The sequence below is a fragment of the Caballeronia sordidicola genome (assembly GCF_001544455.2).
Classification (GTDB): Bacteria; Pseudomonadota; Gammaproteobacteria; order Burkholderiales; family Burkholderiaceae; genus Caballeronia; species Caballeronia sordidicola.
In genome coordinates this window covers 516172-573005 of record NZ_FCOC02000003.1, presented here as the reverse complement: position 1 = coordinate 573005, position 56834 = coordinate 516172, and the positions used below count along the sequence as shown (strand labels likewise).

55 protein-coding genes (2 of these 55 only partly in view) are annotated in these 56834 nt (G+C 61.1%); 29 read left to right on the top strand and 26 right to left on the bottom strand.

Annotated elements, in window-relative coordinates:
- The 7 genes from narH to AWB64_RS08885 all read left to right on the top strand — a co-directional run.
- Window positions 1–254, top strand: partial view of a nitrate reductase subunit beta gene (narH, locus tag AWB64_RS08915; RefSeq protein ID WP_060818312.1) — the end only. Its footprint begins 1300 nt before the window's first position; only the last 254 of its 1554 coding nucleotides appear in the window; its start codon lies beyond the left edge, outside the window; it ends in the stop codon at window positions 252–254.
- Window positions 251–928: a nitrate reductase molybdenum cofactor assembly chaperone gene (gene narJ, locus AWB64_RS08910; RefSeq protein ID WP_060818311.1), complete on the top strand. Its 678-nt coding sequence runs from the start codon at window positions 251–253 to the stop codon at window positions 926–928. Before narH ends, narJ begins: the two co-directional genes overlap by 4 nt.
- Window positions 929–946: 18 nt before the next feature.
- Window positions 947–1624 carry a respiratory nitrate reductase subunit gamma gene (gene narI, locus AWB64_RS08905; protein ID WP_060818310.1) on the top strand — a complete coding sequence of 226 codons (678 nt, stop codon included), beginning with the start codon at window positions 947–949 and terminating at the stop codon, window positions 1622–1624.
- Between the two features lie 20 nt (window positions 1625–1644).
- Window positions 1645–2394, top strand: coding sequence for a peptidylprolyl isomerase (locus tag AWB64_RS08900; RefSeq protein WP_060818309.1), 750 nt, complete (start codon window positions 1645–1647; stop codon window positions 2392–2394).
- The gene (gene mobB / locus AWB64_RS08895; RefSeq protein ID WP_060818308.1) at window positions 2391–2921 is read left to right on the top strand and encodes a molybdopterin-guanine dinucleotide biosynthesis protein B; all 531 of its coding nucleotides are present in this window, start codon (window positions 2391–2393) and stop codon (window positions 2919–2921) included. Before AWB64_RS08900 ends, mobB begins: the two co-directional genes overlap by 4 nt.
- Window positions 2922–2983: 62 nt before the next feature.
- Window positions 2984–4930 (top strand): type IV pili methyl-accepting chemotaxis transducer N-terminal domain-containing protein, encoded by a 1947-nt coding sequence (locus tag AWB64_RS08890; RefSeq protein WP_060818307.1) that lies wholly within the window; start codon window positions 2984–2986, stop codon window positions 4928–4930.
- Window positions 4927–5586, top strand: coding sequence for a response regulator (locus AWB64_RS08885; protein ID WP_060818306.1), 660 nt, complete (start codon window positions 4927–4929; stop codon window positions 5584–5586). Before AWB64_RS08890 ends, AWB64_RS08885 begins: the two co-directional genes overlap by 4 nt.
- Here the strand turns inward: AWB64_RS08885 and glgA are convergent.
- Both glgA and glgC read right to left on the bottom strand, forming a co-directional pair.
- A complete protein-coding gene (glgA, locus tag AWB64_RS08880; RefSeq protein ID WP_060818305.1) occupies window positions 5583–7058 on the bottom strand; it encodes a glycogen synthase GlgA in 1476 nt (491 codons plus the stop codon). The two genes, AWB64_RS08885 and glgA, sit on opposite strands and share 4 nt — an antisense overlap.
- Window positions 7059–7145: 87 nt before the next feature.
- Window positions 7146–8444, bottom strand: coding sequence for a glucose-1-phosphate adenylyltransferase (gene glgC, locus AWB64_RS08875; protein WP_060818304.1), 1299 nt, complete (start codon window positions 8442–8444; stop codon window positions 7146–7148).
- A gap of 490 nt (window positions 8445–8934) precedes the next feature.
- On the opposite strand from glgC, the gene pdxY reads away from it, so the two are divergent.
- The 4 genes from pdxY to AWB64_RS08855 all read left to right on the top strand — a co-directional run bounded on the left by pdxY (window position 8935) and on the right by AWB64_RS08855 (window position 14044).
- Entirely contained in the window at window positions 8935–9798 is an 864-nt protein-coding gene (gene pdxY, locus AWB64_RS08870; protein WP_060818303.1) for a pyridoxal kinase PdxY, read from the top strand.
- 122 nt (window positions 9799–9920) lie between these two features.
- Complete coding sequence (locus AWB64_RS08865; RefSeq protein ID WP_060818302.1) at window positions 9921–10721, top strand: SDR family oxidoreductase; 801 nt, start codon at window positions 9921–9923, stop codon at window positions 10719–10721.
- On the top strand, window positions 10714–12591 hold the full coding sequence (locus AWB64_RS08860) for a glycoside hydrolase family 15 protein (RefSeq protein ID WP_279616252.1): 1878 nt from the start codon (window positions 10714–10716) through the stop codon (window positions 12589–12591). Before AWB64_RS08865 ends, AWB64_RS08860 begins: the two co-directional genes overlap by 8 nt.
- 16 nt (window positions 12592–12607) lie before the next feature.
- Complete coding sequence (locus AWB64_RS08855) at window positions 12608–14044, top strand: dihydrolipoyl dehydrogenase (protein ID WP_060818432.1); 1437 nt, start codon at window positions 12608–12610, stop codon at window positions 14042–14044.
- 107 nt (window positions 14045–14151) lie between these two features.
- Here the strand turns inward: AWB64_RS08855 and AWB64_RS08850 are convergent, their stop codons facing one another.
- The 3 genes from AWB64_RS08850 to AWB64_RS08840 all read right to left on the bottom strand — a co-directional run bounded on the left by AWB64_RS08850 (window position 14152) and on the right by AWB64_RS08840 (window position 17236).
- Window positions 14152–14499 (bottom strand): hypothetical protein, encoded by a 348-nt coding sequence (locus tag AWB64_RS08850; protein WP_060818301.1) that lies wholly within the window; start codon window positions 14497–14499, stop codon window positions 14152–14154.
- 267 nt (window positions 14500–14766) lie between these two features.
- Window positions 14767–15657, bottom strand: a complete 891-nt coding sequence (gene mmsB, locus AWB64_RS08845) for a 3-hydroxyisobutyrate dehydrogenase (RefSeq protein ID WP_060818300.1) — start codon at window positions 15655–15657, stop codon at window positions 14767–14769.
- A 37-nt stretch (window positions 15658–15694) separates the two neighbouring features.
- Window positions 15695–17236, bottom strand: a complete 1542-nt coding sequence (locus tag AWB64_RS08840) for a CoA-acylating methylmalonate-semialdehyde dehydrogenase (RefSeq protein ID WP_060818299.1) — start codon at window positions 17234–17236, stop codon at window positions 15695–15697.
- Between the two features lie 200 nt (window positions 17237–17436).
- Here AWB64_RS08840 and AWB64_RS08835 point away from each other — a divergent pair, with 200 nt between their 5' ends.
- From AWB64_RS08835 to infA, 7 genes are all read left to right on the top strand, one after another.
- Window positions 17437–18408, top strand: a complete 972-nt coding sequence (locus AWB64_RS08835) for a LysR family transcriptional regulator (RefSeq protein ID WP_060818298.1) — start codon at window positions 17437–17439, stop codon at window positions 18406–18408.
- Window positions 18409–18625: 217 nt separating this feature from the next.
- Window positions 18626–19726, top strand: coding sequence for a M23 family metallopeptidase (locus tag AWB64_RS08830; protein WP_060818297.1), 1101 nt, complete (start codon window positions 18626–18628; stop codon window positions 19724–19726).
- A 79-nt stretch (window positions 19727–19805) separates the two neighbouring features.
- A complete protein-coding gene (locus AWB64_RS08825) occupies window positions 19806–20090 on the top strand; it encodes a hypothetical protein (protein ID WP_244163993.1) in 285 nt (94 codons plus the stop codon).
- A gap of 93 nt (window positions 20091–20183) precedes the next feature.
- Window positions 20184–20612: a bactofilin family protein gene (locus AWB64_RS08820; RefSeq protein ID WP_060818295.1), complete on the top strand. Its 429-nt coding sequence runs from the start codon at window positions 20184–20186 to the stop codon at window positions 20610–20612.
- Window positions 20613–20803: 191 nt separating this feature from the next.
- Window positions 20804–21781 carry a magnesium/cobalt transporter CorA gene (corA, locus tag AWB64_RS08815; RefSeq protein WP_060818294.1) on the top strand — a complete coding sequence of 326 codons (978 nt, stop codon included), beginning with the start codon at window positions 20804–20806 and terminating at the stop codon, window positions 21779–21781.
- Between the two features lie 579 nt (window positions 21782–22360).
- Window positions 22361–22654 carry a hypothetical protein gene (locus AWB64_RS08810; RefSeq protein WP_208603258.1) on the top strand — a complete coding sequence of 98 codons (294 nt, stop codon included), beginning with the start codon at window positions 22361–22363 and terminating at the stop codon, window positions 22652–22654.
- A 100-nt stretch (window positions 22655–22754) separates the two neighbouring features.
- Complete coding sequence (infA, locus tag AWB64_RS08805; RefSeq protein ID WP_050382773.1) at window positions 22755–23024, top strand: translation initiation factor IF-1; 270 nt, start codon at window positions 22755–22757, stop codon at window positions 23022–23024.
- A gap of 182 nt (window positions 23025–23206) precedes the next feature.
- On the opposite strand, the gene AWB64_RS08800 is transcribed toward infA, so the two are convergent.
- The 3 genes from AWB64_RS08800 to zwf are packed head-to-tail and all read right to left on the bottom strand — an operon-like array spanning window position 23207 to window position 26449.
- On the bottom strand, window positions 23207–24085 hold the full coding sequence (locus AWB64_RS08800; protein ID WP_060818292.1) for a Cof-type HAD-IIB family hydrolase: 879 nt from the start codon (window positions 24083–24085) through the stop codon (window positions 23207–23209).
- Window positions 24082–24885 (bottom strand): ROK family protein, encoded by an 804-nt coding sequence (locus tag AWB64_RS08795; protein ID WP_060818291.1) that lies wholly within the window; start codon window positions 24883–24885, stop codon window positions 24082–24084. The genes AWB64_RS08800 and AWB64_RS08795 overlap by 4 nt, the downstream gene beginning before the upstream one ends.
- Before the next feature lie 10 nt (window positions 24886–24895).
- Complete coding sequence (gene zwf, locus AWB64_RS08790; RefSeq protein WP_060818290.1) at window positions 24896–26449, bottom strand: glucose-6-phosphate dehydrogenase; 1554 nt, start codon at window positions 26447–26449, stop codon at window positions 24896–24898.
- Between the two features lie 204 nt (window positions 26450–26653).
- Here zwf and AWB64_RS08785 point away from each other — a divergent pair, with 204 nt between their 5' ends.
- The 5 genes from AWB64_RS08785 to AWB64_RS08765 all read left to right on the top strand — a co-directional run bounded on the left by AWB64_RS08785 (window position 26654) and on the right by AWB64_RS08765 (window position 30616).
- Window positions 26654–27493, top strand: coding sequence for an arylamine N-acetyltransferase family protein (locus AWB64_RS08785; RefSeq protein ID WP_060818289.1), 840 nt, complete (start codon window positions 26654–26656; stop codon window positions 27491–27493).
- A 25-nt stretch (window positions 27494–27518) separates the two neighbouring features.
- A complete protein-coding gene (locus AWB64_RS08780) occupies window positions 27519–29222 on the top strand; it encodes a peptidoglycan D,D-transpeptidase FtsI family protein (protein ID WP_060818288.1) in 1704 nt (567 codons plus the stop codon).
- Between the two features lie 100 nt (window positions 29223–29322).
- Entirely contained in the window at window positions 29323–29676 is a 354-nt protein-coding gene (locus AWB64_RS08775; protein ID WP_060818287.1) for a hypothetical protein, read from the top strand.
- Window positions 29677–29730: 54 nt separating this feature from the next.
- On the top strand, window positions 29731–30009 hold the full coding sequence (locus AWB64_RS08770) for a hypothetical protein (protein WP_060818286.1): 279 nt from the start codon (window positions 29731–29733) through the stop codon (window positions 30007–30009).
- 298 nt (window positions 30010–30307) lie between these two features.
- On the top strand, window positions 30308–30616 hold the full coding sequence (locus tag AWB64_RS08765) for a hypothetical protein (protein WP_060818431.1): 309 nt from the start codon (window positions 30308–30310) through the stop codon (window positions 30614–30616).
- A 98-nt stretch (window positions 30617–30714) separates the two neighbouring features.
- Here the strand turns inward: AWB64_RS08765 and AWB64_RS08760 are convergent, their stop codons facing one another.
- The gene (locus AWB64_RS08760) at window positions 30715–31572 is read right to left on the bottom strand and encodes a formate/nitrite transporter family protein (RefSeq protein ID WP_060818430.1); all 858 of its coding nucleotides are present in this window, start codon (window positions 31570–31572) and stop codon (window positions 30715–30717) included.
- 275 nt (window positions 31573–31847) lie between these two features.
- Here AWB64_RS08760 and AWB64_RS08755 point away from each other — a divergent pair, with 275 nt between their 5' ends.
- The 5 genes from AWB64_RS08755 to AWB64_RS08735 all read left to right on the top strand — a co-directional run bounded on the left by AWB64_RS08755 (window position 31848) and on the right by AWB64_RS08735 (window position 36132).
- Window positions 31848–32864, top strand: a complete 1017-nt coding sequence (locus AWB64_RS08755) for a fatty acid desaturase (protein ID WP_060818285.1) — start codon at window positions 31848–31850, stop codon at window positions 32862–32864.
- A gap of 31 nt (window positions 32865–32895) precedes the next feature.
- A complete protein-coding gene (locus AWB64_RS08750; protein WP_060818284.1) occupies window positions 32896–33708 on the top strand; it encodes a phosphate/phosphite/phosphonate ABC transporter substrate-binding protein in 813 nt (270 codons plus the stop codon).
- A 188-nt stretch (window positions 33709–33896) separates the two neighbouring features.
- Window positions 33897–34889, top strand: a complete 993-nt coding sequence (locus tag AWB64_RS08745) for an LLM class flavin-dependent oxidoreductase (protein WP_060818283.1) — start codon at window positions 33897–33899, stop codon at window positions 34887–34889.
- Window positions 34890–35161: 272 nt separating this feature from the next.
- Window positions 35162–35407, top strand: coding sequence for a hypothetical protein (locus tag AWB64_RS08740; RefSeq protein ID WP_060818282.1), 246 nt, complete (start codon window positions 35162–35164; stop codon window positions 35405–35407).
- 410 nt (window positions 35408–35817) lie between these two features.
- Window positions 35818–36132, top strand: a complete 315-nt coding sequence (locus AWB64_RS08735; protein WP_060818281.1) for an H-NS family nucleoid-associated regulatory protein — start codon at window positions 35818–35820, stop codon at window positions 36130–36132.
- A gap of 127 nt (window positions 36133–36259) precedes the next feature.
- Here AWB64_RS08735 and rhaS read toward each other — a convergent pair whose 3' ends face one another.
- From rhaS to AWB64_RS08705, 6 genes are all read right to left on the bottom strand, one after another.
- The gene (gene rhaS, locus AWB64_RS08730) at window positions 36260–37285 is read right to left on the bottom strand and encodes a rhamnose ABC transporter substrate-binding protein (RefSeq protein WP_060818280.1); all 1026 of its coding nucleotides are present in this window, start codon (window positions 37283–37285) and stop codon (window positions 36260–36262) included.
- 74 nt (window positions 37286–37359) lie between these two features.
- Window positions 37360–38361: an ABC transporter permease gene (locus AWB64_RS08725; RefSeq protein ID WP_060818279.1), complete on the bottom strand. Its 1002-nt coding sequence runs from the start codon at window positions 38359–38361 to the stop codon at window positions 37360–37362.
- Window positions 38354–39394 carry an ABC transporter permease gene (locus tag AWB64_RS08720; RefSeq protein WP_060818278.1) on the bottom strand — a complete coding sequence of 347 codons (1041 nt, stop codon included), beginning with the start codon at window positions 39392–39394 and terminating at the stop codon, window positions 38354–38356. Before AWB64_RS08720 ends, AWB64_RS08725 begins: the two co-directional genes overlap by 8 nt.
- Window positions 39394–40917, bottom strand: a complete 1524-nt coding sequence (locus AWB64_RS08715) for a sugar ABC transporter ATP-binding protein (protein ID WP_060818277.1) — start codon at window positions 40915–40917, stop codon at window positions 39394–39396. Before AWB64_RS08715 ends, AWB64_RS08720 begins: the two co-directional genes overlap by 1 nt.
- Window positions 40918–40928: 11 nt before the next feature.
- The gene (locus AWB64_RS08710; protein WP_060818276.1) at window positions 40929–41819 is read right to left on the bottom strand and encodes an amidohydrolase family protein; all 891 of its coding nucleotides are present in this window, start codon (window positions 41817–41819) and stop codon (window positions 40929–40931) included.
- Window positions 41820–41862: 43 nt separating this feature from the next.
- Complete coding sequence (locus AWB64_RS08705; protein WP_060818275.1) at window positions 41863–42177, bottom strand: L-rhamnose mutarotase; 315 nt, start codon at window positions 42175–42177, stop codon at window positions 41863–41865.
- A 162-nt stretch (window positions 42178–42339) separates the two neighbouring features.
- Here AWB64_RS08705 and AWB64_RS08700 point away from each other — a divergent pair, with 162 nt between their 5' ends.
- Window positions 42340–43290, top strand: a complete 951-nt coding sequence (locus tag AWB64_RS08700) for a LysR family transcriptional regulator (RefSeq protein WP_060818429.1) — start codon at window positions 42340–42342, stop codon at window positions 43288–43290.
- Here AWB64_RS08700 and lra1 read toward each other — a convergent pair.
- From lra1 to AWB64_RS08645, 11 genes are all read right to left on the bottom strand, one after another.
- Window positions 43277–44059 carry an L-rhamnose 1-dehydrogenase Lra1 gene (lra1, locus tag AWB64_RS08695; RefSeq protein WP_060818274.1) on the bottom strand — a complete coding sequence of 261 codons (783 nt, stop codon included), beginning with the start codon at window positions 44057–44059 and terminating at the stop codon, window positions 43277–43279. The genes AWB64_RS08700 and lra1 overlap by 14 nt on opposite strands.
- 32 nt (window positions 44060–44091) lie before the next feature.
- On the bottom strand, window positions 44092–45270 hold the full coding sequence (gene rhmD, locus AWB64_RS08690; RefSeq protein ID WP_060818273.1) for an L-rhamnonate dehydratase: 1179 nt from the start codon (window positions 45268–45270) through the stop codon (window positions 44092–44094).
- 27 nt (window positions 45271–45297) lie between these two features.
- Window positions 45298–46617, bottom strand: coding sequence for an MFS transporter (locus tag AWB64_RS08685; protein ID WP_060818272.1), 1320 nt, complete (start codon window positions 46615–46617; stop codon window positions 45298–45300).
- 62 nt (window positions 46618–46679) lie between these two features.
- Window positions 46680–47432 (bottom strand): SDR family NAD(P)-dependent oxidoreductase, encoded by a 753-nt coding sequence (locus AWB64_RS08680; protein WP_060818271.1) that lies wholly within the window; start codon window positions 47430–47432, stop codon window positions 46680–46682.
- Between the two features lie 175 nt (window positions 47433–47607).
- A complete protein-coding gene (locus AWB64_RS08675) occupies window positions 47608–47997 on the bottom strand; it encodes a hypothetical protein (RefSeq protein WP_060818428.1) in 390 nt (129 codons plus the stop codon).
- A 166-nt stretch (window positions 47998–48163) separates the two neighbouring features.
- The gene (locus AWB64_RS08670) at window positions 48164–49615 is read right to left on the bottom strand and encodes a heavy metal sensor histidine kinase (RefSeq protein WP_082850399.1); all 1452 of its coding nucleotides are present in this window, start codon (window positions 49613–49615) and stop codon (window positions 48164–48166) included.
- Window positions 49612–50298, bottom strand: coding sequence for a heavy metal response regulator transcription factor (locus tag AWB64_RS08665; protein ID WP_060818270.1), 687 nt, complete (start codon window positions 50296–50298; stop codon window positions 49612–49614). The genes AWB64_RS08670 and AWB64_RS08665 overlap by 4 nt, the downstream gene beginning before the upstream one ends.
- A 50-nt stretch (window positions 50299–50348) precedes the next feature.
- Window positions 50349–51860, bottom strand: a complete 1512-nt coding sequence (locus AWB64_RS08660; protein WP_060818269.1) for an efflux transporter outer membrane subunit — start codon at window positions 51858–51860, stop codon at window positions 50349–50351.
- On the bottom strand, window positions 51860–53083 hold the full coding sequence (locus AWB64_RS08655; protein ID WP_060818268.1) for an efflux RND transporter periplasmic adaptor subunit: 1224 nt from the start codon (window positions 53081–53083) through the stop codon (window positions 51860–51862). Before AWB64_RS08655 ends, AWB64_RS08660 begins: the two co-directional genes overlap by 1 nt.
- A 21-nt stretch (window positions 53084–53104) precedes the next feature.
- A complete protein-coding gene (locus AWB64_RS08650; RefSeq protein ID WP_060818267.1) occupies window positions 53105–56323 on the bottom strand; it encodes an efflux RND transporter permease subunit in 3219 nt (1072 codons plus the stop codon).
- 308 nt (window positions 56324–56631) lie between these two features.
- A protein-coding gene (locus AWB64_RS08645; RefSeq protein ID WP_060818266.1) for a LysR substrate-binding domain-containing protein crosses the window boundary here: on the bottom strand, window positions 56632–56834 show its end. Its footprint extends 676 nt past the window's final position; the window shows 203 of its 879 coding nt (coding positions 677–879); its start codon lies beyond the right edge, outside the window; it ends in the stop codon at window positions 56632–56634.

The window sequence follows — 56834 nt, the reverse complement described above, 5'->3', positions numbered from 1 at the left end:
TCACGCCCGCGCAAGTGGAAGACATGTACCAGACCATGGCGATCGCGAACTATGAAGACCGGTTCGTCGTGCCGTCATCGCATAAGGAAATCGTGGAAGACAGCTTCAACGACAAGGGCAGTTGCGGCTTTACGTTCGGCAATGGCTGCTCGGGCGGGGTATCGGAGGGATCGTTGTTCGGGAAGAAACCGCAAGGCAGCGTGGTATTTGCCGACATGCCAAAGTCGCGCAAGAAAACAGAGGTGGCGTCATGACCGCTGCGCGCAGACCGCTTTCCATCTACACGTTGCTGGCAAGCTTGCTCGATTATCCCGAGCAGGAATTGCTCGATGCATTGAACGAAATCCGCCAGGAATTCGCGGCTTTCCCGGAGACCGCTGGCGCGGCGCTGCAACCACTGCTCGCCTTGCTCAGCGAAAGCACGTTGATCGAGTTGCAGGAAAACTATGTCGCGACGTTCGATCGCAATCCTGCACATTCGCTGCATCTGTTCGAGCATGTTCACGGCGAAAGCCGTGATCGCGGGCAAGCGATGGTCGACCTGCTCGAGGAATATAAGCGGTATGGTCTCGAGATGGCGACCAACGAGTTGCCTGATCACGTACCGCTGTTTCTTGAAGTGCTCGGCAACATCGAGCCTTCCGAAGCGCGGACGCTCCTCGACGAAGCCATCCACGTCCTTGCCGCGCTTGGCGATCGCCTTGCGCGCGATGAAAGCCCATACGCGGGCGTATTCACCGTCCTGCGTTCAATGACCGATGTCGTGCCGCAACCGGCCGAGGTTCCGCCTATCCGCGACATGGACGAGGCGCTCGAACGCTTCGGCCCGGGCGCTGACGGAGTCGAACCGCTGCTTGCTCCATCCACCTCCGCGCCCATGGCCAAGCCGATGCAATTTCATCCGCGGCCGCCGGCCACGGCCAACTGAGTTACAGGGACCACGCTCATGCTCAATCAATTTCTGTTTGGCATTTATCCGTATATCGCGGCGGCCATTTTCCTGTTCGGCAGCCTCGCGCGTTTCGAACGCGAGCAGTACACGTGGAAGACCGACAGTTCGCAACTGCTTCATCGCGGCAACCTGCGGCTCGGGAACATCCTGTTTCACATCGGCATTCTCGGGTTGTTCTTCGGGCACCTCGGCGGATTGCTCACGCCGGTCGCCGTATGGGATTACCTCGGTGTCGATCACGGCACGAAGCAGGCGGTCGCCATGATCGCGGGCGGCATCATGGGCTGGCTGTGTCTGTCGGGCCTGCTCATTCTGATTCACCGGCGCATCTCCAGCGCGCGTATTTCGGCTGTAACGCGCACCGGCGACAAGGTTCTGCTGCTCTGGATTCTCTGCACGTTGCTGCTTGGCCTCGCGACCATCGGCGAATCGTCGGCTCATATGGACGGCCACATGATGGTCCAGCTCATGACGTGGGCGCAGCACGTAGTCACGTTCCGCGGCGACGCCGCGAGCTTCGTTGCAGACGCCCCGCTGTTGTTCCGCCTGCATCTCTTCATGGGCATGACGCTCTTCGTGATCTTCCCGTTCACGCGGCTCGTGCATGTGTGGAGCGGCTTCGCGTCGGTCACTTACCTGGGCCGCGCATGGCAGCTCGTGCGTCCGCGCTGATCCATTGAAAGGAGAACATCATGGCTGTGATCGTCAACGGCACTGAGCTGACCGACAAGGACATCGAGCGTGAGCTGGCCGCCCATGCAGACATGCCCGACGCGCAGCAGGCGGCGCTCACCGCTGCCGTGTTGCGCCGTGTGCTGCTCGATGAAGCCGCGCATCTGAACCTGGCATCTGCATCGAACGACGAGCAGTTGATCGAAGCGCTGCTCGATCATCAACTCGCCGGGTCGGTCGGGCCCACGCAAGAAGAATGCGAGCGCCACTATCTTGCCGATCAGGAACGCTGGCGCATGAACGAGCGGGCGCGGGTGAGCCATATCCTGTTCCAGGTCACCGAGCGCGTGGATCTGGCGGCGTTGAAAACGCGCGCTCAGCAAACGCTTGATGACCTGTTGCTCGCGGGCGATGACATCGAACAGCGCTTCACCGATGCCGCACGGACGCTGTCGAATTGTCCGTCGGGCGCGGATGGCGGCGCGCTCGGGGAAATCGGCCGCGGCGATACCGTGGCAGAATTCGAGCGCGCGGTATTTGCCGCGCCCGCGGGCACGCTTTGCCCGGCGCTCGTGGAAACGGAATTCGGGTTTCATATTGTCCGTGTCCATGACAAATCGCCGGGCCATGTGTTGCCATTCGAGCAGGTCGAGCTGCGTATCCGCGACGCCATGTCGCACGCACTGCGCGATCTTGCCGAGCGGCGCTACGTGACTGAAGCGGTAGCGCGCGCGGACATCGTGGGATGGAAAGACGGGAAAGCGATATGACGCAAGCCGCGGCGAAGCTGCGCATCTTCGGAATTTGCGGGCGCTCGGGACAAGGCAAGACCACGCTGATTGAAGCGTTGCTGCCCTGGTTCCAGGCTCGCGGCCAGGTGGTGAACGTGGTGAAGCACAGCCATCATTCAATCGACCTGGAGCCGCCGGGCAAGGATAGCGCGCGGTTTCGCGCCGCCGGCGCGGGTGAAGTGCTGATTGCTTCGCCGTACCGGTATGCGATCGTGCGAGAACTGCACGACGCGCCCGAACCGCCGCTCGCCGACCTGATTGCGCGCCTGGGTCCGGCCGACCTGACGCTCGTGGAAGGCTTCACGCGCGAGACTTTGCCTCGGCTGGAAGTCGTCCGGCCTGGCGAAGGGCGCGACCCGCTGTATAGAACCGATACCGCGATCCTCGCCATCGCCACGGACGACGCCCCGCGTCTTCATGACGCACCCAACGTTCCGCTTCTGCCTCTGGCGGACATCGCGGGAATTGGGGAGTTCATATGCAAAACAGTCGGACTCTCGCTTTAAAACGCTCGCGCGCCGCATAATCGTTCCCTTGGCTTTTCCCGGGCGCATGCGCACGCAGTTCCATGTCCGACCTTTCGCTTCATTCCGCGCTTCACTCCCCTTTACCCGCTACGCCGCTGCGCTACCGGCTATCCACCCGCATTGTGATGCTGTCCGGCGTTGCGCTTGCGCTGTTTTTATCGATGATCGTGGGAACGCTCTGGCTTTCGTGGCAACTCGAAGGAGCGGGCGCCGCAATCAACGACGCCGGCAGCCTGCGCATGCGCGCCGGCAACGTCGCCATTCAGCTTGCCGAAGCGCGCGCCGGCCGCCCCGCGAACGTGGCTTCACAAAGCGCCCTTCTCGACTCCACATTGGCCCGATTGAAACACGGCGACCCCGTGCGTCCCCTTTTTCTGCCGGAAACGCCGGCCATCCGCGCGCAATTCGACGTGGTCTCGGCAACTTGGCACGACGCGCTGAAACCCGCGATCACACAGGACGCTTCCGAGCCTTCTTCGTACCTCGCCCGTTTGCCGGCGTTCGTCACGCAAGCCGATGCACTCGTGCGTCTGGTCGAACACGAGAACGCACGCAAGACCGCGTGGCTCAGGCGCTCGCAGCTTGCGCTCGCAGCGCTTGCGTGCCTTGGAACCGTCGCCATTGTGTATTTGCTTTATGCGTGGTTCGTGTTGCCCGTGCGGCGACTCGAGCGCGGATTGTCGCGTATCGAACAACGCGAATTCACCGCTCGTCTGCAGGTCGAGTCACGTGATGAATTCGGCCATCTCGCACAGGGCTTTAACCGCATGGCGGGCGAACTTCAAAGCCTGTACCGCGATCTGGCGGGGCGCGTCGCTCACAAGACAGCGCAGCTTTCCGCGCGCAACGGCGAACTGCTGGCGCTGTATGAGATGACCGCATTCCTGCATGGCGCGCATGACGTGGAGGTGTTATGCCGCGGTTTTATCGAACGCGTGATGCGTCAATTCAATGCCGATGCGGGGACGGTGCGCACCCTCGCGCAGGACGACGATAATCTCCACATGGTCGTCTCCGTGGGACTGCCTGAGCACATGCTGAATGACGAACGCTGCATGCCCGCACGCGATTGCGTGTGCGGTGCAGTGGCCACGAGCGGCGTTGCCGTGATCAAGGACCTGCGCGCCGGCCGTGCCTCGCCCGGTAAGAACGCGGCCGATTGCGGCAACGCCGGGTTTTCGGCCGTGACCGCCTTTGGAATCGTTTCGCATCAGATTGCACTTGGATCTTTCTCGCTGCACTTCCGGGAGGCCCGTGTCATGTTGCCATCGGAAACGCGCTTGCTCGAAACCCTCGGGCGGCATCTTGGCAACGCGCTGCAGAATCATCGGCTGGCCGCTGCGGCGCGTCAGCTCGCGGTCGCGCAAGAGCGGCATCTGGTGGCGCAAGGTTTGCATGACAGCATTGCGCAGAGCCTTAATTTCCTGAAGATGCAGTTGTATCTGCTCGACGGCGCGGCCGAGCGCGACGACATGAAGGAGATCCGCGAGATCGTGCCGCTGTTGCGTGGCGGTCTGGAGGAAAGTTACGAGGATGTGCGCGAACTGCTTGTCAATTTCCGCACGAAGTTCGGAAGCGGAAGTCTTCGCGACGCCATAGAGGAAACCGCCGCGCGCTTCGAGCGGCAAACGGACACGCCGCTTGCGCTCGACTTTGAAGAGGCGGGCGGAATGCCATTGCCATCCGATCAGCAGTTGCAGGTGCTGTTTATCCTGCAAGAAGCGTTATCGAATATCCGCAAGCATGCATCGGCTTCACACGTACGCGTCACGATCCGGAACGCACAGGATTTTCATCTTGCCGTGCAGGACGACGGAGACGGTTACGATCCCGCCGACATCGCGAGCCGCGGCGAAGCGCACGTTGGCTTTCACATCATGCGCGAACGCGCGGCGCGTCTTGGCGCGCAATTGCGGCTCGAAAGCGAGCCCGGCAACGGCGCGCGCGTGCATCTGTTGCTGCCCGCGGGCAAAAGGCAGGCAGCATGACCATCCGCATTCTTTTAATCGATGACCACACGCTGTTTCGCTCGGGCGTGCACGCCTTGCTGCAGCGCCAGCCCGATTTCGAGGTTGTGGGCGACGCCGCTGATGGTATTGAAGGGATCAAGCGCGCGAAGCAGCATCGGCCGGATGTCGTGTTGCTCGATCTGAACATGCCTGGGCTGTCAGGCATCGAGACGCTGCAGTTGCTGCAGCAGGACTTGCCCGATACGGCCGTTATCATGCTCACCGTGTCGGAAGACGTGGACGAACTGACGTGCGCGCTGCGCGAAGGCGCGTGCGGATATCTGCTCAAGAACATGGACGCCGATGCGCTCGCCACAATGATCCGTCGTGCGGCCGACGGCGAGTCCGTGATCGCCGAGAGTATGACGCAGCGGTTGATCGCACAAATGAGGACGCCGGCGAAAGCCGACGAAAATCCTGCGCCCGATGTCCGCAGTTCATCCGTTCTGACGCCGCGCGAACGCGATATCGTGCGAATCGTGGCCCGAGGAGCGAGCAATAAAGACATCGCACGCGAACTCGATCTGGCGGAGAGCACCGTCAAAATTCACGTACGCAACGTGCTGCGCAAGCTCAATCTCACGAGCCGGGTACAGATCGCAATCCACGCGCTCGCACGCGAGCCGAACGACTAGGCGGACTGCAGGCCGGTCAACTCCTGATACACGTTCGCATAGCGCAATGCCGACGCTTCCCAGCCGAAGTCCTGCTCCATTGCGCGATGAACAACCGCTTTCCATTCCAGCCGCCGCGCTTTCAACGCGAACGCCCGGCGAATGGCGGCAACAATCGCCGCCCGGTCGAACTTCTCGAACACGAAGCCGGTCGCGAGTTCATCGGCGAGATTTTCAAGCGACGCGTCCACAACCGTATCGGCCAGGCCGCCCACGCAATGAACGAGCGGCAACGATCCATACGCGAGCGCGTAAAGCTGCGTGAGCCCGCAAGGTTCGAAGCGCGACGGCACCATCACGACGTCGCTGCCCGCGATGATCGAATGAGACAACGTTTCGTCGAAACCGAGTTCCACGGCGACCGCCCGGGGATTCGCCGCGGCGGCGTTCTTGAGGCCGTTTTCGAGCGCCGGATCGCCGGTGCCGAGCACGACCAGTTGTCCGCCGCGCTGGACAATATCGGGAATGGCCGAGAGCAGCAGATCAATGCCCTTCTGCTCTGTCAAACGGCTCACCACGCCGAATACCAGCGCGCCCGGTTCGCGCGCAAGACCCATGCGTTCCTGCAGCGCGGCCTTGCATTTGTCCTTGCCCGCGAATTTGCCGATGGAATATTGCGCATTGATGGCCGTATCGGTGGCGGGATTCCACACCGTCTTGTCGACGCCATTGAGAATGCCGCTGATGTCGTGCGTGCGCGTGCGCAAGAGGCCATCAAGACCCGCGCCCTGCGCATGCGTCTGGATCTCGCGGGCGTAGGTCGGGCTGACTGTCGTGATGCGATCGGAGTAGAAAAGCCCCGCCTTCAGAAACGAAATATGGCCGTAGAACTCAGCGCCATTGATCGAGAAAAAATCCGCCGGCAACTGCAGCACGCCAAATCCCGCCGCCGGGAAAACACCCTGATACGCCAGGTTATGAACCGTTATGACGCACGGTATGCGCGGCACGCCCGTCTGGCGCTCCCAGGCTCGCAGATAGGCCGGTGCAAGGCCCGCATGCCAGTCGTGCGCGTGCAGTACGTGCGGCTTCCATGCTGGATCGGCGCCATTCGCAACGCGCGCCGCCGCCCAGCCGAGCAGTGCAAAGCGCCGGTCGCTGTCCGCGTATTGAGTGTGTGAAGCGTCCAGATAAGGATTGCCCGGCCGGTCGTAAAAGGCATCGGCCCGAATGATATAAACCACGACCGAATGCGCCGCCAGCACGCCGCGCTCGAGCCTGACATTCCCCAGGCCGAACGCCGGTCCGAGATCCGCCACATGCTCGATCTGCGTCAGCCCGGCCACAACAGACGGAAACGCCGGCAGGATCACACGGGCGTCCGTGCCCAGTTGCATCTGGGCCGGCGGCAACGCGCCTACGACATCTGCGAGGCCGCCGGTTTTCAAAAGCGGATACATTTCCGCTGCAACGTGCAGCACGCATACGGTCATCGGTTCCCCATTGGCTGGTTGCGCTGGTTTGGACTCACCGCGTTTTTTGCACGCGGCGGGCGCGCATTGAGCACGCAGTCTTGTGGATTATGACTGCTTTGCTTGTCCGAGACGTGTCAACGCCTCTTGCGTCACCAGCACCACTCCGCTTTCCGTCCTGTAGAACCGCTCCGCGTCATATTGCGGATCTTCGCCGATCACCAGTCCTTCCGGCAGCGTGCAACCCCGGTCGATCACCACCTTCTTGAGCCGGCAACTCGGACCGACCGTGACCTGCGGCAACAGTACTGCCTCGTTGATATGACAGAACGAATTCACCCGCACCGCCGATGAAAACACCGACCGCGACACCTGCGAACCCGCGATCACGCAGCCGCCGCACACCAGCAAATTATTGATTGCGCCCTGCTGCCCGTGCAGGTCGCGCACGAACTTGCCTGGCGGCAACTGTTCCTGGTTGGTCCAGATCGGCCAGCGGCGGTCGTAGAGATCGAGCGCTGGAATTGTCGATGCCAGATCCAGGTTCGCCGCCCAGTACGCATCGACGGTACCGACATCGCGCCAGTACGGCGGTGCATTGGGATCCGTTTCGGATGTCACGCACGACATGCCGAACGGATGCGCGATCGCCCGGCCGCTCGTCACCACGCGCGGAAGAATATCCTTGCCGAAGTCGTGATCCGTCTCGGATGTCTGGATGTTTTCCTCAAGCAACTGGTACAGATATTTCGCGCTGAACACGTAGATGCCCATGCTTGCGAGCGCAATGTCGGGCTTGCCGGGCATCGGCGGCGGATCTTCCGGCTTTTCCAGGAAGGCGGTGACGCGGCGCTGCGCATCGACGTGCATCACCCCAAACGCGGTGGCCTCCATGCGCGGCACCTCGATGCAGCCCACCGTGCAATCCGCGCCGCTCTCCACATGGTCGAGCACCATGCGCGTGTAGTCCTGCTTGTAGATGTGATCGCCCGCCAGCACGACGATATATTCCGGGCCGATGGAACGGATGATGTCGAGGTTCTGAAACACGGCGTCCGCCGTGCCGCGATACCAGCTTGCATCTATGCGCTGCTGCGCCGGCCAGATATCGATGAACTCGTTGAATTCGCCGCGCAGGAATCCCCAGCCGCGCTGCAGATGGCGCAAGAGCGAATGCGCCTTGTATTGCGTGACGACGGCGATGCGCCGGATCCCTGAATTCAGGCAGTTCGACAACGCAAAGTCGATGATCCTGTATTTGCCGCCAAAGTGCACGGCCGGTTTGACGCGTTTGTTCGTGAGTGCGCCGAGGCGCGTACCGCGGCCGCCCGCAAGGACAATGGCCAGCGTGTTCTTCTGCAGATCCGTGTGACTTTGCGACAACGTCTCTCTGTTCAGCGTCTCCATCTTGACCTCCTCTTTTACGGCCTGTCACGGCCTGTTTCTGATCTGATCCGGCTACCGGCCCCGCGTATGGATGGCGAACGCATCGGGCGGTTTCAAGCGACGAGTTCGATTTTCTCCAGAGGATTTAAATAAACCTGAAACATGGCATGTGAGAACGATTCTGCTGCAAAGGTGAACAGTTCGCACCTGCTTTTCAGCGTTGGGTAGAAGAAGATCTATTTGACGGCGGATAAAGCCGGCAAGACGCTACAAACCGTTCGATAATCCAAATGAATTTTCCGGAGGACGCAATCATTGTGCCAATCGATGTAAAAAACCATCGCACCGCACGCGCGGTCGCCTGGCACGTGTCTCGGAAATGCAAAAACTTCTTTGTCCCTGCGTCGTAAGCCGTGGGCCACGGCACAATAATGTCTGGCGTGGCGCCGGGTTCTAATCTCAACGTGCCGCGCCCGACTTGCCATTGCGGCCCCTGACGAAAAAAACCATCATGAACAACGTCCTCAGTATTCAGTCGCACGTCGTCTTCGGCCACGCCGGAAACAGCGCAGCGGTCTTTCCCATGCGCCGCATGGGCGTCAACGTCTGGCCGCTCAATACCGTGCAGTTTTCCAATCACACGCAATATGGGCGCTGGACCGGCAGCGCCGTCGACGCCAGCGAACTCATACGCGTGATCGAAGGCGTCGGCGCTATCGGCGTGCTGTCGCGATGCAACGCCGTGCTGTCCGGTTATCTGGGCGCGCCCGAGCAGGCCGCGGCGGTGGTCGAGATCGTCAGGATGGTCAAGGCCGTGAATCCGAAAGCGCTCTATTTCTGCGATCCGGTCATGGGCGCGGCGAGCGGTTGTATCGTGGAGCCGGGGATTCAGGAATACCTCGTCACCACCATGCCGGAAATCTCGGACGCCATGACGCCGAATCACATCGAGTTGCAGAAGCTCACCGGGCGCACGATAGAAACGGTGGAAGAAGCAATCGAAGCGTGCCGCGAGGTCATTGCGCGCGGTCCAAAGATCGTCCTGGTCAAGCATTTGATCGACAGGAACAGTCGCGCCGATGCGTTCAACATGCTCGCTGTAACGGAAAACCAGGCATGGTTTGCACAGCGCCCGCTCTATCCATTCGCGCGCCAGCCGGTCGGCGTGGGCGATCTCACCAGCGCGGTGTTCCTCGCGCGCACGCTGCTGGGCGACTCGGTTCGCGAAGCGCTGGAGCATACGCTTGCCGCGGTGAATGCCGTCGTGAAAACAACCTACGAAGCCGGCCGCTACGAACTGGAAATCGTCGCGGCGCAAGACGAAATCGCGCACCCGACAGAATCGTTCCCGGCGCTGGCCATGCACGTGGAGTGAAGCTCCGCGCGGTTTGACGGGCGGGACCGGCGCTTGCTTGGTGCCATGACGTCGCCGGCTTCGGCCGGCCCCACAGACGTGCATCGCGGACCAACCCGCTTAGCATCGAATCAGGGAACGCCATGAATCAAGCACTCCACGGTCAGGTCGCGCTCGTTACGGGCGGCAGCTCCGGTATCGGCTACGGCGTAGCGCTCGCGCTCGCCGAAGCTGGCGCGAGCGTCGCCATCAACTATCATTCCCACGGCGAGGAGGCCGAAGACCTTGCCGGCAAGATAGAACAGGTTGGCGGTCAAGCCATCGCGATCAAGGCCGACGTCTCCGACGAAGCCGACATCGACGCAATGTTCGACTCGCTCATCCAGCACTTTGGCACGGTGGATATCGTCGTCGCCAACTCCGGTTTGCAGAAGGACGCGAAGTTCACCGACATGACGCTCGCGGACTGGAACGCCGTCATGAACGTCAACCTGACCGGCCAGTTCATGACCGCGCAGCGCGCCGTGCGCGAATTCCTGCGCCGCGGTCCGCGGCCGGTGTCGAAGGCATTGGGCAAGATCATCTGCATGAGTTCAGTGCACGAGATCATTCCCTGGGCCGGACACGTGAACTACGCGGCGTCGAAGGGCGGCATCCAGATGATGATGAAATCGCTCGCGCAGGAAGTCGCGCCGCACAGGATCCGCGTGAATTCCATCGCGCCGGGCGCGATCAAGACGCCGATCAACAAGGCGGCCTGGGACAATCCCGAGGCGCTCGAAAAGTTGCTGAAACTCGTGCCCTACGGCCGCATTGGCGAAGCCGAGGACATCGGCCACGCGGCTGTCTGGCTCGCCTCCGACGATAGCGACTACGTGACTGGCACCACGCTTTTCGTGGACGGCGGCATGACCTTGTATCCGGGGTTCGCCGACAATGGCTGATCAGCGCGCGCAGGATCCTCACGACGACACCCCCGCGAAAACCGGCCCGGCAACGCCGCACGGCATTCCGATTGATGCGCACGGCCTGATCGGCAACATGCGCACGACCGCGCTGGTGTCGACCGAGGGCGCGATCGACTTCATGTGTTTTCCGCGTATCGATTCGCCGACGGTCTTTGGCGCGCTCCTCGACGCCAAACGCGGCGGCGCATTCAGCATTGCGCCAACCTTCGACATTGCGCGCACCAAGCAGATGTATTTGCCCGAGACCAACGTGCTGCTGACGCGGTTCATGTCGGGAGATGCGGTGTGCGAGATCGTCGACTTCATGCCTGTATCGAAAGAGGATGAGGACGAGAAAAGCGGGTCGAACTGCGTTGTTCGCGTGGTCCGCGCCAAATACGGCGACATGTCGGTGCGCCTTGAATGCGCGCCGCGCTTCGACTATGCGCGCGGCAGCCACGAAACCACGCAACTCGACGAGAAGACGGTCCGTTTCGCACCCTCGGGCCAGGACGAAGCACTGACACTCGACTCCACGATACCGCTTAGCCTCGACAACAACGACGCTGTCGCGCACTTCGACCTGAAAGAAGGCGAGACCGCCTGCTTCATTTTCGGCGCGGAATCGGAACCCGCCCGCAGCGACATTCCATGCAAGGGCGCGCTTGCAGATACCATCGATTTCTGGCGCGCGTGGTCGGCGAAGTCGACTTATCGCGGGCGTTATCGTGAAGTCGTGATGCGCTCCGCGTTGCTGCTCAAGTTGCTCAGTTCGCGCGAGACGGGCGCAATCGCCGCCGCGCCCACGTTCGGCATGCCGGAGACTCCGGACGGCGGCCGTCGCTGGGATTACAGGTACACGTGGATTCGTGACGCCGCGTTTTCCGTCTATGCGCTGCTGCGCTTGGGCTATATCGGCGAGGCGCGCGACTTCAAGAACTGGATTGCCGAGCGCAACAAGCAATGCGATTCGGACGGCTCCTTCAACGTCATGTACGCCGTGGATGGCAACGAGCCGCCCGACGAAGAGCCGCTCGATACGCTCTACGGCAGCGGTACGGAGCCGCCGTTGATCGGCAACGGCGCGCGCGACCAAACTCAGCTCGACGTGTATGGCGCGCTGCTCGACGCCGTTTATCTCTACAACAAATATGGCGAGGCCATTTCCTACGATGGCTGGCAGCACGTCACGCGCACCGTCGATTTCGTCTCGAAGAACTGGGACAGGGCGGACCAGGGCATCTGGGAATTCCGCAATGGCAGCCGTCCGCTGCTGCATTCCAGACTGATGTGCTGGGTCGCGCTAGACCGCGCGATCCGTCTTGCGCAGAAGCGCTCGTTGCCAGCGCCCTTCCCGGAATGGAATGCGGTGCGCGACGCCATTCACGCGGACATCTACACGCGTTTCTGGAACGACGAGATCAAGAGTTTCGTGCAGACGCCCGATTCCAGAACACTCGATGCATCCACGCTGATGATGCCCCTCGTGCGGTTTATCGGCCCAAAGGATCCGCGCTGGCTTTCCACGCTCGATGCCATCGGCGAGGGACTGGGTGTCGATCCGCTGATCTTTCGCTACACACGCGGCGATTCGCTCGACGGGCTTCCTGGCGAAGAAGGCGGTTTCAGCGCGTGCTCGTTCTGGTACGCGGAAGCGCTCGCGCGGGCCGGGCGCGTGGACGAAGGCCGCCTCGTGTTCGAGAAAATGCTGGCCTACGCGAACCATGTGGGGCTTTATTCGGAAGAAGTGGCCATCAGCGGAGAAGCGCTTGGCAACTTCCCGCAGGCGCTCACGCATCTGGCTTTGATCAGCGCTGCGTTCCAGCTCGATCGCAGCCTTGACGGCGTGCATCCGCAATGGTCGTAAAACTCAAAGGGTAGTGATGAAGCAGATCAAGGTGGACGTCGCCGTCATTGGCGCGGGAACGGCGGGCATGGCGGCGTATCGCGCGGCGCGCAGCGCGGGCAAGGAAACTGTGCTCATCGAAGGCGCCGAGTTCGGCACGACATGCGCGCGCGTGGGCTGCATGCCGTCGAAGCTGCTGCTGGCAGCGGCGAACGGGTTGCACGACGCAAAGGCACAAGCCGCTCGCGGCATTGAAGGCACGCATGATCTCGAGGCCAACAACGAGCACGTGCTCGCTTATGTACGCAGCGAACGCGATCATTTCGTCAAAGGCGTGCTGGAGGAAATCGCTTCGTTCGCCCCGGAGACCGTGATTCGCGGGTACGCACGTTTCGAGTCGCGCAACGTGCTGATCGTGGATGATTCATTGCGCATCGAAGCTGCGAGCGTGGTGATTGCGACCGGCTCGGCATCCGTCATCCCCGATGATTTCGAGGTCTTCGGCGACCGGCTGATCACAAGCGACGACGTCTTCGATCTGAAGACCTTGCCCAAGCGTTGCGCGGTGTTCGGCGCTGGCCCTATTGCGCTTGAAATGGGTCAGGCGTTCGCGCGGCTTGGCGTGGATGTATTCATGTTCAGCCAGAAAAACCAGGTTGGCGCGCTCACCGATACCCCCGTGCGCGAAGCGCTGGTTGCAGCGTTGCAGGACGACTTCTATCTCGACCCCGACGCGACCATCCACGAAAAATCGATGCAGGACGGCGAGCCTGTCATACGCTTCAAATCGCTCGATGGCAGCGACCGCACCGAGCGTTTCGATCTCGTGCTTGTCGCCACCGGCAGGAAGCCCACGCTCAGCGGTTTGCGGCTTGAAAACACAGGCATCGAGCTTGATAACAAGGGCGTTCCTGTCTTCAACGAGCAATCGATGCAATGTGGCGACAGCAGTATTTTTATTGCGGGCGATTGTGACGGTACGCGTCCTTTTCTCTCCGATGCCGCCGACGAAGGCAAGCTCGCGGGCGACAACGCCGCCAACTTCCCCAATGTGCAGGCAATCAAGCGCAAAGTACCGTTCTCGCTCGTGTTCTGCGAACCGCAAGTGGCGATTGTCGGCGCGTCTTATGACGACCTCGAAAAACAGATGACGGTGACTGGCAGCGTTTCATTTGAAACGCAGGGGCGCAGCCGGGTGCTGAGGCAAAACCGCGGCTTGCTTCACGTCTATGCGCACGCGAAAACCGGCAAGCTGCTCGGCGCGCAAGGTTGCGGGCCCGCAGTCGAACATCTCGGTCATTTGCTGGCGTGGGCGCTGCAACTGGAACTCAGCGTGGAAGACATGCTGAAGTTGCCGTACTACCACCCGGTCATTGAAGAAGGTTTGCGCACAGCGCTGAAAGAAGCGAACAAGAAGTGCTTTGAAGAACGCGCGGAGCAGGCGCCGGAACTGGCAAGCGCAGTAGGCTGTTAAGTCTTTAAAGGTTATGGCATGACAAGAGAAAGCCCGCTTGAACTTGACGTTCAAACGGGCTTTTCATTGCTGCGAGAACTGGAGGCGCTTAACGCCCGGTAAAGCATTTACATTCCGTATTGCAACGCAAGATCGAAGCCAAGCACGACCATCGAACAGAAAATGCCGAGCAGCAGATTCGCTGCGCGATGCGCCACGTCATGATGTTTCGTGAGCATGGCGGCGGCCATGAAAGCAATTTCCACCACGACCTGCATCAGGAAAACGGCTAGCATGAGCGCGAACTCATAACTCATTGCGCTAAAGTCCGTGAAGTTGAATCCACGAACTGCAACCCATGAACCGACACGCCATAACTCATACACCAGCAATACCAACGGGAACAGATAACTGAACACGTACGTCGGCACCGTGGCGTGCCGCAATTCCATATGAAAATGACGAGTTGTTTGCATCTGGCTCTCCTTGATCCCGGCTTGCCGACAGCATGACTGCTGGCCTGGGTTAAACCTATCAGTATTCCAAAGCGGCTTCGCTGACTTCGTCATTTGCTTACTAATTAGGACGAGGACACGAACGTCGTGCTTTGAGAATAGGCCAAAATCAGAAGAAGCGAATCATCGTATTCCCCATGTCCTTGGTGTATATGGCTCAAACATGCGCCATGCTGCAATGCAGCTTAATAAAGCACCTATAGACGTATTTTCATTGGTACGTTTTATTCAGGCATCCTCGTTACTGTACAGCTTGATGATCGCTGAAAAGTCGAGGCCGCCAAGACCTTGCATGCTCATGGATTGATAGAGTTGCTGAGCAAGCGCACCCAGCAGGATCGGCTGTTTTACCTGACGCGCTGCATCAACCGCCAGCCCGAGATCCTTGAGCATCAGATCCGCCCCAAAACCGCCGGTATAGCCACGCGACGACGGCGCGTTAGGCAGCACGTTGGGATAGGGATTACACGTATCCGCGCTCCAGCAGCGTCCGGTCGACGTGTTGATGATTCCAGCAAGCTTGTTCGGATCAATGCCAAGTGACGTTCCCAGCTTCATGGCTTCCGCTACGCCGATCATCGAAATGCCGAGCAGCAGGTTATTGCAGATTTTCGCTATCTGGCCCGTGCCCGTTTCGCCGCACTGCACCATGTTCTTGCCCATGCTCGCGAGCACCGGTCTGAGCGTCTCGAACAAAACGGTCTCGGCGCCGACCATGAACGTCAGCGTGCCCGCCTGGGCGCCGCCCGTGCCGCCTGATACGGGCGCATCGGCGAACGGGTTGCCTTGTTTCGCCGCGCTTTCTCCGATCAGGCGCGCGGTAGCCGGGTCGATCGTGCTGCTGTCCACCAGCGGCACGCCGGGCCGCACGCCCGCAAGCACGCCGTCGTCGTTCAGATAGACCGCCCTGACGTGCGCGGCGGCGGGCAGCATGGTAATCACCACCTCGCTCTCGCGGGCCGCTTCACGGGGCGATACAGCGGTCCGCGCGCCTGCGTCGACCGCCGCCTGCAGCGCCGGCTTCGATACATCGAACACCGTCAGCGAGTGTCCCGCCTTCAGCAAGTTGGCGGCCATGGGACCGCCCATGTTGCCCAGCCCGATAAAGCCGATTTCCATGACGTATCTCCTGTTTATAGTTTTGTGCGGAAAAGGCCTAGCGTAGCGAAATAGTCGTGTTCACGCCGTCGTTGACCGTGGCGTCGTCAAACCAGCGCGACGTGACCGTTTTCGTTTGCGTGTAGAACTGCACGACCTGCTTGCCGTAAGGACCGAGATCGCCGAGCTTGGATCCGCGCGAGCCCGTGAAGCTGAAATACGGCACGGGAACCGGAATCGGAATGTTGATGCCCACCTGGCCCACGTCGATCTCACTCTGGAACTTGCGCGCCGCCGCGCCGCTTTGCGTGAAGAGACCCACGCCGTTGCCCATCGGATTGCGGTTGACCAGCGCGATGGCGTCATCGAGCGTAGCCGTTTCCAGCACGCAGATCACCGGGCCGAAGATCTCCTGTCTGTAGATGGTCATGTCGGTCGTGACATCGGAGAAAATCGTCGGGCCGATGAAGTTGCCTTGCTCATAACCCTTCACTTCCACGCCGCGGCCATCGAGGGACAACGTCGCGCCTTCGCCCACGCCTGTTTCTATAAGACCGAGAATGCGCTCCTTCGCAGCGCGCGAAACGACCGGTCCAACATCCGTGTTCGCTTCAGTGCCGCCATTCACCGAGAGGCCGCGCGCACGCTCCACCAGTTCCGGCAACCAGTCCTTCGACGCCCCGACGAACACCACCACCGACGTCGCCATGCAGCGCTGCCCGGCCGCGCCAAAGCCTGCGCCGGCGAGCGCGTTCAGCGTCTGCTCCTTGTTTGCATCGGGCAACACGACGGCGTGATTCTTCGCGCCCATCATGGCCTGCACGCGCTTGCCGTGCTGGCTGCCAAGGTTGTACACGTGTGTGCCCACATGTGTCGATCCAACGAACGAGATCGCCTTGATGTCGGGATGCGTGCAGATGGCGTCGACCACGTCCTTGCCGCCGTGCACCACGTTCAGCACGCCCGCGGGCACGCCCGCTTCAAGCGCAAGCTCGACGAGTTCCATGGTCGACAAAGGATCCTGCTCCGATGGCTTCAGCACGAATGTATTGCCGCACACGATCGCCATGGGGAACATCCAGAGCGGAATCATGGCGGGGAAGTTGAACGGCGTGATGCCGGCGCATACGCCGACAGGCTGGCGCAACGTGTACGTGTCCACGCCGCCCGCGACGTTCTCCGAGAATTCTCCTTGCTGCAACGTACCGATGGAACATGCATGCTCAACAACTTCGAGCCCGCGAAAGATATCGCCCTCGGCGTCGGCAAGCGTCTTGCCTTGCTCGGCCGTCAGCGTCTGCGCAATGCGCTTCATGTTCTGGCGCACGAGGTCCTGGAATTTCAGCATCACGCGCATGCGCACGCCGAGCGAGGTCAGACGCCACGTCTTGAATGCATTGGCTGCTGACGCCACGGCGGCATCCACTTCGTCTTTCGTCGCGAACGGCACGCGCCCGACGAGTTCTTGCGTCGCCGGATTCACGATGTCGCGCCACTCCTGCGTATTCGATTCCACGAACTTGCCATCGACCAACAATTTGGCGGTGCGTACAGCGATGGATTGTTCGGCGAGCGCCGGGCGCTCAGCAGCAGTATTCATGAGGGAGTCTCCTTGGGAACGGGCATGAAAACGCGAGACGCGGACCTGAGCGGACAAATGCGTATCCGGGCAGATCGCTCAAGGTGGATGCCGTCTCCGTTTTGTTTGTCGTCGGCTCGCGCGGTGAATCCACCGAGCCGATATCGTTCAGTATAGTTATGCAAATCTCTACGAAGTATCGATAGAAATACCCATCCATCATGCAAAAAAACGCGGGCGCAGGCGTGCAAAACCTCAATAACCTGAACTGGGACGACCTGCGATATTTCCTTGAAGTCGCCCGGACCCAGCGTGCGAGCGGCGCGGCCAAGCGCCTGGGCGTGGACTACACAACTGTCGCGCGTCGCGTGCGGGCATTGGAAGACGCGCTAGGCACCCTACTCTTCGATAAATCCCGCAGCGGCGGCTTCATCCTGACCGCCGAAGGCCAGCGTCTTGTTGCCTACGTCGATGCCATGGAAACCACGGTCCAGTCCGCGACGGAACACATCGCCAATTCCGGGCACGCATTGTCCGGCCACGTGCGCGTGGGATCGACCGAGGGCTTCGGCTGCTTTTTCCTCGCGCCGCAACTCGCACGTTTCCAGGACACGCACAGGCAGATTTCCATCGACTTGCTGCCGGTGCCGCACTTCGTGAGCTTGTCCAAGCGCGAAGCCGATATAGCGGTAACGCTCGAACGCCCCGAACACGGTCAGACCGTCTACACGAAACTCTGCGACTACCGGCTGCGCCTCTACGCCACGCGCGAGTATCTCGAACAGCACGAGCCCGTGCGCTGCGTTGAAGATCTCAGGACGCATCGCTTCGCAAGCTACATCGACGACCTCGCGTTCAGCTACGAGTTGCTCTACCTCGATCGCGCAGTTCCGGGCGCCGTTTCCAACTGGCGCAGCACGAGCGTGATCGCGCAATATCACGCCGCGCTGCAGGGTCGCGCGCTCGCCATCCTGCCGTGTTTCATGGCGGCGCAAGACCCGCGTCTCGAAGCCGTGCTCGCCGATGACATCGTCGTCACCCGCGCGTTTTATCTCTCCTGCCGCGAGGATTTGCGCAAATTGAAACGCATCACGGCAGTGTGGAATTTCCTGCGCACGGTGGCCGAATTGAACCGGCCGCTCCTAATGGGCGAGGCCTGCGAGATGCTGTGGAGCGAAACAGCGCGGCCCTGAATTTCGCGTTTGTTCAGCAACCCTTATATATGAGATACGCATTCGAATAACTGGCGCATAATCGTCCGCCCATAAGGCCTCTCGCCGTAGCCCCGCTGCGGCGTTTTCACATGGACGTGACTTTCATTTATCTCAATTTCAACACTCGAATACGCGCCAGTATTTTTGTTTCGATGAACGTCGTCTTGTCTTCGCGCGTCGCGCGCCGGATGCACTGATGGCTTTCGTCATCTGGTCGCGCCGGACCGTGTCGCATCAGCGCGTGCGGTTTGTCGAGGCGCGCACGGTTCGTACAATGGTGATCGTCGCAGTCGTCGCGATGATCCTGGCCGCGCTCGCGCTCGGAATTGCAATTGGCGCAGCAATGGGCAACACGCACGGCGCCGAGGAAAAAGCGCAGGCCGAGCGCCGTTCGTACGAGATCGACGAACTCGGCAAGATCAGCGCAACGCTCACGCATCTCGAGCCGCGAGTGGGTCAGCTCGTCACGCAAGTCAACGAACTTCAGGACTTCGAAGTACAGCTGAAGGCTTCGCGCCGCGCAGCCGATCGTCCCGACATTCATATCGTGCCGCCGCTGCCAGAGAATGACGACGAACTGCCGCTCGACAGCGCGGGCGGACCGGCGCTGGCGCCACGGCTCGCGCCTGGGAACAGCGCAGCGAGCAGCCATCCGAACGTGTCGGAACCCGCGTCGGAACCCGCGCCGAAACCCGCGCCGGCGAGCACGGCCGAGGGCGGACCCGCGCTGCCCGCACGGCTCTGCGACGCCCAGCGCGCCGCGCAAACCGGCTCGGCGCCCCAACGCTTGCGCCGCACGCAAAGCGCGCTCGATTGCCTCGACGCCACGCTCGGCAAGCTCGATGACGTGGTGCTCGCACACTATGCGTCCTACATGGCGTTTCCCGGACGGCAGCCCGCGCCGGGCGCGCGTTTCGGCTCGCCGTTCGGCAATCGCATCGACCCGTTCAACCAGCATCTGAGCTTTCATCCGGGGATGGATCTGGTCGCACCGGCCGGCACACCCATTTATGCAAGCGCGGGAGGCCGCGTGATCCTGGCGGGACCGCACGGCGGTTATGGCAATGCCATCGACATCCAGCACAGCACCGGCGTGGTCACGCGCTACGGACATACGTCGAAGATATTCGTTGCTGTCGGCGACCTTGTCATGCCCGGACAGAAGATCGGCGAGATTGGTTCGACCGGACGCTCGACCGGACCGCACCTGCATTTCGAAGTGATCATCGACGGCACACAGGTCAATCCCAAGCACTATCTCGCGCTTTTCAAGCCGAATCCCCATGCCGCAAGCTGACAAACACCGGGCGACACATCGCCTGACCCGCCGCACGTATTCCTTGACCTCGCGCCGCGGTCCAAGCTGGCCCGCGATCATGCTGGGTCTTCTCGCCGCGGCCTGCGCCGCCGCCGCGCTCGCCGCTGCAGGCTTTGCGCTCGTCACGTCGCGTGACAACAGCAAAAAGGCCGACGCGCTGTGCGCGCCGCCCATTTCAGAGCGCGAGATCCGCGAACAGCTCGCGAAGGCGCGCATCGCGCTCGACCACGAGGTGGCGACGCGGCTCGTCTTGCAGCAGCAGGCATCGGAAAGTGCGGCCGAGATCCACCAGATGCGCACTGATCTCGCGTTCGTCAAACGCCAGCGGGACAAATCCAACTAACCGGCCAGGCCAGCCGGGACATCTCAGCGCTGGCCTCGCGCCTTGCTCGAGGCCAGTATCGAAATTGCAATCCAGACCAGAAAGGGATCATCCATGTTCAAGAAAAAACCTACCGGCGTGAGCCAAGCCAAGCTGGCCACGCTGATCGCCCACGATGTCCAGATAGCGGGCGATCTCGAATTCAGCGACGGGCTGCGCATGGACGGCCACGTAAAAGGCAATGTGACCGGCCGTCCAGGCGAGCAGACATTGCTGGTGGTCAGCGACCAGGGGTCGATCACCGGCAACGTCACCGCCTACGATATCGTGATCAATGGAACCATTACCGGCGATGTGACGGTGGAGCACTTCGTGGAGTTGCAATCGAATGCGCACGTGAACGGCAATATTTATTACCAGCAACTGCGCATGGACGTGGGCGCGTCGGTGGAAGGCAAACTTACGAAGCGCGACAACACGCTGGCGCCTGTCGAGATGCCCCGGCTGAGTTCCGAAATAACACCGGATTACACGAACAACTAGGCAGCAAGGACCGGTTCTGTCAGGAGGCCGGCATATGTGTGCCGCCCCCTTGCTGTGCGTCCATGCCCAGGACGCATTCGCAAATCCGCTAAGATTCACGGAAGTTCCGGCAAACGGCCGCGTTGCGCGTTGAGTATTCGCGCACGTGCGGCGCGTGCCGGTGTCGCTACCGTGTAAGAAGGGCAGACTACATGCTGGTCAATTGCGCGGCCTATCAAGACGGCCGCAAGCTCGCCGACGTCGCCATCGACGATATTTCCGCATATAGGGATGTCCCTGAGTGCTTCGTGTGGGTTGCGCTAAAAGATCCGGGCCCCGGCGAACTCGCGCACATGACGCACCAGTTCGGGCTGCACGAACTCGCGGTGGAAGATGCCCAGCACGGCCATCAGCGGCCGAAAATCGAGGAATATACGGACTCGCTTTTCTGCGTGCTCCACACGGTCGAGCTCGATGGCGAGAATGAACTCGAGGTAGGCGAGATCAACGTGTTCGTGGGCGATAACTACGTGCTGTCGGTGCGCAACCGGACCAGCCAAGGTTTCCAGGAAGTGCGCAAGCGCTGCGAGCGGGAACCTCATCTGCTCAAGCACGGGCCTGCATTCGTGATGTACGCGCTGATCGACAATGTGGTCGATCGCTATTTCCCCATTCTCGAAGCGCTCGGCGCGGAACTCGATGAACTCGAGGAGCGGATTTTTGAGCGCAATGGCTCGGCGGCCTCAAGGGTGATCATCGAAGACCTGTATTCGCTGAAACGCCGTCTCATCTTGCTTCAGCATCACACCGCGCCGCTGCTGGAAGCGGTCAGCAAACTCTACGGCGGCCGCGCGCCGGGCGTCTGCAGCGGCATGCAGGATTATTTCCGCGACGTCTACGACCATTTGCAGCGCATCGTGAAGACTATAGAGGGCCGCCGCGAAATGGTCGTCACCGCGATCCAGGTCAACCTGGGCCTGATTTCGCTGGCGGAAAGCGAAGTCACGAAGCGTCTAGGCTCGTTTGCAGCGCTTTTTGCCGTGCCGACCATGATTGCCGGCATTTACGGCATGAATTTTCACAAGATTCCGGAACTGGACTGGGCGTATGGCTACCCGGCGTGTATAGCCGTGATGCTGCTGGTGGACGTCTTCCTTTACTGGCGGTTCCGCAAGGCTGGCTGGCTATGACGGTATAATAGTTATTCGATGCCGCTGGAAGGCGGTTGAATGACGTGAAACCGGGGACGGACGAGTTGCTCGGATCTCCGAAAATCACGTCAACAGTGCAGCATCGAGAGGCGGGGCCTCCGGCGACAGCGGAACTTTTTTCTGATTTGCTGTCTAATAATACACAGTGCGCGTCGCGCAACGTGTCCGCCATGGCAGCAGCGATCCACCCGGCATTTCAGCACCGCATCAGGCTGAATGTCATCGCCCCGGCAGTGCAGGCTTAGCGTCAGACGCTGCCCGGCACTCGTCTTCAGAGCCGTTTTCAAAGTTTAAATATCAGCGACGTCGACGGTTGGCGCAGTCCAGGCGTTATATCGTGTATGACTCGGTATGACGCGCGTCACCCCGGCGTTCTTCGACACCTACAGCCCGGCGAGCGGCTGCGCCCCAAGTGCGCCGCGCGCTATTTTTTGCTCGTAACCGCCGATCGACCGCGAGCGCTGAGGCGCCCGGACTGGCCATCGGCGGGTACACGCATCGAATGCACTATTTCGATGCCCGGGCGGGCGCCAACAGGAATTCAAGAACATGAAAGAACTGGTCAAGCCGCTCAAGACGTATAAAGGCTACGAGATTCATCCGCTGATCTACCCGCGCGGAGCACGCCAGGGCGCGGCGGCGGTCCGGGCAGCGGATACCGGTTATGAAGCATCGGTGCGTATCTGCCGCGCACCGCCCGCCGGTGAGGAAGTAACGGGCGAAAGCCGCGTGTTCCGCATCGAGCAGGATGGAAGTTTTGAAAATGGCGGACAGGCTCGACGGGCCTGCTTGTTGCACGCCGAAAAACTGATTGATGGCCAGATCGACGGCCAGACTGTTGCAGATCTGTGACTATCGGCGAATGTTTGTGATTGTCAGGCAATAAAAGGCATCGCGGTTGCGTGCGTGTCTCGCATACAATCGCATCGGACGATGAATTAAGGAGCTTTATATGGCGAAAGAAGAGTTACTCGAGCTGGACGGCATTGTTGACGAAGTGCTTCCCGACAGTCGCTACCGCGTGACGCTGGACAACGGCGTGGTCGTGGGCGCGTATGCATCGGGCCGCATGCGCAAGAACCACATCCGGATTCTTGCCGGGGATCGCGTGACGCTGGAATTGTCTGTGTATGACCTGACGAAAGGCCGGATCAACTTCCGACACAAGGACGAGCGCGCAACCGGCGGCGGTGGACCGCGCCCGCAAATGCGTCGCCGCTAAACCGGACGTCTGCCGAGGCACGCAAACAATGCGGGCCCGGGACTTCGGACAGGAACGCAGCAACGTCGAGAGCCCAGGCTTCGTCGACGCCGCCGCTGGATGCTGTCGGTAAGCATCGCGTGGCGTCGATGGCGCTCTCCCGTTCGCATAAATCGACTTCCCTCGCTGGTCCCACCACGGGTTCACTCACGGACCGCGAGCAATCCGCTTACGCCCATTGCGAAACCGTCTTCGTCGTTTGTTGACGATACAAACGTCGCGCTTTCCTGCACCTGTGCGGACGCCTGGCCCATCACAATCGATACGCCCGCCACATCGAACATGGCGACGTCGTTCTGCATGTCTCCCAGCACCGCGACCTTTTCCAGCGCCACCCCGGCAAGTTGCGCCAGTTCGCGGATGCCCTCGCCTTTGTTCGCGAGCGGATGCGTGATGTCGAGGTAATAGCTTTGCGAGCGCATGGCAATGGCGCGCCCTTTCAGCGTGCCTTGCAATTCGGCTTCCTTGCGTGCGAGCAACGCAGCGTCCTTGGTCGACGCCACGATTTTCTCGACCGATCCCAGGTCTATACCATCGAAACTTTTCACCACCACCGCGTCGTACCCCACGGTCCGGCGCTCGAGCGACACATAGTCCCCGCCGGGATTCGTGATGTACCACGCGTCGTCGATGAACACCCACGCATCTATGCCGTCCCGCGCGAGGCTTTCCAGCGCGGTCTCGGCGGCCTCCCGTGCGAGCCAGTGCGCGTTCATGGTCCGCCAGCCCGTGGGATCGACTAGCTTGCCGCCGTTGAAGGCGGCGAATGGCGTGGTGACTCCGAGCGTTTCGACGATCGAGCGCATGCCCTTTCCCGGCCGGCTGCTCGCCACCGTAAAGCGCACGCCTGCGGCGCTCAGCTTGCGCACCGCCTCTTTCGCGGGGCTGCCAAGGGTTTTATCGGTGTAGAGCAGCGTGCCGTCGCAATCGGTGATCACGAGTTCGATTTTTGACAGCGCATTGAGCGCCCGATCCGGATCGTCGTGCGAGCGGTGGGTGAGCTTGAGACCGGCCGGAGTCATTCGAACGCTCCTGGCGGCAGTTGACGCGTTTCGCGCACCGAGCGCGGATGCCAGAGGCGCGCGCCGCCTTCGATTCCAGCTTCGTTCGACACGACTTTCACGTTGTCCGGCAGATCGAACTTGAGATTGGCCGCATTGCCGCCACCGATCCAGAGACGGTCATAGTTGACAAGCGAACTTAGTATGCCGATGACCTTCTCCACACGGCGATTCCAGCGCTTGTTGCCGGTTTTGTCGCGTGCGGCGTTGCCCAGGTATTCGTCATATGTCTTGTTCTTGTTGACCGGGTGATGCGCGAGTTCCAGATGAGGCATCAGTTCGCCATCGCGGAAAAGCGCGGTGCCGGCTCCCGTGCCAAGCGTCAGAACAAACTCGATACCCTTTCCTTCAATGGCCGCGAGTCCCTGCATTTCGGCGTCGTTGATGATGCGCACTGGCAAATGGTGGCCGAGTTGATCCGAAAGCATTTGCGCGAGCGGCACGTTGCGCCAGCTTTCGTTGCCCAGGTTCGGCGCGGTCAGCACATGGTTGTCGCGCACCACGCCCGGAAAACCAATCGAGATGTGCGTGGCCGGCAGCGGCTGCATCAGCGGTTCGACCAGCTTGACCAGCGTATGAACCAGCAATTCCGGCGGACACGGATGCGGCGTCGCGACCTTCAGGCGCTCGGTCAGCATCTTGCCGTGCGCGTCGATAATGGCGGCCTTCAGGCCCGTTCCGCCCACGTCGATAGCGAGAATACGTTCGGCCAAGGTACGTTTTGCCGGCTTGCTTGCTGCTTTCTTTACTGCTGTCCCCATCAGGGTTCTCCTAGTTCTTGTCGTTGTGATCGGTGTTCTTGGTGTGCTCGTCAACAAGCGGGCGCCATGAGCGGCCGTCGGCTTGCAGCAGCGCATCGGCTTCGTTCGGTCCGGCGCTTCCCGCCGTATAGCCATGAACCGGCAACGGACCGCCTTCGGGATGAAGCACGGGATCGACCGCCGCCCAGCTTGTCTCGATGCTGTCCGCGCGCTGGAACAGCGTTTCATCGCCGAGCATGCAGTCATACAGCAGCGTTTCGTAGCCTACGTTGGGTTTTTCATCGAAGAAATCGCCGTATTTGAACGATGATTTCACGGCCCCGACCTGCATTACCGGACCGGGCACCTTCACGTTGAAATCGAAGGTCGTGCCGTGTTCCGGATCGATGCGTAACGTCAGCACGTTCGGCACCAGCGTATCTACCGGCGTGTCCCGGAACAGCAGGAACGGCACAGCCTTCAATTGCACCGATATCTCCGTGCGCCGCGCCGTCATGCGCTTGCCCGTGCGCAAATAAAACGGCACGCCCGCCCAGCGCCAGTTCTCGACAAACACTCGCGCCGCCGCATACGTCTCGGTCTGGCTGTCGGGCGCGACGTCCGCTTCTTCGCGATAACCGGGAACGCTGTCCGATTTCTCGTATTGACCGAGCACGACATCGCTGGGTTTGAGCGGCTGAATGGCGTCGAAGATCTCGGCTTTCTTGTCGCGGACGGCTTCGGCATCGAAAGAGTTCGGCGGTTCCATGGCGACCATGCCGAGCAACTGGAACAAGTGGTTCGGAACCATGTCGCGAAACGCGCCGGTTTGCTCGTAGAATCCGCCACGCGCTTCCACGCCGATGGTCTCCGCAGCCGTGATTTGGACATGATCGATATATTCGCGCCGGAAGATCGGCTCGAACAGCGCGTTGGCAAAGCGCACGGCAAGAATGCTCTGAACGGTGTCCTTGCCGAGAAAATGGTCGATACGATAAATCTGGTTTTCGCTGGCGAATTTAAGAATGCTCTCGTTCAGATCTTTCGCCGACGCATAGTCATGCCCAAACGGCTTTTCGATCACCACGCGCCGGAACGCATGTTCGTTTTCCTTCAGCAATCCTGCCCGGCCAAGTCGCTCCACAATGGGTTTGAAGAAGCGCGAACTGACCGCGAGATAAAAAATGACATTTCCGCTATCCCCTAAGGTCTGCTTTAGCTTGTTGAATACGTCGTCCGTTTCGAATTCGCCCGCCACGTACTGCAGGCGGTCTGCAACCCACTTCCATGCCTGCTCGTTCAACTGGGCGGTGTGAAAGGCGCCGGCTTTATCGGCGGCGAACTTTTTGAGGGATTCGGTCAACTGGTCACGCCAGGCACTGGTTTCGAGCTCGCCGTGATTGACGCCGATGATCTTCATGTTGTCGTCGAGCAAACCGTCCGACGACAGGTTGTAAAGTGCCGGCATCAAGAGCCGCTTGGTCAGGTCGCCGGCAGCGCCGAAGATCACAAGCGTGCAGGGCGGAGCGGGATGTTTGCCGGGAGATGGCGGGGAGGATGAAGCGGTAGCAAGTGGGGTCGACATAGGGTTCTTTAAAAGAAGAGTTGAACGCACTGCCCATTAGAGACCATGTTAGACGTCCGACAGTTCAAAATCGTGATCAAACGGCGGGCTTACGCCCGCCGCCGTATGCAATATGTAATAAAGGCTGGGCCGTACCGTAGAATGACGGCACCTCGCGGCGGCACGCCCGGCCTCGTTCCCCTATCAGGGCAGGAGCTTCAACACATGACTCAGACACTCTCGACGGCGCAGCTCGCCGCCTATTTCGACCGTATTGGCTATACCGGCCCGCATGAAGCGAGCTCCGGGGTGCTGCACGCGCTGCACCGGCTGCATCCGCAAGCTATTCCGTTTGAAAACATCGACACGCTGCTTGGCGTCACGCCTCGGCTCGATCTCGAGTCGGTGTTCGCCAAGCTGGTGAGCGCGCGGCGCGGCGGATATTGCTATGAACACAACCTGTTGTTCCGGGCTATGCTGGAAACGCTCGGATTCGAGACGACCGGGCTTGCCGCGCGCGTGCTATGGGCCGATCCGGACGCCGTGCCGGCGCGCACGCACATGATGCTGCTCGTGGAAACGCCGGATGAAACGTGGCTTGCCGACGTGGGATTCGGCAGCATGACGCTCACCGCGCCGCTCGTTTTCGATAACGGCCGGGAGCAGGCCACGCCGCACGAGACGTTCCGCCTCGACCTGATCGAGCACGGCGATTTCAAGTTGCAGGTGAAACTCGGCGACACCTGGAAGCCGGTCTACCGTTTCGACCTCGAGCCGCAGTTGGCCGCCGACTACGCCATGGCGAACCACTATGTGTCCACGCTCCCCGAGTCGATCTTCACGGGTCACCTGATCGTCGCGCGTGTGATGCCAGGGCAACGGCAAACGCTGTTCGACCGGACGCTGACGCATCGCGGCGCCGCCGAGGAGCATCGTGAAATCGCAACAGCCGCCGAGTTGCGCCGCGTGCTGAAAGACGGCTTTGGCCTTGCATCGCCGGAGAACGCCGGATTCGAGGACGTGCTTGAACGCCTGGTTGCGCAACCCGCGTCCGCCACGACCTGACTCATCCAACCGACTCGACCGAAGCATGCGTAAAACCGCCAGGCGTGCTCACGAAGCGTATCAAACGCCCGTGAAGAACGCCGTCCTCGAAAGCCGGCTGCCACAGTGGCGCTCCACGCTCGTCGTACTGCTGATGTTCGCCGCGTTTGCGACGCTGGCGGCGCGCGCGCTGTGGGTGCAGGTCGTGAACCAGGACTTTTATATCGGCGAAGGGCAAAAGCGGTATCAGCGCACGCTCGAACTGTCCGCCACGCGCGGGCGCATTGTCGATCGCAACGGCGCGATGCTCGCCGTGAGCCTTGCGACGTATTCAATCTGGGCCACGCCGTCGCGCTTCGATACCGAAACACGCCCGCAGGTCGCGCGGCTTCTCGGCATGCCCGAGAAAGAGCTTGCACGCCGGCTCGGAACGGAGCGTTCGTTCGTCCTGCTCAAACGTCAGGTCGATGCCGACGTGGCAACGCGTATCGCGGAAACGGGGCTCGCGGGCGTCACGCTCGTCGCCGATACCAAGCGCTTTTATCCCGAAGGCGAGTCGGCGGCGCATATCGTCGGATTTACGGACAACGAGGACAAGGGCCAGGAAGGCGTGGAGCTTGCGGCCAACGACCGGCTGACGGGCGAGCATGGTCAGCGCGAAGTGATTCGCGACCGGCTGGGACGCGTTGTGTCCGAGATCGGCGAAACCGAATTGCCGGAGAACGGCGAGACGATCCACCTGACCATCGACCGGCGCATCCAGCAGCTTGCCCACACGCAACTCGCGGCGGCGATTGCAAAGCACAAGGCGCGCGCGGGCAGCGTGGTCGTGCTCGATGCAAAGAACGGCGAAATCCTCGCGCTTGCCAACTATCCGACCTTCGACCCGAACGACCGCTCGCGCCTGACCGGCGAGCAATTGCGCAACCGGGCGCTGACCGACACGTTCGAGCCCGGCTCCGCCATCAAGCCGCTGGTTGCGGCGCTCGCCATCGACATGGGGCAAGTTCGGCCCGAGACCCGTATCGATACCTCGCCGGGCACGTTCAAGCTCGGGCCCAATACCATCCACGACACGTCGAATCACGGCGTCATCACGGTGTCGGAAGCCGTGCAGATGTCGAGCAACATTGCATTGACAAAACTTTCGCTCAGGCTGCCGGCGAAAACGGTGTGGGACAAGTACCGGCAATATGGCATTGGGCAAGCGCCGGAACTGACCTTCCCGGGCGCAGCAACCGGCCGCTTGCGAAGCTATCAGCGCTGGAGGCCGATCGAGCAGGCGACCATGGCGTACGGATACGGCCTGTCGTTGTCGCTGCTGCAGATTGCGCAGGTGTACACCGCTTATGCGGGAACCGGTGAATTGCGCCAGTCCACGCTCGTGCGCGGCCGGGCTGCGCCGGAACCCGTGCAGGTCACCAAGGCCACGACGGCCGCGGCCGTGCGCGACATGCTCGAACTCGCGATGGGCCCCCGTGGCACGGGACGTGCGGCAGCGGTAGAGGGTTATCGCGTGGGCGGCAAGACCGGCACGGCGCGCAAACAGATCGGGGGTACCTATGCCGCGAACAAGTATCGTGCGTCGTTTGTCGGAATGGCGCCCATGAGCGACCCGCAAGTGATCGTCGCCGTGATGATCGATGAACCGTCGGCAGGCTCCTATTACGGCGGAACCGTGGCGGGCCCGGTATTTTCGGGCGTTGTCGGCGGGACCATGCAGCTTCTGGGCGTGCCGCCCGATGCCTGACAAGACCGGACACCCGGGCCGACGCAAACCGTAAGGCCACTGTGATGTAATCGGCATCACGCACTACAGCGTCGCCGTGGCTGAATACTTGAAGGACACCATGAAAAAGATTGCATGCGCTCTCGCGCTTCCCGTATTTTTGCTCCAGGCCTGCGGCCAGTTCCATAACGCCGACGCCGGACAGCCCGAAGTCGAAACCGCCACCAATGCGTCGGTCACGAGCATCGTCCAGTGTCTGACGGACGAAGCCCAGAAACACGATGCGAAGTTCAAGAAAACGCCGATTCCGCAAGGCACCATGCTCGAATTCGGCGACTCGAACGTGATCAAGGTCCGCTTCGATAACGGCGAAACCTCGTATCGCTTTTATCCGGGCGAACGGCACGTATCGAACCTGTGGCTCGAGGGCGCGAGCAAGAAATGCGCGCCGGGAAGCAACGGCGCCGGCTCCTGATGGGTTCGCCTTCCAGACTCACAGGACAGAGACAAATCAAGCAGCGGCCCGGTCATGCGATCCACTAAAGCCATCTATGCCGTGGAGCGGCTCAAGACGCGCTCGGGTAACGCTCAATACGCCGCGGTCAGCCTGAGCGGCGGTCTCTTCTATCTCGTCGACCGGGCGCTGGCTGGCGAGCAGAAACTTTCCTCGCCGCTGCCGCTTGACGATTTCGTCACCTTCGTGAATGCGCTCAAGCCCGAAAAACCCCGGCGCGTGAGCAAGCTCGACCTTGCCATGGACGAGCAGATCAAACGCAGCGGCCGCGCCCGCGCGCCCAAGACCGAGTAATCTTTACGCCGCAACGCCCCGCCCCATACGGCAATTTACCGCGAAAACGTTTGCGCGTTTTATCGATAGAAGCGCCATGTTTCCTTGCGCACCGAGCGGCTTGTTCAATGTGCGATTCCAGACAGTGCGCACGCGCCGCGTTGGGTGAGTATGCATTGACGGTCGCATCAAACCGGGGCCGCCCGACGCGCAGATAAGCACGCGGGCGAAGGGGAAAAAAGCCGGACGACGCACAACGGGCCATGTCATCGGAGAAGTGACAGCGCGCGGCAGTACACCGGCAAAAATGGTGGCACAGATGAAAAGCAAAAACGGTGCAGCATCAGGGGGCCTTAAAACATCGTCGCATGCAGACGCGGAACTTCAGCACATTGAACGCGCAATCGGCCAGTTGCGCGCGATGAGCCAGAAACCCGCAGGCGCGCTTAACGTGGACTATTGGCGCGAACGGCTCGCCGCGGTCAGCGGTGAGCACGTGCTGGTTCCGGCGCAAAGGCGGCGCATCGACGCGCTGAAGAAAGTACTCGATTCATTTTCACAACCGCCTGGCGGTCCCGCTTCGGGGCGCAAAAGGTCGACCAACAGGCTTTGGGCGAAAGCGGCGTGACCGCGCCGCTTTCGCCATCGCGCACGCACGCGCGTTTGTTGTTTATTGTTGGTGTTGTTGGCGTAGTGACGTGACCGCGGGTCTGTCGAGCACCACGCTTATTCAATCTCGGGCGCAATGGCCGCGTGGTTGACGATCGCCACGAGCGAAATCCCGCCGATCATATTGCCGATAAACGTCGGCGCCAGAAAGACCAGCAGGTAGTCGCGAATGCTCGCGGCACCGGTCATGACCGCGTAGGACGTTTCCACTGATCCCGCGATCACGTGCGAGAGCTTGCTCACGGCAACCGTATATGTGATCAGCAGGATAGTCAGGAAACGCGCCGAACGCGCGCTTGGCAAAAGCCACACCATCAATGCGATCAACCATCCGGCGAATATCGCGCGCACGACGGTTACGCCGAAACTCGCGGAAAGCGGTAGCTGCGCCAGTTTTCCGAGCGACTCGACGACATCGTCCGGAAAGACGCCGTGGATCTGCAGGATCGCGGCGAAGATGATCGTTCCGATCAGGTTGAAAGTCAGCACGATTGCCCAGAGGCGGAAGGTCTTCAACAACGTCTTCAGGTCGCGGCGTGTGAGTACCGGCAACACGGCGCTGAGCGTGCTTTCTGTGAACAGCTGCTGGCGCCCGAGAATCACGATCACGAAACCAATCGTGTATCCAAACGATGCCACCAGGTCGCGCCAGGGTTCATCGGGCAATGCGCTCAAAAGCGTGGCCTGCGTGAGAAACGAAAAGCCTATCGATAAACCCGCCGCAAGCGCCGACCATGCAAGCGCGAAAAAAGTGCGGTCCATGGCGGTCTCGCCTTCCTCGCGCACGATCTCGTGGATGACAAGCGCGTGCGGGGAGGAATGCTCGGCGGCTTGTGCTTTTTCGTCGCCGTCGAGGTGCGGAGAATCGGAACCCGCTTTGTCGTTTTGTTCCCGTGCTTCGTGTTCTTGCGGCATCGCATGCTCCGTGCGGCGTTCGCCAGCCATCGGCCAACGGGGCGCCGTCTTGTTTTGCCATGTCCGGATGGACGCGGCCGCTCGCTTTAAAAAGCGGGGTTGCATCGAAGGAGCAGGAAAGATGCCTACTAAACGCTTACAGCTTCCAGAGTAGCCGACCGGCGCTCAGCGGAATAAGAAGATTCTTCACATCGGAACAAGCTTAGCGGGATTGCTTGGTTTGGCGCGCGACGGCCCGACGCTAAGATCGTGGCTCGATCCGTCACCGAATTCCCATGAGTCTTTACATCGACGACGCTCAACGCCGGAAGATCCATCAGCTTCGCGCTTCGTGGCGCTGGCGCAGCGAGTGGCCGACGTGGCTGCTGATCGTGGCTCTGTATTGCGGATGGTTCGGCACGGCGCTCAACGCGCGCTTCCTTGGCCTTCCCATAGCCGCCGGGATTCTCGCCGTGCTGTCCTGCCTTTATCTGTCACTTCAGCACGAGTTGCTGCATGGTCATCCGACACGCTTTCCGCTGATCAACGCGCTGTTCGGCATTGCGCCGCTTGCCGTGTGGTTTCCTTACGCGGTGTATCGCGAATCGCATCTGCGCCATCACGACGACGTTCATCTCACCGATCCCGATCTGGATCCGGAAACCTACTTCGTGTCGGCCGGACGTTGGCGCGAAGCGGGTATCGTGGTGCGCGGCCTGTTGACGTTGCGCAATACCTTCTTCGGACGCCTCTTGCTCGCGCCGCTGTTTTCGATCGCGTCTACCCTTGGGTCGGCGATCGTGGACATTGCGCGCGGGAATGTCCGGATGGCTGGCGCGTGGGCGCTGCATCTGGCGTTGCTCGGCGCGCTCATGACGTGGCTCGACCATTATTGCGGCATCAGCCCTCTTGTTCTTGTGTTCGCGGTCGGATATCCGGCGCTCGCATTGAGCGCGATCCGCTCGTTCCAGGAACATCGCGCAGCCGATAAGATCAGCGAACGCACCGTCATCAACGAAGCCTCGTGGTTCTGGCGCCTGCTGTTCCTGAACAACAATTTCCATTCGGTTCATCATGATTTGCCGGGCGCGCCGTGGTTCGCATTATCGGCGATCTATCATGGCGATCGAGACGCGTATCTGCAGCGCAATGGCGGGTTTGTCGTGCGGGGCTATCGGGAATGGGTGGTCAGGCATGGCGTGAAGCCAGTCGCGCCGGCGTTGCATCCGCTGCACGCGCGCGCGGACCGGATCGCTCTCGCAGAACGCGACGCCGCCAAGGACGCGAAGTCCGGCGTCGCGCAAGCGGTGTAATCACGCATAAACCGCCGGAAAACGAATCCGCATGAACTGGCTCGCGGCTTTACCGATGTACAACGTCACGCCAGCGCTCGCGGCCGACTGGCGCACATTGCTGGACCATGTGCGGCGCCATGTGCGGCCGTGGCTCGAAGCGCGCGGCGACTCGTTCGAAGTCATCCATCCCAGTACCTCGCTGACCGAATTCTGGCTGCGCGGCGATGTCCTCCTCACGCAAACCTGCGGTTATCCATTGATGCACGCGCTCAATGATCGCGTACAACTTGTCGCGACCCCGATTTTTTCCGTCGATGGCTGCGCGAATGGGGATTATCGGAGTGTATTGGTCGCACGCAAGGCGGCGGGCGTGACATCTCTGGAAAGCAGTCGCGGCCTGCGCGCCGCATACAACAGCGACGATTCCAACAGCGGCATGAACCTGCTGCGTCATGCGGTTGCGCCGTTTGCCAATGGCCGTGCGTTCTTTGCGTCGGTGATCGAAACGGGCGGACATCTCGCCTCGCTCGAAGCGCTGCTGGACAATCGCGCCGATATCGCCGCCATCGACTGCATTAGCTTCGCGTTTGTGCAGGAATATCTTCCGGCGCTTGCGAGCGGCGTGGTTACGATCGGCGTGACGGCGGCGTCGCCCGGCTTGCCGCTGATTGCATCGAAAGACGTTCCGCCCGATGGAATCAGCGCAGTGCGAATCGCGCTGGCGAGTGTGATCGAAGAAGATCCTCCACTGGCCAGGCGGCTCAAGCTCGCTGGCTTCGCCCAGCGTCCGCTCGACGATTACTCGGTCATTCTCGACCTCGAAAACGACGCCGCGCAGCGCGGCTATCCCCGCCTCGCCTGACTGCGGTCACGGCAGACTTTCAGGACTTTCGGCACAATCGGCGTTTACCCACGCGTTCACGGCGCGTGTTTCCGGGTCGTAAGCCGAGTCGCCTGCGTTCGGGCATTGCGCATCTTTCGCGCCAAATAACCGGATGCCGACTCGCACGCATGCCCGCACCGCCCCAGCTCGAAGTCATGGAAGCCGCAATGATCCCCTTTTCAGTTCTCGACCTCTCCCCGATTCCCGCCGGATCGACCGCCGCCGACGCCTTTCGCCATTCGCGCGAACTTGCGCAACACGCGGAAAAGCTCGGCTATCTCCGGTTCTGGCTGGCCGAACATCACAACATGACGGGCATCGCGAGCGCCGCGACGTCCGTTGTGATCGGACACGTTGCCGCGGGCACCAGCACGATTCGCGTCGGCTCCGGCGGCGTCATGTTGCCGAACCACGCGCCGCTCGTGATCGCGGAACAGTTCGGCACACTCGCGTCGCTGTTTCCAGGGCGTATCGACCTGGGCCTTGGGCGCGCGCCCGGCACCGACCAGACGACAGCCCGCGCGCTGCGCCGTGACCTGCAGGGCAGCGCGGACAATTTCCCCGATGACGTCGTGGAACTGCAGCGCTTTTTCGCCGAGCCGGTGGAGGGCCAGCGGGTGCGCGCCGTGCCGGGCGCGGGGCTGGAAGTGCCCATCTGGCTGCTGGGTTCGTCGACCTTCAGCGCGCAACTTGCCGCGGCGCTCGGGCTTCCGTTCGCGTTCGCCTCGCATTTCGCGCCAGATTATCTGCTGACCGCATTGCAGGTGTATCGGACGCAATTCCGCCCGTCGAAACAGCTTGATCGTCCTTATGCGATGGTCGGCGTAAACGTCTTCGCCGCCGACACCACGGACGAGGCGGAATTTCTGTTCACATCCTTGCAGCAGCAGTTCATCAACCTGCGGCGCGGCACGCCGGGGCAGTTGCCGCCGCCCGTGAAACAGGTTCCGTGGAACGACGCCGAACGCGCGGGCGTCGACCATTCCCTTGCATGCTCGGTGATCGGAGATCAGCGGGAGGTGGAAGCGGGCCTCGCCTCGCTGATCGAGCAGACGCAACCCGACGAATTGATTGTCACGGCGCAGATCTACGATCACGCCGCACGGCTGCGCTCGTTCGAAATCACGGCGCAGGCGCGCGCCGCGCTCGCTGCTTTGTAAAGTGTCGCGTGAAGCCGCGCCGTTTTGCGCAGCGGATCTTGCACCTATCGTGCACATAACTCGAACGCAAAGCGGCGCAGCGAACACGCGTTGCGATACTGGACGGGTATCGTTTTGACAAGCAATAATGAGGTCGGCGATCTCACGGCTTGCCGCCTCATGCCCGCTTTTAGTGCCATGCTCATTCATGGCAGGCGTTGCAGCATCGCGCATGCAAAGCCAGTCGAAAGGTCGCGACAATAAGATGTCGGATATCGGAAGGGAGAGAGAGAATGGCAAGAAGTCCCGCCACAGGATCCATGACCTTGCTGACGGAGCGTGATGAAGCAACCGGTCAGGAAGTACGCACGTTGCGTCTCGAACCGGCTGCCGATGGCAAGGCGGTACTGCTGATTGAAATCGATGAAAGGAAGGCCGGGATCCATCGTGAAGTGCGCTATGAAATCACGCCGGCGGAACTGATTGCGGCAATTCGCGCCCACGGCGCGGAATTACCGGGCGAGCAGCATAATCGTTAAAATGATTTAGGCATACAATAGCGGCATTCGGCGCTATCATTTCCGTGTGGCGCCCGCGGTTGTAGGGACAAATTGTTAAATTAGCGGCTGAGTTGAAGGTGTTCACGAAACCTGACCAGCCGCCAGTCGTGCACCGATCTGGTCGTGAGCTTTCAGCCGCTGAATCGGCAACTTGACGCTTCGCACCGATCCGAACCACAGCAACCAGTTTGTAGAACCGTATTCGCATCGACCTATTTTGGTTGAGTCTGGTTATTGCGAGTAAAGCGGTGATTTGCGGTATTACACTAATTGACGCGCGCCATTCAGCGCGCCACGATTTTAGTCAACCCACTTATTCCTCGAGCCGCCCCGGTCCGCGCGGGCAGATGGCTCGCCTTCAAGAAAGTAAAAGCTGAATCAGGACAGCCGTGGACGAAAGAAAGCGAGACAGCATCATTGCCTATTTGCGCAGCCGAATGGCTGAGTTCGGCATTTCCGAAACAGCCTTGGCCGAAGCGTTGGCCGAAGCACAGGCTTCCGTTACTCCTCCCCCGCTCACGAAGAGTTCGAACGCTCCAAAGCGTGCGTTGCCTTCAATGCCTCAAATGCCGGAAAACGCCAATGGCGCGACGCCGGTATTCAGAAATGCAAGCGGCGACACGTGGGATGGGGAAGGCGAAATGCCGGAATGGTTGAAGCGCGCTGTGCACGCCGGGCAGGATATAGAGTTCTACAGGGTTTGAAGCCGCCGGTTTGCCTGGTTGAGCTAGGACCATCTCATCCGCCGGCTTCAGGCATGTCAGGCTGCCAGGTCAGTCTGAAGGGGCGACGTTGCCTTGCGCAATATCGCCCCTTTCGGGCCATTGCCTCCTAGAAGTTGAAATTATCGATATTCGATGAATCGAAGGTCGTCGGCGGTCCAAGCACGACTTCACCGCTCTTGCCTACCGTGCGCTTGCCAAGCTTGCCTGCCTCGAAGCTGTCACCTTCCTTGCCGGTGATCGTGCCCGACGCAAGGTTGGCTGCCGCGTACGCCGCGAGATAACCGAGTTGACCCGGATCCCACAACTGGAACGCCTGCACGGTGCCGTTCTTCACGAACGCGCGCATCTGGTTCGGCGTGCCGAGGCCCGTCACCATCACCTTGCCTTTCGCCGGCGAGGTCGAGATATAGCGCGCCGCGGCCGCTATCCCGACCGTAGTGGGAGAGATGATGCCCTTCAGGTTCGGATAGGCCTGCAGCAAGCCTTGCGTCTCGACGAACGATTTCTGGTCGTCGTCATTGCCGTAGGCGATCTTCACGAGCTTGAGCTTCGAATATTCCGGCTTCTTCAGTTCCTCCTGCATGTACTTGATCCAGGTGTTCTGGTTGGTCGCGTTGGGCGTGGCCGAAAGAATCGCGAACTCGCCCTCGCCGCCCACCAGTTTCGACAATAGCTGGATCTGTCCACGGCCAATCGATTCCGAATTCGCCTGGTTCACGAAAATCTGGCGGCCATCGGGCGCGGTATCGGAGTCGAACGTCACCACCTTGATGCCTTGCCCCATCGCTTTTTTCAGGTAGGGAACGACGGCGTTTGCATCGTTGGCGGCCACCACGATAGCGTCCTGACGCTGCGTGATCAGCGTGTTGATGTATTGCACCTGCGAAGACGCGCCCGCATCCGACGGCCCGACCACCTTGCCCTGCCCGCCCATCTCCTTGATGGCCGCGAGGCCGCCGTCGTCGGCTATGACTTCATAGGGGTTGTTGATCTGCTTGGGCAGGAATGCGATCTTCAGGTCCTTCTTGAGATCGGCGGCGCTCGCGCCAATCGGAATGGCGGCCGCCGCAGAGACCGCGATCAACGCGGCGCATAGCACCGGGCCGCGAAATGATTTCAAGGGTTTGAACATGCCTGTGTCTCCTGATGTCGCGCGCCGCTCCGTTTTGCTGGAGTCTTCACGCTGGTTTTAAAAGCCAACTTTCATCAAAGCGTCCGCGTCATCAGGCGCTTTTCGCGCATGACACGCCAACGTGCAACAAGATTCGGAATCAGCACCGACGACAACAACAAACCGCCCGTCACAATGGTCAGCGTCTCGCTGGAGACATCGGATAAAGTCAGCGCATTGCGCAACACGCCGATGATCAGCAAGGACAGAAGCACACCGATCATCGACCCTCGTCCGCCGAAAATACTCACGCCGCCGAATAGTACGGCCGCGATCACCGACAGCTCGAAGCCTTCGCCGTTGTCACCTCGCGCGCTCGTAAAACGCAATGTATAGACGATGCCCGCGAGCGCACTCATCGCGCCCGAAAGCATGAAAAGCTTGATCTTCGTGCGGGCGACATCGATACCGGAAAACTGCGCGGCCACCGGATTCGCGCCGATTGCGTAAAGGCTGCGCCCAAAGGGCGTGGCCTGCAGCAGCACCGTGAAAATGATTGCACCCACGATCACGAGCACGAAGGGCATTGGCAGGAAAGCCGCGATGGTGTCGATGCCAAACGCGGTGTAGGACGCGGGGAAATCGGCGACGGCCTGATCGCCGAGCAGCACGTAGGCAAGCCCGCGAAACAGCGCCAGCGTGCCGATGGTGACCGCAAGCGAAGGCAGATTGAAGCGCACGATCACAAGGCCGTTGAAGAGCCCCGCCAGCGTCCCAGCCACGAGCACGATGGCAATCACGAGCGGCATGGGCAGGCCCATGTGCCAGAGCACGCCCATCAGCGCGCTCGATGCGCCCAGCACCGACGCCACCGACAAATCGATTTCGGCCGCGACAATGATCAGCGTCATCGGCAAGGCAATCAACGCGATCTCGGTGAAGTCGGCGAGCATGTTGGAAAGGTTCGCGCTCGACAGGAACATGGGCGACAAGATGCGACCGAGGACCAGTGCAAGCACGAGCACCGCCACGAGCATGGTCTCCCACGAAAGATGCCGGCGCCGGGTGAGCGCGAGCGCGGAATCGGGTTTAGCCATGATCGCGTTTCCTCATCATGCGGCGCGCAACCGAGCGCGCCAGCATTGTGTCGAGCGCGATCGCCGCAACGATCAGCGCGCCTTGAATTGCCTGTTGCCAGAAAGGTGACACGCGCAGCACCACCAGCGCGATGTTGATGACGCCCAGCACAAGCGCGCCGAGCGTCGCGCCCATGATGGTACCCACGCCACCCGTGATCGCCACGCTGCCGACGACCGCTGCGGCCACGACCTGCAGTTCTATGCCCTTCGCCGTGCTGGCATCGACGGTACCGAAACGGGCGAGCCACAAGACGCCCGCGAGGCCCGCGATAGCCCCCGACAACAAGAAGCCGATCATCACGCGGCGCTCGACCTGAATGCCCGCGAGACGCGCGGCCTCGGGGTTGGAACCGATCGCGTAATGCTCGCGGCCACCGCGATACTGCTTGAGATAAATGCCGATCGCGACCAGCACCACCACGGCAATCAGCACGAGGTTCGGAACACCCAGCAACGAGCCGGTTGCGATGCGCGAGAAGGCGTCGGGAAGACTGGTTGCGTTGATCTGGCCGCCGTGAACCCATGCGTAATCGGCGCCGCGCACAATGTAGAGCGTGGACAGGGTGGCGACCAGCGAGGGCACGCGCCCGAAGGTCACGAGCGTCCCGTTCACCGCGCCGATCACAAAGCCTATCAAAATGCCAGCAAGCATCGCGACCACAATCGGCATGTGCGGGAACATTACATAAAGACTGCCAACGGAGTACGCGCTCACGCCAACCACCGACGCCACCGACAAGTCGATGTGCCGCATCAGCATCACAACGGTCATGCCGGCGGTCAGCAAACCGATGATCGATACGTTGAGCAGCACGTCACGCAGGTTCTGCAGATTGAGAAACTCCGGCTTGACCGCCGCAGTGGCCGCGACCAGCGCGGCCAGCACGACAAACAGCGTCGCCTCACGGCTGCGAACGAGGTCCGCAAACACGTTGCGGCGTCTCCGTTTTGGCGCGTGCACGGCTGGCATTGCGGAAGAATGCCGGGTCATCATGCGGCCTTCCCCAGCGTGGAGGGCGAAGCGCCGAGCGCCGCGCTCATGACGCGCTCCTCGTTGGCTTCGGCACGCGCAATCTCCGCGCTGATCCGCCCTTCGTGCATGACCAGAATACGGTCGGCCATGCCGAGCACTTCGGGCAACTCGCTCGAAATCATCAGGACTGCCATGCCTTCCTTCACCAACTCAGCGAGCGTGCGATAAACTTCCGCCTTGGCGCCGACGTCGATACCGCGCGTGGGTTCGTCGATGATCAGCACTTTCGGCCCTGTCGCAAGCCACTTTCCGAGCACGACCTTTTGCTGATTGCCGCCGGACAGCGTGCCAACGGGGGCGTCGAGATCGCTTGCCTTGAGGCGCAGGCGCTTGCCCCAATCGGAGGCCAAGGTGGATTCACTACGCGCCGATATCAACCCGTGCCTGACCAGCCGGCCGAGCACGGTCAACGACGCGTTGCGCGCAATGCTCAATTCCAGCGCAAGACCTTGTGCCCGCCGATCCTCCGGCACGAGCGCGAGTCCCGCGCGAACCGCCACCTGCGGACGGCCGAGTTGCAGCGGCTTGCCCGCGATCTTTACTTCGCCCGCGTCCACCGGATCGATGCCGAAGATCGCGCGCGCGACTTCGCTGCGTCCCGCGCCGACCAGTCCCGCCAGCGCCACGATTTCGCCCGCGTGTACCTCGAAGGATACGTTCTTGAACACGCCATCTCGCGTGAGGCCACGCACCGAGAGGCGAACCTCGCCCGGCGCGACGTCGGCCTTCGGATAGAACGTATCGAGATCGCGTCCGACCATCTTGCTCACAATGGAGTCTATGGTCATGTCGGCGGTCATTGCGTCGAAGACCTTCATGCCGTCGCGCATGATCGTCAGGCGTTGCGTCAAGGCAAAGACCTCATCCAGCCGATGCGTGATGAACAAGATGGCGGCATCGCGCTCACGCAACGCGCGCACGATTGCAAACAGCCGTTCGACTTCAGTCAACGACAATGCCGCCGTGGGCTCGTCCATGATGAGCACATTCGCATTCAGGCTCAACGCCTTCGCTATCTCCACCACTTGCTGATCGGCAATCGACAAACCGCGGACCAGCCGCTCCGAGCGCAGATTCACGCCGAGCGATTGCAGCAGCGCATCGACTTCGCGATTCATTTCGTCGTAGCGAATGCGTCCAATACGATCCCGTGGCTGACGCCCCATGTAGATGTTTTCGGCAATCGAGAGGTCTGCGAACAACGTGGGTTCCTGATAGATCACGGCAAGCCCGGCGTCGCGCGCTTCGGCGGGATTTGCAAATGTACGCGCAACACCATCGACCCGCAGTTCGCCCGAGTCCGGTTGATAGACGCCGGCAAGCAGTTTGACGAGCGTCGATTTCCCGGCGCCATTTTCGCCAAGCAGCGCATGCACTTCGCCCGGCCATAACGCGAGGCTGCCGTCGCCGAGCGCGCGCACGCGCCCGAACGATTTGCTCGCGTGCCTCAATTCGAGCCGCGGCGATTGATTCGTGCCCATGCCTGTCTCCTTCAGATGCGATAGATTCGCTCTGCGTTACTTGTAAAGAGCGCTTCTTTTTCTGTATCGCTGAAATCCTTCACAAGGAACGCATATGCATTCCACAGAGCTTCGTACGACGCAAACAACCGGTCGACTGGAAAGTTCGACGCGAACATCGACCGGTCGCAGCCAAACACGTCAATGGTTTCGAGCACATGGGGACGAAAGCTTTCGACGGTCCACGCGTGATCGAACATCGCCAGGCCGCTGATCTTTACCGCTACGTTCGGGCATGCCGCGAGCGCGCGCATGCCGTCGCGCCATTGCGCTTTACCTTCAGCGGGATCGCGATCCACGCACATGCCCGCATGATTCACGATGAACTGAATCTCGTGATGCTCCTGCGCCAAAGAAGCCGCTTCGTGCATTTGCGACGGATACAACTGCAAATCAAACGACATCGAATAGTGCTTCAGCAGCCCGAAATTCTTGCGCCATTGCGCGTCGCGCATGAAGTGCCGCCTCACGTAGTTGTATAGCGGATTCGAATGCACATTCAGTATCTGACGAATGCCGCGCGTGTTCCGGAACGCCGCATGTGCTGCGAGTATTTCATCCGCGTTTTTCGCCGACAGGTCAGCGCCTGCCACGATTGCGTCCGGCATGCCGCGCCCTTCGTTATCGGCGATTTCCTGCAGCCAGCGCGTTTCCTCGACCGGATCATCCGGGTCATGATTGGCATCCACATGCACGATCTTCAGCACCTGCACCGGCCCGGTTTCACTCAGGAAGTCGTTGATCAGATAGTCGTGCTTCAACTCACGCGCGTCGCCCACGAACGACTTTCCCGGATTCGCCAGCCACGGATAGTGATGCGTCTTCAAGTCCCAAAGATGAATGTGCGGATCGACAACCTGCATGGATATGTCCTCGTGCGGGTAAGCCACCGGCGCAAAAGCGCGGTCAGGGTAAATGGAAAACCGGGACGAGCGCGGTTTGCACCGGCGATCGATCGGGATTCGTTTCCATGAGTTCGGCCATGCTGTCCCACCATTTGCGCATCACGGGCAAATCCGGAAGGTCATCCATGGCATGACCGGGCGCGCGCTTGAGCGTGGCGAAAAGCTGTCCGCTGGTTTCGTCGAGAAAGATCCAGTAATCGCGGACCCCGGCGTGCGTCAGCGCATGCGCCAATTCTGGCCAGATCTCACGATGACGCCGCTCGTATGCATCGCGCATGCCCGGTTTGAGGGTCATCCTGAACGCAATTGTCTCCATTGCGGCCTGCCTTTTAGTTGTGTTGGACCGGCTGCATGCAACCGGTCGAATGCGTCTTTTGGCTACGACTATAATTCGCCGGCTGATAACATGACAATCCGAAGTCAGGATCAGCCGATCGCAAAACCGGATCGCATGATGGCGTTCCGCAACGGAGTCCCAATGACCCAGAACGTGTCTCAGATCGCCCTCGTCAATCGACTCAAGTTCAAGCATCTTGCGCTTCTGGTCGCGCTCGATGACGCGCGCAACCTGCATCAGGCAGCCGTTGCCATCAACGTTGCGCAACCGAGCGCGAGCCGGATGCTGAGCGACATAGAAGAAGCGTTCGGCTTTCTCCTCTTCGAGCGCAACGCACGCGGCATGCAGCCCACACCGCTTGGCGTTACCACGCTCGCCTACGCTCGCCGGGCGCTTGCCGACCTGACGCGCTTTGCCGCCGACCTCGAAAACAAGCGGCGTGGCGGACACGGGCAACTTACCGTGGGCGCGATCATGGGCGCCGCGCCCGATGTGCTCGCCATGGCCATTGCGGAACTCAAGAGCGAACGGCCGCTGCTCAACGTTCGCATTCTTGGCGAGACCAGCGACCAGGTCGTGCAACTGCTGCACAGGCGTGAAGTGGATCTCGCACTCGGCCGCCTCACCACGCCACTGCAACATAACGACTTCGACTTCGAACCGCTCTCGCGTGAAGCAATGCGGCTTGTCGTGCGCGCCGGGCATGCGCTTGGTGCCGAGACATCGCTCGCACTCGACGCGCTGATTTCGTGGCCGTGGATTCTGCAACCGATCACGAGTCCGGCTCGCGGCCTGTTCGAAGAAGAACTGGCTCGCGCCAAGCTTGCATCGCCTTCCAACGTTGTTGAATGCGCGTCGATCTTCGCCACGCTGCAACTCCTGCAAAACAGCGACGCCGTTTCCATGCTGCCCGAGTCCGTCGTGCGCGACTACTTGCGCACCCATTTGCTGGTCGAATTGCCCATCGAAATTGGCAAGAGTCTTTCGGGTTTCGGCTTGCTGCGACGCAAACATGAAACGCTCAGCGAACCCGCCGAGTACTGCATTGCATTGCTGCGTAAATACTCGGCCGGTTCGTTCACTGAAGGTTGACGAACAGGCCGCCGTCGACCAGTAGCGAAGCGCCCGTTACGTAACGCGCGCGGTCGGACGCTAGAAATGTCACGCACTGAGCCACGTCCTCAGGCTGTCCCAGACGTCCCAGCGGAATACGCTTTTCCATGTATGCGCGCTTGGCGGTATCGGCGAGATCTTCCGCGTTCAAGTCCGTGGCAATCGTGCCGGGCATGACCGAGTTGCAGCGAATGCCGTACGGTCCCAACGCAATCGCGCATGATTGCATCAACGAATGCACGCCTGCTTTGGTCGGCGTGTAATGCGTCTGCATCGCGCCGCCAACAAGCGCGCTGATAGAACTCGTGGCGACGATCGCACCGCCCGTTCCCTGCAACTTCATCTGGTTCGCGACCGCTTGCGTGACGTAGAACGCGCCGTTCAGGTTCACGCCGACTGTCGCTTCATATACCGATGCCGGCATGTCGAGAAACGCGTGAAACGGGCAGATGCCGGCGTTGCTTGCGAGAACATCGACATGACCGAACGCATCGACGGCATGTTTCACGAGTTCGATACCCGTCTCGCGCTCCGCCACATTGCCTTCCACCGCGATCACGCGGCGGCCGAGCGCTTCTATTTCGCGCGTCACTTCTTCCACGGCCGATAAGCGCCCATACGAGCGGTCGTTATCGCCCCAGTAATTCAGCACGATGTCCGCGCCTTCCTGCGCGCAAGCCACCGCAATGGCGCGGCCGATACCTCGCGATCCGCCGGTCACGATCACCACTTTTTTCTCGAGCAGCACGATTGACCTCAATTGCTCAGTGTCTCAGTGTTTCAGTGTGAATAAGGACGCGTCAACGTGCATTCAGGATTGAGACGCACGCCGAAGCCGGGCGTCTCCGGCACTTTCATCCGGCCGTTCACGGGCACGGGTTCATCGAGCAGAAGCGGGTTGAACATGGGCACGACTTCATCGGCCTTGGGCGCCATCATCAGGAACTCGGCGAACGGCGAGTTATGGCGTGTGACAACAAAGTGATAGCTATACACCGATGAACCATGCGGCACCACAAGCACGTTATGCGCGTCGGCGAGCGCCGATATCTTGATCAGTTCGGTGATACCGCCGCACCATCCAACGTCAGGCTGCACGAGATCGGCGCAACCCATTTCAAACAGCATGCGAAAACCCCAGCGCGTGGCTTCATGCTCGCCTGTTGTCACCATCATGCCGCGCGGCACCGAACGGCGCAGTTCGGCGTAACCCCAATAGTCGTCGGGCGGCAGCGCTTCTTCAATCCACTTCAGGCCGTATTCTTTTGCCGCGTGCGCGAGACGCGTTGCATAGTTGAGGTCGAGGCTCATCCAGCAATCGAACATCAGCCAGAAATCGTCGCCCACCTTGGCGCGCATGTCGGCGAGTTTCGCGATGTTCTTCGCGAGCCCTTCTTCGCCCTCCGCCGGTCCATGCTGCAAAGGCATTTTCCCGCCAATAAACCCCATCTCCTTCGCCAGATCCGGGCGCGCGCCGGTTGCATAGAATTGCAGTTCGTCGCGAACGGGACCGCCCAGCAGGTGAAACACCGGCTCCTTGCGCACCTTCGCGAGCAGGTCCCACAATGCGAGATCCACGCCCGATATAGCGTTGAGCACAATGCCCTTGCGCCCGTAATAGAGCGTAGCGAAATACATCTGGTCCCACATCTTTTCAATGTCGGTCACACGCTGGCCCTCAAGAAATCTAGCCAGATGCTTCTCCACGATAAACGCGCCGATCTCGCCGCCCGTGGTCACCGCGAAGCCAACCGTGCCATCGCTCGCCTCGATCTCGACCACGAGCGAGCCGAGTACGTTGAGCCCGAACGATTGCCGGCTTTGGCGGTATTCAGGGTAACGCGCCATTGGCGTGGAGACGTGATCATCGATCCAGTGATCGGCGCCCTGGTCGTGATAATCAGCGCCACCGCCTCGCACGGTAAAAGCGCGGACGTGGCGAATGGTGGGCATGGACATGATCGGACTCCGTTCGAATGCTGATGTTCAGGATACCTTGGCGCTTTCGCCAGGCGTGTAAGCAGAGGTTCGCGCAGGCCGCACGAACACGATGATCGCAACCGCCGCGAGCACGGCAACGAGGCCGAGCAGCACAAGCCCGGCGCTGGTCGAATCGTAGGCGCGCTCGGCGCTCGTGCGGACCATGGGCGCAACAAATCCGCCGAGGCTGCCGAGCGAGTTGATGAGTGCAATCGCGCCCGCCGCCGCAGCGCCTGTCAGATAGTGCGTGGGAAAGGTCCAGAAGAGCGGTTGCGCGGCAATCAGCCCGCTGGCCGCGAAACACAGCGCAATCAGGGCAATCAGCGGTTGACCCGCGAGTCCAGATATCGCGATGCCCAGGCCCGCCACCACGAGCAAAACAACGGCCAGACGCCGGTGCTGAGCATGACGGTCGGCAAAACGCGGCACAATCCACGTCACGAGCACGGCGCACAGCCACGGAATTGCCGTCACGAAACCGACCTTCGCGCCGACGTGCGCGCGCATCAGCGCAGCCACTTGCTGCGGCAAGTAAAAGATCACGCCATACACGGACATCTGGATCAGGAAATACGCCGCCGACAGGATCAGCACCCGGGGATCGACCAATGCTGCAAGCACGGAACGAGGACCATGCGCGGACGCGGTCTGTGCATCATGAGCGAGTCGCGAGATCAACAAGTCACGTTGTGACGCATTGAGCCAGCGAGCCCTGGATGGGTTGTTGTCGAGATACCAGAATGCCCATACGCCAACCAGCGAAGCAAGTACGCCTTCAACCAGAAAGAGCCACTGCCATCCGGCAAAACCCAGCGCGCCATGCAAGTCGAGCAACGCGCCAGACAGCGGACTGCCAAAGATGAATGCGAGTGGCGCGCCAAAATAAAACACGCCCAACGCACGTGCCCGCGCGGATTGCGGAAACCATTGCGTGAGGTAGTAGACAATGCCCGGGAAAAAGCCCGCTTCCGCCACGCCGAGCGCGAAGCGCAGGACATAGAACGCCGTGGCCGTATGCGCGAACGCCATGGCCGCCGATACCAGCCCCCACGTCACCATGATGCGGCACATCCAGAGCTTCGCGCCCACCCGATGCAGCAACAGGTTGCTCGGCACTTCGAAGAGCGCATAGCCCACGAAGAACACGCCCGCGCCGAATGCGAAGGCGGCGTTCGATAAGCCCGTATCGTGCTGAAGCGCTTTCTGGGCAAAGCCAATGTTCGCCCGATCGAGAAACGCCAGCATGTACATCAGCAGCAGAAACGGCAGCAGACGGCGCATCACGCGAGCGGTGACGGCGTCCTCCGCATTGGCGTGATCGCTCATGCGTGTCTCCGGATTTTGTTGTTTGCTACAACGTGAGCGTGCCCGCCCACAACACGCGCGTTTCAATAAGTTGCGCGGCCGCCCGACAGATCGAATACGGACGCCGTGCTGAACGCACAATCCTCGGAACTGAGCCACAAGATCAGCGAGGCCGCTTCCTCAGGCAGAAGGAAGCGGTTCATCGGGATCTTGGAGAGCATGTAGTCGATGTGCTGCTGCGACATCGAATCGAAAATCTCGGTCTTGGCGGCGGCAGGCGTCACCGCGTTCACCAGGATCCCGCGCGTGGCGAGTTCCTTGCCCAGCGACTTCGTCAGTCCGATAAGACCCGCCTTCGAAGCACTATAGTGCGACGCATTCGGGTTGCCTTCCTTGCCTGCCACGGAGGCGATGTTGACGATGCGCCCATAGCCTTCCTTAAGCATGTGCGGCACGATTGCGCGGCAAGTCAGATACGGGCCGATCAGGTTCACGTCGATCACGCGCCGCCATACATCGGGTGCAAGCTCCCATGTCGTGCCGTTGCCACCTGTTATACCCGCGCAGTTGATCAGCACGTCGATCTTGCGATGGGTTTCCAACGTCTGCCGAACCGCCTGTTCAACCGATACTTCCTCGGTCAGTTCGACCACCGCAGTGCTGACCTTCCCGCCCTTCGAGAGTTCACCGCGTGCGCGCTCGAGCCGCTCGCCGTCGATGTCCCACAATGCGACCTCCGCGCCCGACGCCAACGCGCGCTGCGCCACCGCATAACCGATACCGCGCGCGCCGCCGGTAATCACCACGGTTCGTCCCGCCAGATCGATCTGGTTCATCGTGTCTCCTTTTAGATATTTTGGCTGTTGGAAACACTATAAGGGCCGAGTCATAGCCGAACAATCCGAGTATTTAATGATGTGATAGCTAAATCGGATCGCAGCGGCGGTGACACGCTTTGTGCCGAGATACGCCATCACGCGACCTCGTGGCTGGCGAACCAAAACCATGCTGTCATTTTTCGCTTGCTGCAAGCCTGGGCTTCACGCCGCGCTTGCGAGGTTTCGGCTCAACGCCCACGCGCGGATCGCGCGCGAGCACAAGCGCGGTCATCTTGCCGGCAATGCTTTCGAACGCCGGATCTGCTTGGGGTATGTAGAGCCACTTCTTCAGCACCGGATGCGGCCGCAACTCAGGCATTTCATCGACGAGCGCAGCATGACGCTCTTGCGATGTGCACACGAGCAAACCGTTCCATGGTTCGTCGCGATCGGCGGCAACGAGGCATAGCAGCCCATCGATATACGCGGCGTCGCTGCCGAACATCCGCTTGGTAAGGTAGGTGGGATCGCGCTCGAAAGCTTCGAAAATCCAGACGAGGGAATTGCGCACGGACGATGGCATGGGCGTAACGAAGACCAGGGCAAAACCGAAGCATAAGCTACTCACCCAAGCGAACGAGTGGATGGGTTCCACCATTAGAGGAGGGGGCGCAGTCCCAGCTTCACCGCGCAGATCTTCCTGCATCCGCCCGCGCAATCGCGCATGGAGATACCGCTCCGCAGTTCGCTCACTGCCCAGCAGAAACTGTCTGCATCGTATTTTCGCCACGCGGTTCCTGCACGCGGACATCGGACGGACTTGGAGGTTGATCCACGATCTCCGATGCTTCCACCGAAAACCCGAACGTATTGGTCCCGCCCGCGCTCGTTGCGAACACCTGCCCGCCGTGCATTTCAGCCGTCGCTTTCACGATAGCCAGGCCCAATCCGTGATTTTCCCGGCTATTCGTGCGCGATACCTCTGCCCGATAAAACCGGTCGAACAAATGATCGAGGATATCGGGTTCGATGGCCTTCCCCGGATTCGCCACAGCCACGCGCACCTGATTGCCTTCACGCTGAATCGAGACGCTGATGCTCGATCCCGCCTCGCAATGCTGGATTGCGTTCATCAGCAAGTTGATGCACGCGCGGCCGAACAGGGATTTGTTGACCCGCACAAGCGCATCGCCGGTCGCAACCGCGCGCACTTGTGCCTCTTCCAGCGGTATCTCGAGAAATTCCAGCGTATGCGCGACTTCGGCTGCAAGCGATGTGTCGACGAGACCTGTCGCGCGTTCGCCCTGATCCGCGCGCGCGAGAAACAGCATGTCGTTGATGATCGCCCGCATGCGCCCGAACTCTTCAAGATTCGATTGCAGCGTCTGGCGCAGATCGTCCACCGAGCGGTTGCGCGTCAGCGCCACTTCGGTCTGCCCGATCAGGATGGTGACCGGCGTGCGCAGTTCGTGCGCAACGTCGGCGTTGAACGATTCGAGGCGTCCATACGCGGCGTCCAGGCGTTCGAGCGCGCCGTTGAACGAGTTGGCAAGATCGTTCAATTCAAGCGGCAGCGAACTCGTGTTAAGCCGCTGCGAGCGATTGTTCGGACTGACCGCGGAAGCATCGCGCGTGAGACGCGTGAGCGGCGCGAGGCCAATGCGCGTGACGGAATAGCTCAGCAGCAGCACGCCGAGGCTCCCCAGCGCCGACAACGCCGCAAGCGCGAAACCGAATGCCTGCATGGTCCGCGTGTTCGCCGCATAGCCCGCGCCAACCTGAAGCTGGACCGCCGGCCTGTCGCCATATGACGGAATTTCGATCGTGTTGACGAGCATGTCGCATTTGCCATCGCTCGGCCGGATGCGCTCGTAGCCGCCCAGCCAGCGATCGACTACGGGCCCGCTCATCGGTGTCCCGATCTGATACGCCGGATTGCTGCTCGTCACCGAATAACGGGTGTAACCGTCGCGCGGGGTCATGTCGGCGAGCCGTTCGCTCGCCATCTTCCATTTCTCGGGCGTGATCGCGTGATAGACGATGATCTTTGCAATCTCGCTGCGGTCATCGAGCGATTCGCGCAAGTGCTGTTCAAGCTGCGTGCGCAGGACCAGAAAGAGTCCCGTGCCGACGAGCGTAAACACAAACAGCGCGACCGCCGCGAACATGAAGGCCAGGCGCCGCGAGATCGATCGGTTCATGATGCCGCCGCGTCGTCGCGGACCTCGAGAACGTAACCCATGCCGCGCACGGTGTGCAGCAGCTTGGTTCGAAACGGACCGTCGAGCTTCGCGCGCAGTCGCTTGATTGCGGTTTCCACCACGTTCGTATGGCTGTCGAAATTGACTTCCCAGACCAGTTCCGTGATGGCGGTCTTCGAAAGAATATCGCCCTGGCGGCGCGCCAGCACGCTCAGCAACTGGAACTCCTTCGCGGTCAGGTCGAGACGAATGCCGTCGCGCGTGGCGCGCCGCCCGATCAGGTCCACATAAAGATCGCCGAGCGAGATCAGCGTGGATTCCTGCGCGCGCGTGCGCCGTGCGAGCGCATGCAGGCGCTCGACGAGTTCCAGGAATGAAAACGGTTTCGTCAGATAGTCGTCGGCGCCTTCGCGCAGGCCGCGCACGCGGTCGTTGATCTGGTCGCGCGCGGTCAGCATGATGACAGGCGTCGCTTTATGCGCCCGCAGCGACTTCAGCACGCTGAAACCGTCGCGCTTGGGCAGCATGACGTCCAGCACGATCACGTCGTAGTCGAACTCGATCGCGAGATGCGTGCCCTCCTCGCCGTCCAGCGCGACATCGACTATCCAGCCCTGCTCCGTCAACCCGGAGCGCAGGTAGTCGACCACCTTGTGTTCGTCTTCCACGATAAGGAGTTTCATGCGCGCCTTCTTATGTACGTTCTTCCATTATAGGAAACGTAATGGCTCTGTCACTGCGATGGCGGCGGATTCGCCGCCATTGTGTCGCCCGTCGCGGGCGCGGGTGACTTCGCCCCGGCCATGGGATTCACAGGTGTGTTCACATCCCATCCGCCGCCCAGCGCCTTCACCAGCGATACCGACAACGTCAGTTGCTGCCCGTGAATCTGCACATCCTGACGCTCGCTCGTGAGCAGCGATTGCTGCGCGGTGATCACATCGAGGAAAGCGACGAGACCGCCCGAATAGCGGTCGTTCGCGAGCTGCAACAAGCGCCGCGCGTCGGTCACCGCTTCCTGCGACTCTTTCGCGGCCGCATCGAGCACGGATAGACCCGTCACGCCGTCCTGGACCTGCTGGAATGCATTGAGCACCGTCTGCCGATAGTTCGCCTCAGCCGCCTGATAACCGGCGCTTGCGAAATCGACGTTGGCGGCGCGCCGGCCGCCATCGAAAATCACCTGGCCAACGGTCGCGCCCAACGTCCACATCAATGTCGGCGCGCTCAGCAGGCTGGCGAACTGCGTGCTTTCCCAGCCGATACCCGGCGTCAGCGCAAGGCTCGGAAAATATGCGGCCTTCGCTACGCCGATCTGCGCGTTCGCGGCGGCCATCGCGCGTTCCGCCGACGCAATATCCGGACGCCGTTGCAGCAGATCGCTCGGCAGACCCAATGGAATGACGGGCGTGCTTGCATCGATCACCTTCGGCGCAATCGCGAATTGCGGCGCGGGAATCCCGATCAGCGCGGCGATGGCGTGTTCGAATTGCGCGCGCTGATTGAGCAACAGGCGCGCTTGCACGCGGGTGGTATCGAGTTCAGATTTCTGCTGCAGCACGTCAAGGCCCGACACCGAGCCCAGATCGTGCTGCGTGGTCACATAGTCGAGCGCCTTCTGCTGCAGCACCACGGAGCGGTTCAGCACGTCGATCTCGGCGTCGAGTTCGCGCATCGAAAAATAATCGCTGGCGAGGTCCGTGCTCAGCACGAGGCGCGCGTTCGCGAGATCGTCGGCGGATTGCTCGGCGGACGCCGTCGCGCTCTCTATCTCGCGGCGAATCCGGCCAAACAGGTCCGTGTCGTAGTCGATGGTGGGACCGACCTTGATGTCGTTTTGCACCGTCGATTGCGTGGGCGTGCCGTAGTTGGTACGCGGGCGGTTCTGCGAAATGCGCGCCCGTTCGCCGGTCGCGCCAAGATCCACTTCGGGCAAGCGTTGCGCTGTGTTGTTGGCAAGCGTCGCGCGCGCCTGCGCGTAATGCGCGCTCGCGGCGGCAAGGGTCTGGTTTTGCGCCAGCGCCTGCTCTTCGAAACCGTTGAGCGTTGTGTCGCCGTAGCTCGTCCACCAGTCAGCGCCAAGCGGCGCGTGCGATGGCGCTGCCACGTGCCAATACGAGTCCGTGCGCCACTCGGGCGGCGTCTCGGCGACAGGCCGCTTGTAGTCGGGCCCGACCGTGCAGGCCGACAGAAGCACCGCTCCCGCCGCCAGCGCTCCGAGTTGCATGATCCGGCGCACAGCCATCACGACGTCCCCTTTTTCACGGGCTTGGGCGGCGCGATCTGAACCGGGTCGCCGTCCGCAATGGAATCGCTGGGATTGATGATGATCTTGTCGCTCTGCTCTATGCCGCTTTCGATTTCCAGCGACCGGCCAAGGTCCTGCGCAATCACGATCTTGCGCAGCACGACCTTGCCGTTGCCATCGACCACGGCAACCCGCGGCCCTTCGGCGCGAAACAGCAGCACGTTGCCGGGCACGACCAGCGGCGCGCGCGCGACGCCGGGCAGCGCCACCTGAACATAGGCGCCCGGGCGCAGCTTGTTGTCCGGATTGGGCAAGCGGACTTCCACTTGCAGCGAACGCGTGGCGACGTCGATTGCACCCGAAATATTCGCGATGCTGCCATGGAACTGCTGCCCCGGCAGTTCCGCCTGCGTGACGATCACGTCCTGCCCGGGCTTCACGTTCTGCGCATAGGCCTGCGGCAATTGCACATACACGCGCAACGGATCGGACTGCGCCATGGCGAAAAGCGCGCGGCTTGCGCCGCTGCCGGCATCGATAAGATCGCCCACGTCCACGTTGCGCTGCGTCACCACGCCCGTGAACGGCGCCACGATGCGCTTGAACGACTCCAGCTGCTTCAGGCGCTGTACGTTTGCATTCGCCGCCGCGAGATTCGCGACGCCCTGGTTATAGGTGCTCTGGCGTTCGTCGAGTTCCTGCTGGGACACGGCATCGCGTTGACGCAATTGCTGCCAGCGCGTGAACGAACTCTTGGCAAGCACGAGGCTCGACGCCGTCTGGTCCCGCTGCGCAACGGCCTGCGCAAGTTCCTGATCGATCTCGGGTGTATCGAGCGTGGCGAGCAACTGGCCTTGCTTCACGCGTGCGCCAATATCCGCGTACCAATGCAGCAGATATCCCGTCGCGCGTGCATAAATGGGTGACTCCACATAGCCGCGCAAGGTGCCCGGCAGTACCGTCTCGCCGCCGTTTTCCGCCGGCTTGGGCGAGATCACATTCACGTACACCTTGGCGTTCTGCTGCGAGGTTGCGACCGCCGCGCGCCCTTCCGACATGTTCGACACGACTGTACGCACAGCGCCCGCCGCAAGCACGATCAGGACGATCACCACCGCGATCTTGGCGCGTTTCCATTCGCGGCTGCGGGGCGGCAACGCGTGGCCGTCCTCGGTTTCCCTGACGGGAATCGCCAGCGATGCATGAGTTTTTTCGGTCATATCGATATCGGTCAGGCAGGTTTAACTTGGGGCATGTTCGGGGGCGCCATGGCCGGCGCCGTCGTGGCCGCCGCGATCGTCATGGTCATCGTCCGGACGCGCGTGCCGCCGGGCCAGCCGGCTATGAATGCCCGCAAAAATAAGCGGCACGAAAAAGAGTGTGGACACGGTCGCGAACAGCAGGCCACCGATCACCGCTCGGCCGAGCGGCGCATTTTGCTCGGCGCCTTCGCCGAGACCCAGCGCCATCGGAATCATGCCGATGATCATTGCAAAAGCCGTCATCAGCACCGGCCGGATCCGGCTCGCGCCGGCTTCGAGCGCAGCGGTAAGCGGCGGCGCGCCCGCCTGCAGGCGCTGCCGTGCGAACGACACCATCAGGATACTGTTCGCGGTCGCCACACCCATGGTCATGATCGCGCCCGTCAGCGCCGGCACGCTCAGGTGGGTGCCGGTGAGGAACAGCATCCATACGATCCCGGCGAGCGCCGCCGGCAACGCGCTGATGATGATCAGCGGGTCGATCCACGACTGGAAATTCACCACGATCAGCAAGTACACCAGCACGATAGCCATGGCAACGCCCACGCCCAGTCCCAGGAACGAAGAGCGCATGGTCGCGACCTGTCCGCGCACGGTGATCTGACTGCCGCGCGGCAGTTTCGCGCGCGCCTGGTCCACGAGCTTGTCCACCTGCTTGGCGACGCCGCCCAGGTCACGTCCCTCGACGCTCACGAATACGTCGATGACCGGCTTGATGTTATAGCGCGACACCACGGCGAACTGGCTTTGGGGAGACATCCGCACGAGGTTGCCGAGCAGTTGCGTTGGACCCGTAGCGCTGCCGGAAACCGGCGTGCGCAGCAATTCGTCGACGGACGAAACCTGGTACTGCGGCGTCTGCACCGCGACCTGATACTCCACGCCGTTCTGGTTGTTGAACCAGAAACCCGGCGACGTCTGCGAGCTGCCCGAAAGCGATACCAGCACGTTCTGCGCGACGTTGCTCGCCGTCAGGTTGAGCTGTTGCAGCCGCGTGCGGTCCATCTGAAGGTTAAGCGCCGGCTGATCGAGCTTTTGCTGGATGTGGGTGTCGACCGTACCGGGGATCTGGCGGATCTGCTTCATCAAACCCGCGGCGATATCGAAATTGGCGCGCTGGTTGGCGCCGGAAATCTGCACATCGACCGCGGCCGGTAAACCAAAGTTCAGGATCTGCGTGACGATGTCCGCTGGCTGGAAAAAGAAGTCCACGCCCGGGAATCGTTGCGGCAGCAGTGCGCGCAGCTTGTCTACATAACCCGCGGTTGGATCGTGGTCGGGCTTGAGCGCCACCTGGATTTCGCCGTCGAGCGTGCCGATCGTTCCAGCGTTGCTGTATGAGAGATTGATACCGCTATAAGGCAGGCCGAGATTGTCGAGGATGGTTCCGAGCTGATCGGCGGGCACGACCTCGCGCACCACGCGTTCAACGTCGTCCGCGAGCCGCGCCGTTTCTTCGATCCGCGTACCTGTGGGAGCGCGCATGTGAAGCCGGATATTGCCGGAATCGACGCTCGGAAAGAAGTCTTCGCCGAGCACGAAAACAAGTCCGACCGACAGCACGCAGAAGCCGAGAAAACCCGCCGCAAACACACGGCGGCGTACCAGCAGCGTGCTCAGGATCACGATGTAAGTGGCGCGCATCCGTTCGAAGCCGGCATCGAAACGATGATACAAGCGCATGAACAGATTCGGCTTCGCGCCATTCTTGGGCTTGTGCGCATGGCCCATCAGCAGCATGGCGAGGGTCGGCACGAGCGTACGCGAGAGCACGTAGGACGCGAGCATGGCGAACACCACGGCTTCCGCGAGCGGCACGAACAGGAACTTCGCAACGCCGGTGAGGAAGAACATCGGCACGAACACAATGCAGATACACAGGGTCGATACCAGCGCAGGGATCGCGATTTCCCCGGCGCCTTCGAGAATCGCCTCGTGCAGGTCCGTGCCCATGTGCAAATGCCGCTCGATATTCTCGATGGTCACCGTCGCGTCATCCACCAGGATACCCACCGCGAGCGCGAGGCCGCCAAGCGTCATGATGTTGATGGTCTGGCCGAGCGCATGCAGCGCCAGCAGCGACGACAGAATGGACAGCGGAATCGAGATCGCGATGATGCAGGTGCTGCGCCAGTTGCCGAGAAAAAGCAGGATCATCGCGGCGGTGAGCGCGGCTGCGATCACCGCCTCCTTGATCACGCCCTGCACAGCGGCCTTCACGAACACGGACTGATCGAAGAGCGCCGTGATGGTGAGGTCTTCCGGCAACGAAGCCTTGGCGTTCGGCAAGATGGCGCGCAATGAATTGACGATGGACAGCGTCGACGCACTGCCGTTCTTCATGACCGATATCAGCACGCCGCGCTGCCCGTTCTGGCGCACGATATTCGTCTGCGGAGAAAAACCATCGCGCACGTGGGCGACTTCACGCAGGTAAGTCGTCGCGCCGTTCACCGTGCGCACGGGAATATCGTTCAACGCGGCGATGGTCGCAGGCGACCCGTTCATGTTGATCGTGTATTCCTTCGGGCCGATCTTGGCCGTACCCGTTGGCAGGATCAGGTTCTGCGCGTTGAAGGCGCTGACCACGTCGGACGGCGTGAGCCCTTTTGCCAGCAACGCGCGCGTGTTCAGGTCGACGGAAATCAGGCGGCTCTTGCCGCCGTACGGATACGGCACCGACGCGCCCGGAATGGTCACGAGTTGCGGGCGCAAGAAGTTCAGCGCCGAATCGTTCAGGTCCTGTTCGGAGAGCGTCGTGCTCGACAATCCAAGCTGGATCACCGGAATGCTCGACGCCGAGTAGCTCAGCACGAGCGGCGGCGTGGCGCCCGGCGGCATCTGTTTCAATTGCGCCTGTTCCACCGCCACCGTCTGTGCAATTGCGGTCTGGATGTTCGCGTTGGGCTGCAGGAAAACCTTCAGGATGGCGATGCCCGGCAGCGACTGCGACTCCACATGCTCAATGTCGTTGACCGTTGTGGTGAGGCTGCGCTCGTTGACCTGGGCTATCCGGTTCGCCATGTCCTCGGCGGAAAGGCCCGTATATGTCCAGATGATGCTGACGACCGGAATATTGATTTCCGGCAGGACGTCGACAGGCGTTGTCAGGAGCGCAAACGGCGTTGCCAACAGGATCATGATGGCCATCACGATGAACGTGTATGGCCGCTTCAGCGCAACGTTGACGATCCACATTAAGACGTGCTCAAAAAAGCGGGAAAGAAAAATCACCGGCCGGTGCCGGAGACCAGCGCACGTGGCGAGCCTGGCGGCGAGCGTAACCGCCGGAAGTAACAAACCACCGACGCCCGCATCTTAGCGGCAACGTACCAACACCTACATGGCGCCAAAATGGCAGAATTGTCAGAAATTTCTGATGCAGCGTGATGTAGCTTTAGGAAAACAATAAATTCAGCGTACGCCTCGGACCTTGACCAAATCGACATTAAAAACGAGTTCCTGATAGGGATTTACCCGCGTACGCTCCCACACGGCGTCACCAGCTAACGGAGTTTTTCATTCACCCACGTCATGAAGGCGGCCACCAGAGGCGACTCCACCAGTTCGTTTCTACACACCCAGTAGTACGCGTATTTCGACGGCACGGAGATACGAAACGGGCGGATAAGGGTGCCGTCGGCGAGATCGTCGCGAACTGAAACGCTGTCGCCGAGCGCCACGCCCTGCCCGCGCACCGCCGCCTCGA

Coding starts and splice junctions, on each gene's coding strand:
- narJ (WP_060818311.1), top strand. CDS start 251: ATGACCGCTGCGCGCAGACCGCTTTCCATCTACACGTTGCTGGCAAGC.
- narI (WP_060818310.1), top strand. CDS start 947: ATGCTCAATCAATTTCTGTTTGGCATTTATCCGTATATCGCGGCGGCC.
- AWB64_RS08900 (WP_060818309.1), top strand. CDS start 1,645: ATGGCTGTGATCGTCAACGGCACTGAGCTGACCGACAAGGACATCGAG.
- mobB (WP_060818308.1), top strand. CDS start 2,391: ATGACGCAAGCCGCGGCGAAGCTGCGCATCTTCGGAATTTGCGGGCGC.
- AWB64_RS08890 (WP_060818307.1), top strand. CDS start 2,984: ATGTCCGACCTTTCGCTTCATTCCGCGCTTCACTCCCCTTTACCCGCT.
- AWB64_RS08885 (WP_060818306.1), top strand. CDS start 4,927: ATGACCATCCGCATTCTTTTAATCGATGACCACACGCTGTTTCGCTCG.
- glgA (WP_060818305.1), bottom strand. CDS start 7,058: ATGACCGTATGCGTGCTGCACGTTGCAGCGGAAATGTATCCGCTTTTG.
- glgC (WP_060818304.1), bottom strand. CDS start 8,444: ATGGAGACGCTGAACAGAGAGACGTTGTCGCAAAGTCACACGGATCTG.
- pdxY (WP_060818303.1), top strand. CDS start 8,935: ATGAACAACGTCCTCAGTATTCAGTCGCACGTCGTCTTCGGCCACGCC.
- AWB64_RS08865 (WP_060818302.1), top strand. CDS start 9,921: ATGAATCAAGCACTCCACGGTCAGGTCGCGCTCGTTACGGGCGGCAGC.
- AWB64_RS08860 (WP_279616252.1), top strand. CDS start 10,714: ATGGCTGATCAGCGCGCGCAGGATCCTCACGACGACACCCCCGCGAAA.
- AWB64_RS08855 (WP_060818432.1), top strand. CDS start 12,608: ATGAAGCAGATCAAGGTGGACGTCGCCGTCATTGGCGCGGGAACGGCG.
- AWB64_RS08850 (WP_060818301.1), bottom strand. CDS start 14,499: ATGCAAACAACTCGTCATTTTCATATGGAATTGCGGCACGCCACGGTG.
- mmsB (WP_060818300.1), bottom strand. CDS start 15,657: ATGGAAATCGGCTTTATCGGGCTGGGCAACATGGGCGGTCCCATGGCC.
- AWB64_RS08840 (WP_060818299.1), bottom strand. CDS start 17,236: ATGAATACTGCTGCTGAGCGCCCGGCGCTCGCCGAACAATCCATCGCT.
- AWB64_RS08835 (WP_060818298.1), top strand. CDS start 17,437: ATGCAAAAAAACGCGGGCGCAGGCGTGCAAAACCTCAATAACCTGAAC.
- AWB64_RS08830 (WP_060818297.1), top strand. CDS start 18,626: ATGGCTTTCGTCATCTGGTCGCGCCGGACCGTGTCGCATCAGCGCGTG.
- AWB64_RS08825 (WP_244163993.1), top strand. CDS start 19,806: ATGCTGGGTCTTCTCGCCGCGGCCTGCGCCGCCGCCGCGCTCGCCGCT.
- AWB64_RS08820 (WP_060818295.1), top strand. CDS start 20,184: ATGTTCAAGAAAAAACCTACCGGCGTGAGCCAAGCCAAGCTGGCCACG.
- corA (WP_060818294.1), top strand. CDS start 20,804: ATGCTGGTCAATTGCGCGGCCTATCAAGACGGCCGCAAGCTCGCCGAC.
- infA (WP_050382773.1), top strand. CDS start 22,755: ATGGCGAAAGAAGAGTTACTCGAGCTGGACGGCATTGTTGACGAAGTG.
- AWB64_RS08800 (WP_060818292.1), bottom strand. CDS start 24,085: ATGACTCCGGCCGGTCTCAAGCTCACCCACCGCTCGCACGACGATCCG.
- AWB64_RS08795 (WP_060818291.1), bottom strand. CDS start 24,885: ATGGGGACAGCAGTAAAGAAAGCAGCAAGCAAGCCGGCAAAACGTACC.
- zwf (WP_060818290.1), bottom strand. CDS start 26,449: ATGTCGACCCCACTTGCTACCGCTTCATCCTCCCCGCCATCTCCCGGC.
- AWB64_RS08785 (WP_060818289.1), top strand. CDS start 26,654: ATGACTCAGACACTCTCGACGGCGCAGCTCGCCGCCTATTTCGACCGT.
- AWB64_RS08780 (WP_060818288.1), top strand. CDS start 27,519: ATGCGTAAAACCGCCAGGCGTGCTCACGAAGCGTATCAAACGCCCGTG.
- AWB64_RS08775 (WP_060818287.1), top strand. CDS start 29,323: ATGAAAAAGATTGCATGCGCTCTCGCGCTTCCCGTATTTTTGCTCCAG.
- AWB64_RS08770 (WP_060818286.1), top strand. CDS start 29,731: ATGCGATCCACTAAAGCCATCTATGCCGTGGAGCGGCTCAAGACGCGC.
- AWB64_RS08765 (WP_060818431.1), top strand. CDS start 30,308: ATGAAAAGCAAAAACGGTGCAGCATCAGGGGGCCTTAAAACATCGTCG.
- AWB64_RS08760 (WP_060818430.1), bottom strand. CDS start 31,572: ATGCCGCAAGAACACGAAGCACGGGAACAAAACGACAAAGCGGGTTCC.
- AWB64_RS08755 (WP_060818285.1), top strand. CDS start 31,848: ATGAGTCTTTACATCGACGACGCTCAACGCCGGAAGATCCATCAGCTT.
- AWB64_RS08750 (WP_060818284.1), top strand. CDS start 32,896: ATGAACTGGCTCGCGGCTTTACCGATGTACAACGTCACGCCAGCGCTC.
- AWB64_RS08745 (WP_060818283.1), top strand. CDS start 33,897: ATGATCCCCTTTTCAGTTCTCGACCTCTCCCCGATTCCCGCCGGATCG.
- AWB64_RS08740 (WP_060818282.1), top strand. CDS start 35,162: ATGGCAAGAAGTCCCGCCACAGGATCCATGACCTTGCTGACGGAGCGT.
- rhaS (WP_060818280.1), bottom strand. CDS start 37,285: ATGTTCAAACCCTTGAAATCATTTCGCGGCCCGGTGCTATGCGCCGCG.
- AWB64_RS08725 (WP_060818279.1), bottom strand. CDS start 38,361: ATGGCTAAACCCGATTCCGCGCTCGCGCTCACCCGGCGCCGGCATCTT.
- AWB64_RS08720 (WP_060818278.1), bottom strand. CDS start 39,394: ATGACCCGGCATTCTTCCGCAATGCCAGCCGTGCACGCGCCAAAACGG.
- AWB64_RS08715 (WP_060818277.1), bottom strand. CDS start 40,917: ATGGGCACGAATCAATCGCCGCGGCTCGAATTGAGGCACGCGAGCAAA.
- AWB64_RS08710 (WP_060818276.1), bottom strand. CDS start 41,819: ATGCAGGTTGTCGATCCGCACATTCATCTTTGGGACTTGAAGACGCAT.
- AWB64_RS08705 (WP_060818275.1), bottom strand. CDS start 42,177: ATGGAGACAATTGCGTTCAGGATGACCCTCAAACCGGGCATGCGCGAT.
- AWB64_RS08700 (WP_060818429.1), top strand. CDS start 42,340: ATGACCCAGAACGTGTCTCAGATCGCCCTCGTCAATCGACTCAAGTTC.
- rhmD (WP_060818273.1), bottom strand. CDS start 45,270: ATGTCCATGCCCACCATTCGCCACGTCCGCGCTTTTACCGTGCGAGGC.
- AWB64_RS08685 (WP_060818272.1), bottom strand. CDS start 46,617: ATGAGCGATCACGCCAATGCGGAGGACGCCGTCACCGCTCGCGTGATG.
- AWB64_RS08680 (WP_060818271.1), bottom strand. CDS start 47,432: ATGAACCAGATCGATCTGGCGGGACGAACCGTGGTGATTACCGGCGGC.
- AWB64_RS08675 (WP_060818428.1), bottom strand. CDS start 47,997: ATGCCATCGTCCGTGCGCAATTCCCTCGTCTGGATTTTCGAAGCTTTC.
- AWB64_RS08670 (WP_082850399.1), bottom strand. CDS start 49,615: ATGAACCGATCGATCTCGCGGCGCCTGGCCTTCATGTTCGCGGCGGTC.
- AWB64_RS08665 (WP_060818270.1), bottom strand. CDS start 50,298: ATGAAACTCCTTATCGTGGAAGACGAACACAAGGTGGTCGACTACCTG.
- AWB64_RS08660 (WP_060818269.1), bottom strand. CDS start 51,860: ATGGCTGTGCGCCGGATCATGCAACTCGGAGCGCTGGCGGCGGGAGCG.
- AWB64_RS08655 (WP_060818268.1), bottom strand. CDS start 53,083: ATGACCGAAAAAACTCATGCATCGCTGGCGATTCCCGTCAGGGAAACC.
- AWB64_RS08650 (WP_060818267.1), bottom strand. CDS start 56,323: ATGTGGATCGTCAACGTTGCGCTGAAGCGGCCATACACGTTCATCGTG.